The organism is Streptomyces sp. NPDC003036, assembly GCF_040611175.1.
In the GTDB taxonomy this organism is placed as follows: Bacteria; Actinomycetota; Actinomycetes; order Streptomycetales; family Streptomycetaceae; genus Streptomyces.
The window spans coordinates 222216-270712 of record NZ_JBEXNO010000002.1 but is presented as its reverse complement, the minus strand read 5'-3'; the positions used below and the strand labels follow the sequence as shown (position 1 = coordinate 270712).

Genomic DNA, 48497 nt, shown 5'->3' with positions numbered 1-48497 from the left:
TGAACTGCGCGACCAGCAACACCACCAGCACCAGCCGCTGCCGGCCCGTCATCCGAGGCGGACCGACAGTCCTCCCCTCACCAACCGACTTCACATCATCAATAACCGACATGGGGACGTTCCTCTCTGGGCACTTCTGGCACTGTCTTGGGGGGTCTTCCGGGGGGAAGCTTCTGGGCGGCGCGGCGCGGCGGACATCAGGTGTCACCGCCCTCCGCGCCGGAGCGGGAGCGCATCCTGATCGCCAAGTCCCGCCAGACCGCGGCGCACTGGTCGGCGGCCGCCGCGACCATGGCCGCGCGGTGCGCCGGCACGGCGGCGAGGATCTGCTGCCGCCGGCGGGTACCGGCCACCTGGACGTCGAACATCCGCAGGAGCAGGCGTCCGGCGTCGCTCAGCCGGAGCGCCGGGTCCTGGCAGAGGTTCCTGACCAGGGCCTCCAGCCCCTGACCGGGCCCGCCGTCACCCGACGTGGGGAGTGCGGCGGACACCCTCGGGGCCTGCTCCGGGACGGCCTTGCGTTCCGCCTCGCGCTGGCGCGGCGGCACCGGGTCCTCGCCGTCGCCGGTCCGCCGCCGTACGTCACGGACCGTGCCGGGCGACAGGCCCGTGCGCTCCGCGATGGCCCGCAGGGACGCGCCCGGGTCCTCGGCGATGAGGCGGGCGGCGGCCCTGCGGCTCTCGGCGGTGCTGAGCGGGCGGACGCGGCCGTCCTGGCCGATCCGGTGGGTGGCGGCCTCGTCCGGTGGAGCCGTCCGCCGGCGCAGCGCGCCGACGGTCGCGGCGGCGAGCCCGGTGCGGGACGCCACGGCCCGGTCCGACCACTGGGGGTGGGCGGCGAGGATGCGCGCCGCCGCGGCCGTCCGGTCGGCGAGGGTCAGCGGCAGGCCGTGCAGGGTGTTGGACTCGACGGCGAGGACGAACGCGTCCTCGCTGCTGCCGTCGAAGAACCGCACGTCGATGAGGCGCTGTCCGCGCAACCGCGCGGCCCGCAGCCGGTGCGTGCCGTCGATCACCCGCATGGTGGGCCGGTGCACCACGATCGGGGGCAGCGGGTCGCCGCAGGCCGCGAGGGCCTGGGCGTGTCCCAGGTCCTCGCCCCCGGTGCGCGGTGAGTCGGCGGGCAGCAGGTCGTCGACCGGGATCCGGTGCACACGCTGGTCCACACGCCGGTCCACCGCCTCGTGCAGGGGACCCTCGTTCAGGGGCGTGGACGTGGACGTGGGCGTGGACATGGGCGGGCGCACCCCCTCGGGTGGTGGTGTGGTCGGGTGTCAGGTCGCCCTGCGTCCGTCGGTGTTCCGGCCGGATCGGGCACGACAACGAGATTACGTAGATACCGTTCGGTATGCCGCCCTGGCAGGGCCTGCCGGATACGACCTTGGCAACTTGCCCAAGAGGACCGCCCGTTGTGGTGTGCAACCGTGCACCTTGCGCGGTCGCACACCACACGCGCCCCGTGCGGCTCAGCCGACCGGGACGAGCAGCTCCTGCGCCACGTACTCCCCCAGCCAGGCGCGGAAGTCCCGCCCGAGGTCCTCGCGTTCGCAGGCGAGGCGGACCGTCGCCTGGAGGAAGCCGAGCCGGTCGCCCGTGTCGTAGCGCCGTCCGGAGAAGACGACGCCGTGCACCGGGCCGGCGTCCTCGCGCACCGCCAGTTCGCGCAGGGCGTCCGTGAGCTGGATCTCGCCGCCGCGACCGGGCGCCGTGCGGCGCAGCACGTCGAAGATCTCCGGGTCGAGTACGTACCGGCCGATCACGGCGTAGTTGCTGGGCGCTTCGCCCGGGGCGGGCTTCTCCACGAGGTCGGTGACGCGCACCGTGTCGCCGCCACCGGTCGGCCGGACGGCCGCGCAGCCGTAGAGGTGGATCTGGTCGGGGTCGACCTCCATCAGCGCCACCACGCTGCCGCCGTACCGGGCCCGCACCTCGGCCATCCTGGCGAGCAGCGGGTCGCGGGGGTCGATCAGGTCGTCGCCGAGCAGGACGGCGAAGGGCTCACGGCCCACGTGCGGCGCCGCGCACAGCACCGCGTGACCCAGCCCCTTGGGGTCGCCCTGGCGTACGTAGTGGATGGAGGTGGCGAGCTCGGTGGGGGCGCAGACGCGGGCGAGCTTGTCCCGGTCGCCCTTGCGCGCGAGGGTCTCCTCGAGCTCGTAGTTGCGGTCGAAGTGGTCTTCCAGGGGGCGCTTGTTCCGCCCCGTCACCATGAGGACGTCCGTCATTCCGGCGGACACGGCTTCTTCGACCACGTACTGGATGGCGGGCTTGTCCACCACCGGCAGCATTTCCTTCGGGGTGGCTTTCGTGGCCGGCAGGAAACGCGTGCCGAGTCCCGCCACCGGGACGACTGCCTTCGTTATGCGGTGCGGAGTCGAATTCATGGGAAAAACGCTAGGCGGTGCGCGTGCGGCAGCTGAAGCAACTGCCGTGCCACCAGGCCGACTTCGGCAATTCGGCAAAGGCGCGCAAGGGCGCCGCCCCGGGCGCGCGGCCGCCCCGGCGGTCCCGGTCCTGCCGGGGCCGTCGGGGCGGCCGCCCCCACGTCAGAGCCGTGCGTCAGAGCCGCGCGTCAACGCCCCGGATCAGGCATTCGGGGCGCGCAGGCCGCGGAGGGCCAGTTCCCAGATGCGGGCGAGCTGGGCGTCGGCGGGGCACGGGGAGCCGTCCGGCTGGGGGAGGCCGTGCAGCCATTCGCGGACCTGCACCTCCGAGCCGGCGACCAGGTGGGCGACGAGCGCCGACACGGTGTCCGGTTCGACGCCCTGCCGCAGTTCGCCCTGCTCGTCGGCGCGTTCGGCCAGGTCCCGGGCGAGCGGCGCCCAGAGGGACGACCAGCTGCCCGCCGCGCTGCGCCAGCCGTCCCGCTCCAGCCGGGCGCAGGCGCGGACGAGGGACTTCTCCCGCAGCAGCCGGGCCAGCGTGACGGTCAGCGCGACCATCCGGTCCAGCGCCGGTGCCGGTTCGTCGGCCGGCCGCTCCAGCGCCGCCCGGGTGGCGGACCGGCCGCACGCGTGCACCGCCTCGGCGAGCTCGTCCTTGGTGGGGAAATGGAAGGTCAGCGCTCCCATGGATATTCCCGCGGATTTGCTCACCCTGGCCAGGGACGTGCCCTCGTAACCGTTCTTGTCGAATTCCTCGGCGGCCGCCACGACGAGGGAGTGCCGCGTCCGTACTGCTCGTTCTTGTTTCACCATGCTTGATTCCCGCTGTTCAGGTGTCCGTGCCGCACCAATTCTGCGACGGCCGCGAGCGGAAGACTGATCCGCTCGGGCCGGTGGTCGTGCTCGTACACCACTTCGTGTACGGCCCTGGCGAGGACGCAGGCCCGGAGCAGGAGCGCGTGCTCCCGCGGATCGAGGCCCGACACCCGCGCGTAGCCGTCGCAGAAGGCGTCCGCGCACCGGGCCGTCCAGTGGCTGGTGTCGGGTGCCCCGGCACAACGGGCCGCGTAGTCGAACGAACGCAGCATGCCCGCTATGTCGGACAAAGGCGAATGCAGGGCTCTGCGTTCGGCCAGGGGCACGCCCGGAGCGCCTTCGAAGTCCACCAGGATCCAGTCGGCGGAGGACCGCAGCAGCTGGCCGAGGTGCAGATCGCCGTGGACGCGCTGCACGGGCGGCCCGGAGGTCAGTGCGGCCAGGCGCTCGTAGGCGGCGCGCACCGCGGGCCGCAGCGGGCGCAGGGCCGCCACCCGCCGGGCGGCCGCGTCCAGGCCGGCGGTCAGGTCGCGGCGCAGCGCGGCGATGTCGCCGGCTCCGGTGGGCGCGGTGCCGAGCCGCCGTGCCAGGTCGGCGTGGACCCGGGCGACGGCCTCCCCCATGGCGCGCGCCTCCCGGACGAAGGCGCCGCGCGGCGCGCCGGCGCCCGGCGCCTTACCGGTGCCCGCCGCCGCGCAGGCCGCCGTGAAGCCGTCCGTCGCCTCCGGCAGGTAGTCCTGCACCGTGGCGTACGTGACCGGTTCGCCGTCGAGTTCGCCTTCCACGGCCCCGCGCAACTCGGTGACGTGCGGGTTGGCGGTGGAGCCGAGGGCCCGCAGCAGCTCCACGTCCGGGTTCGTACCGGTGCTGATCCGCCGGAAGATCTTCAGCAGGTACCGCTCGTCCACGACGACGGAGGTGTGGGTCTGCTCCACGCCCAGCGGCCTGCTGGATCCGGTGGCGGGTGCGGCCGGTGCGGCCGACGCGCCCGTGAGCCCCAGCAGCGCGCCGACGAGCGCGGAGTCGCCGACCGCCTCGTAGACGAAGAGGTCGTCCACCCCGGCGATCACGTACGGCTCCAGTTCCGGCGCGAGCACGGCCCGCATGCCCACCGGGACCTGGTAGTACTCGGGCGGGCCGCCGTCGGCGAAGGTGACGCGGAGCAGGAGCAGCACGCCGCGCGCCCCGCCGGTGCGGAGCGTGTCGCCGAACGCGGTGGTCCGCACGATCGACGCCCCCTCCGGGGGGCGGCCCTTGCTGCCGTACCAGCGCTGCCAGGGCACCCAGGCGGTCAGGGCACGCTCCAGCCGGAGGTGGAGGGTGTCCATGTCGACGGTCATGTGCGCGGTCCGTCCGCCGTGGGCGGGGGCGTGGGTGTGAGCGGTGGCGTGAGCGACAGCCAGTAGAAGCCGCGGCCCTGGAGGGAGAGCCGGTAGGGGTGGGCCCCGATCCGGGGGAAGGCGGCTCCGCCCAGCAGCTCGACGGGTACGGCTCCGGCCCACCGGTCCAGGTCCAGTTCGACGGGTTGGGGGTGGCGGGAGAGGTTGTTGACGCACAGCACCGTGTGGGCGGTGCCGTCGTGCTCGGTGTGGTGGCGGACGAAGGCGAAGACCGCGTCGTTGTCGGTGGGCACCTCGGTGAAGGTGCCGGGTCCGAAGGCCGGGTGCGCGCGCCGGGCGGCCAGCATGGCGCGCGTCCAGTGCAGCAGCGAGCCGCCGGAGCCCTGCTGGGCCTCGACGTTGACCGCCTGGTAGCCGTAGACCGGGTCCATGACGACCGGCAGGACGAGCCGGCCGGGGTCGCCGGTGGAGAAGCCGGCGTTGCGGTCGGGGCTCCACTGCATGGGGGTGCGGACGGCGTCCCGGTCGTCGAGCCAGATGTTGTCGCCCATGCCGATCTCGTCGCCGTAGTAGAGCACCGGCGACCCGGGCAGCGACAGCAGCAGCGCCGTGCACAGCTCCAGCTGGCCGCGGTCGCCGTCGAGGAGGGGCGCCAGGCGGCGCCGGATGCCGACGTTGACGCGCATCCTCGGGTCGCGGGCGTACTGCGCGTAGAGGTAGGCGCGCTCCTCGTCGGTGACCATCTCCAGCGTCAGCTCGTCGTGGTTGCGCAGGAAGATGCCCCACTGGCAGCCCTCCGGCAGCTCGGGGGTCTTGGCGAGGATCTCCGACAGGGGGCGGGCCGTCTCACGGCGTACGGACATGAACAGGCGCGGCATGAGGGGGAAGTGGAACGCCATGTGGCACTCGTCGCCGCCCGTGGACGTCTCGCCGAAGTAGTCGACGAGCTCCTCGGGGCGCTGGTTGGCCTCGGCGAGCAGCACCCGGCCGGGATACTCGTTGTCCAGCGTCTTGCGGACGAGCTTGAGGAAGTCGTGCGTGGCGGGGAGGTTCTCGCAGCTCGTGCCCTCCTGCGCGTACAGGTACGGCACGGCGTCCAGGCGGAAGCCGTCCACCCCGAGGTCGAGCCAGAAGCCGAGCGCGTCGAGCATGGCCGCCCGTACGGCCGGGTTCTCGTAGTTGAGGTCCGGCTGGTGACTGAAGAAGCGGTGCCAGTAGTACTGCTTGCGGACCGGGTCGAAGGCCCAGTTGGAGGTCTCGGTGTCGGTGAAGATGATCCGGGCGTCGGGGTAGCCGGTGTCGTCGTCGGCCCAGACGTAGAAGTCGCCGTACGGGCCGGACGGGTCGCGGCGTGACTCCTGGAACCACGGGTGCTGGTCGCTGGTGTGGTTCATGACCATGTCGATGATGACCCGGATGCCCCGGCTGTGGGCGGCGTCGAGCAGGTCGACGAAGTCGTCCAGCGTTCCGAAGTCCGGCCGCACACTGCGGTAGTCGGCGATGTCGTAGCCGCCGTCGCGCAGCGGCGAGCAGTAGAAGGGCGGCAGCCACAGGCAGTCCACGCCGAGCCACTGGAGGTAGTCCAGCCGCCGGGTCAGCCCCTTCAGGTCGCCGATGCCGTCGCCGTCGCTGTCCTGGAAGGCGCTGACGAGGACCTCGTAGAAGACGGCTCGCTTGTACCAGTGGGGTGCGTACGGGAGCGGGGACGCGCGGCGCGCGGGCGGTCTCGGGGCCGGGCCGTCGGCGAGCACGCCGTGCAGGGACAGCGGCGGGAGTTCCATGAAGGTCACTGGTCGCTCCAGGTGAAGACGTGGGCCACGGACTGCTGGGGGTCGATCTTGAGGTCGAGTACGGGACCGAGCTCGGCGGTCCGGCCCGTCACCTCGTCGACGGCGTGGACGCGCCGGCCCGGGGCCAGGCCCAGGGCCGCCGTGTCGAGCCGTACGGTGGCCTGTTCCGTCTCGTCCGGGGTGAGGGTGACGGCGCACAGGACGGTGTCGCCGCTGACCGGGTCGCGCTTGGAGTAGACGAGGACCCGGTCGTTGCCGGTGGGGTGGAAGTGCAGCGAGCGGAGCTGCTGGAGGGCGGGGTGGCGGCGCCGGAGGGTGTTGAGGAGGGTGATCCAGGGTTCCAGCGAGGGGCCCGCGGCGGTGTGGTCGCGGGGGCGCAGTTCGTACTTCTCCGAGGCGCGGTACTCCTCCTCGCCCGGCACGAGCGGGTCGCTCTCGTACCGCTCGAACCCGCTGTACACGCCCCAGCTCGGCGACAGCGTGGCCGCCAGCGCCGCGCGCAGCGCGAAGACGGCCGGCTGCCCGGTCTGGAGGTGGACGGGGAGGATGTCGGGGGTGTTGACGAAGAAGTTGGGCCGGAACCAGGCGGCCGCCTCCCCCGACAGCTCGGTGAGGTAGTCGGTCAGCTCGCGCTTGCCCGTCTTCCAGGTGAAGTAGGTGTACGACTGGCTGAACCCGAGCTTCGACAGCCCGTGCTGGACGGCGGGCCGGGTGAACGCCTCCGCCAGGAACAGCACGTCGGGTTCGGTGGACTGGACGTCGCGGATCAGCCGGTGCCAGAAGTCCGGCGGCTTGGTGTGGGGGTTGTCGACGCGGAAGATCCGTACGCCCCGGCCGGTCCAGAAGCGGACGATCCGCAGGATCTCCGCGGAGAGGCCTTCGGGGTCGTTGTCGAAGTTCAGCGGGACGATGTCCTCGTACGTCTTGGGCGGGTTCTCCGCGCAGGCGATGGTGCCGTCGGGGCGGTGGGTGAACCACTCCGGGTGCTCGCGCAGCCAGGGGTGGTCGGGCGAGCACTGGAGGGCGAGGTCCATCGCCACCTCCAGGCCGGCGCGGCGGGCGGCGGCGACGAAGGCGTCGAAGTCCTCCAGGGTGCCGAGGTCCGGGTGGACCGCGTCGTGCCCGCCGGCCGCCGATCCGATGGCCCAGGGCGATCCGACGTCGCCGGGGGCGGCGCTCAGGGCGTTGTCGCGGCCCTTGCGGGCGGTGGTGCCGATGGGGTGGACCGGCGGCAGGTACACCACGTCGAAGCCCATGCGGGCGATCCGGGGCAGCTCGCCGACGGCCGTCCGGAAGGTGCCGTGCCGCGGGGTGCCGTCGGCGGCCCGCCCTCCGGTGGAGCGGGGGAAGAACTCGTACCAGCTGCCGTACAGCGCCCGGCGCCGCTCCACGCGCACGCGGTACGCCGGACTGTCGGCCGCCAGGGCGCGCAGCGGGTGCCGGTCCATGACGGCGCGCACGGCGGGGCTCAGCGCGGCGAAGAGCGCCTCGGAGCCGGTCACGGCGGTCGCGCCGGTCGCGCCGGTCGCACCGGTCGCACCGCGCAGCGCGTGGGCGGCCCGGAGCAGCGCCTGGGCCGCGGCGGCAGGGGGCGGTGCGGTCGTATCGGCACCCCGCGTCGCGTCGGCACCACGCGGCACCTCGGCCTCAGCCGCCACGTGAACCCCGGCCGCAGCTCCGGTGCCGGGAACCATCTCGGCGTGGTGCGCCTCGACGACCCCAGCCGCGGCTGCGGCACCGGGCGCCCCCTCGGCGCCACGCGGCGCCGCCTCCTCGGTGACGAGCCGCGCCGTCTGGTCCAGGAGCCTGGCGCCCGTCTCCGGGTCGCCCGACCCGCCGGGCGGGAGGCCGGCCGCGCGGCGGGCCTCCGCCGCCTGCAGCCAGGTCTGCCACGGGTCCGTCCAGGCCCGGATCCGGAAGGTGAACTCGCCCGTGCCCTCGGGCACGATCACGGCCCGCCACCGGTCGGCCTCCGGGTCCGACAGTCGCAGCGGTATCTCGCGGCAGGACCCGTCCGGGCCGGTCCACAGCACCGCGGCGGCGAGCGCCTCATGGCCCTCGCGCCACACGGTCGCCTCCACGGGCAGGGCTTCGCCCACCACCGCTTTGGCGGGAAAGCGCCCCAGACCGACGACCGGTGACACGTCGTCGATGAACAGTCGGCCGCTCATGTCCGCCCCCTCTCACGGCTCGCACTGATGCACTCGGTATGTCCGGGGAGAACGGGCGTGCGGCGCGCCCCGTTTCCGTTGCGCGGGAATCCCCGCTACTTCGGCAACTCGCTCCAGTGTCACCAACGCGCCGGGCGTGTCTTGCCGATGGCGTACTCCTGAGGTTTGACTCAAACTCCACGTTGTCCCGGCACACCGGACGCCGAATTCCGCCATGCCGCCGGGCTTTTTCCACCGCATGGAGCCTTTCGTGTCCCAACGCATTCTCGTGGCCCTGTCCGAATACGGTTACTGGGGTGAGGAACTGGTCGGCCCGCTCGACGTGTTCGACGCCCGCGGCTACCGCACCACGTTCCTCACGCCCACCGGGAAGCGGGCGCACGCGCTGCCACCGAGTCTCGATCCGCACTACCTGGACCCTCCGCTGGGGCGTACGGTCACCACCGCCGACATGGCCCGGCGCGCCCGTGAGCTGGACGGGTCCGACCGGCTCGACCAGCCGCTGTCGCTGGCCGGACTGCTCCCCGAGCGCCCGTACCTCAGCGCGCTGAACCACCTCCGGGAGCTGGAGGAGTACCACCGCCGGCTCGCCGCGGTCACCGACGACCTGCTCGCCGGATTCGACGCCCTCGTCATCGTCGGGGGCAGCGGCCCGATCGTGGACCTCGCCAACAACGAGCGGCTCCACGAGATCATCCTGGCGTTCGCGGCGGCGGACCGGCCGATCCTCGCGGAATGCTACGGAGTGGCGGCGCTGGCATTCGCGCGTGACCCGGAGACCCGCACCAGCCTGCTGTGGGGCAAACACGTCACCGGGCACCCGAAGGAATACGACTACAAGGACGGGACCGGTTTCCTCGGAACCGATTTCGTGATGGGGCCGCCGCCCTATCCCCTGGAGTACATCCTCCGGGACGCCACCGGGCCGGACGGCGGATTCCACGGGAACGTCGGCAAGGAGACCTCGGTCGTCGTCGACTTCCCGTTCGTCACGGCCCGTTCGACGCCGGACTCGACCCTGGCCGGCGAGTTGCTGGCCGAGGTCCTGGACGGGGGGCTGCGCCGCCATGGCTGGTGAGGTGGAGCCGCGCCCCGCCAAGGCCGCGCTCTTCGAGCAGTTCGCCGCCGACGGCCTCCGCCACATGTTCGGCAACCCCGGCACGGTGGAGCAGGGCTTCCTCGACCTCGTCGACGCTGGAGACACGTCGTACGTCCTCGCCCTGCACGAAGGCGTGGCGGTGGCCATGGCCGACGGCTACGCCCGCGCCTCGGGGCGCCCGGCGCTCGTGCAGCTGCACAGCAGCGCGGGACTCGGCAACGCGATCGGCATGCTCTACCAGGCCCTGCGCGGCGGCTCCCCGCTGGTCGCGCTGGCGGGCGAGGCGGGCCTGCGGTACGACGCGATGGACGCGCAGATGGCCGCCGACCTGGTGGCGATGGCCGCGCCCGTCACCAAGTACGCCACCCGGGTCGTGCACCCGGACTCGGTGCTGCGGGTGCTGCGCCGTGCCGTGAAGATCGCAGCGACGCCCCCGCGCGGCCCCGTGCTGGTGGTGCTGCCGGCCGATGTCCTGGAGGAGCTCACGGACGAGCAGGCCGTTCCCGCCCCGGTCCCGGTGACGCGTTCCGTACCGGACGCGGCGACCACGCGGGAGGCGGCCGACCTGCTGCTCGCCGGGGAGCGGCCGTTGATCCTCATGGGCGACGGCGTCGCCGTCAGCGGGGCGCAGCGGGAGCTCACGGACGTCGCGGAGCGGCTGGGCGCACGGGTCTGGGGGGTGAACTCCTCCGAGGTCAACATGGACACCACGCACCCGCTCTTCGGCGGTGTCCTCGGACACATGTCGGGCGACGACAGCGCCCGTGTGGTGGCCGGGGCCGACGCCGTGCTGATCGTGGGCACGTACGTGTTCCCCGAGGTCTTCCCCCGGCTGGCGAGCCCCTTCCGGCCCGGAGCGCGGCTGGTCCACATCGACGCCGACCCGTACGAGATCGCCAAGAACTTCCCCGTCGACCTGGGCGTGGCCGCCGACCCGAAGGCGGCGCTGGGTGCCCTCGCGGCCGAGCTGGACCGCCGGGGCCGCCAGGGCCGTACGGCCGCCGTGTCCAGGGAGGGACGGGGTACGGCCCCGGCGACAACAGCGCCCTCCATGATGGAACGTTTCTGCAAGGCGCTGGCCGCCCGGGCACCGCACAACCTGGCCGTGTTCGACGAGGCGTTGACCGCCTCCGGGGACCTGGTGCGGCATCTGCCTCCCCGCGTCCCGGGCACGTACTTCCAGACCCGGGGCGGCTCCCTGGGCGTCGGGATCCCCGGTGCCCTGGGCGTGAAGCTCGCACGGCCGGACCTGGAGGTGGTCGGCTTCACCGGGGACGGCGGCAGCATGTACACGATCCAGGCGCTGTGGACCGCCGCCCGGTACGGCATCGACGCCACCTTCGTCATCTGCAACAACGGCCGTTACCGGCTGCTCGATCTGAACCTCGGCGTCTACCGCGGGGCGCGGCCCGACGGCAGGCGGCAGGCCGACCTGCCGTCGGCGTTCGACCTGTCCCGGCCCGCCATCGGCTTCACCGGACTGGCGCAGTCCCTCGGCGTGCCGGCGGTGCGCGTGGAGACCCCCGACCAGATCGGCCCGGCGATCGACACGGCGCTGAGCGGCACCGGCCCGTTCCTGATCGATCTCGTCACCGCGTACTGACTCCCCCCCGTTACGGAGAAGAGACCACCCATGCCCCCTGTCACCGGCCTCCTTACCCGGTCCGCCGTGGAACGGACCGTCACCGACTGGTACGCCGCCCTCGACCGGCACGCCCCCGTCGAGGAGGTGCTGCACCACCTGGTCCCGCGCGGACTCGTCATGCGCTTCCCCGAGGGCACCGTCCGGGGGCTGTCCGGCTTCCGCTCCTGGTACCGCAAGGTCTGCGCGCTGTACTTCGACGAGCTGCACCGGGTCGACGCGGTCGCCGTCCGCCCGGTCACCCCGCTCAGCGCGGAGGTCGAGGTCACCGTCAACTGGCGCACGCGCGTGTGGAGCCCGCCCGACGCGTACAGCCGGACCCTCGACTTCGACGCCCGGCAGACCTGGTCGGTCGTGCTGCTCGACGGCCGGCCCCGCATCCGCGCCTACACCGTGGACGCCCTCACGCCCCGGCCCGGGCTTCCGGCCCCGGCCCCCGCGTGACGCCCCTTCCGAACCGACCCTTCCGAACCACCCCTTCCGAACCGACCCTCCCGTTCAGCCCCTCCCGTTCAGCCCCTTCCGTTCGACCTTCCGTACTTCTCACCCGCGGGGGAATGTGAGCATGGCAAGCATCAGGCCGCTGCCGGACGGCCCCCTGGCCGGCAAACGCATCGGCGTCCTCATGGAGAACGACTTCGCCGAGGACGAGATCGCCTACTTCGAGCGGCGGTTCGCCGAGGAGGGCGCCCACGTCGAGCTGCTGACCCGGCTGTGGGGCCGTGACTCCCTCACCTTCCACGGGCACGTCCACCGCGGCGAGGTCCGCGTGACGGGCGACCTGGAGGCCCTCGGCTACCACGAACTGTCCCGGCTGTCCGCGCTGGTGGTACCGGGCGGGATGGTCGCCGACCGGCTGCGCTACAGCGAGGACGTCGGCCGCGAGGCGCCCGCCGTACGGCTGATGCGGCGCGCCTTCGGCATCCCGCACCTGGTGAAGGCGTTCTCCTGCCACGGCCTGCTGCTGCTGTCGGCGGCCAAGGAGCTGATCCGGGGCCGCCCGGTGACCTGCCACAACAACCTCGTCGCCGACGTCCGCAACATGGGCGCCGACTACCTGGACCAGGACCTGGTGGTGGACGGCGACCTCATCACCTCGCGCAGCGCGGACCACTGCCACCTGCTGGCGCGCACCGTGATCGAGACGCTGGCCCGTCCCGGGGGAGCCGCCGCGGGAGCCGCCGCGTGAGCGCCGTACAGAGCCTCGTGGCGTCGTTCTCCGACACGATGGCCGGCTACGTCGAGCAGTACGCGGGCGACCGCCTGACGCTGCGCACCCTGGGCGGCGCGCCGGTGACGCTGGAGGTCACCGCGGCCACCTCCGCCCAGCGGCTGCGCAACCTCGGCGAGCCGTACCAGGACGTGACCGACCGGCTGGCGGAGCACCTGGTACCGGGCGCCCTGGTGTTCAGCTACGGGCCGGTCTACCACGGCGGCCCGGAGGGTCCGCGCTGCCAGGTCGACCACCTCGTCGTGGCGGGCGGCCCCGGAAGGCCGTACCCGCACCCGCACGAGGAGCCCGGGTGGTGGACCGCCCAGCTGCGGCGGCTCGCCGGCTTCTACCACCGCTCCCAGTTCGGCGGCGGCCCGGCCGACTTCGGGCAGTACCGCACCGAACTGCGCGGCGGCGGCGAGAAGTCCGCGTACGGCGTACAGGAGACGGACACCATCTCGCGGCTCGTGTACGGGATGGCCACCACCTACCTGCTCACCGGCGACGAGACCTACCTCGACACCGCCGAGCGCGGCTGCCGCTACCTCCACGACCACCTGCGCTTCCACGACAGGGCGGAAGACGTCGTGTACTGGTACCACGGCATCGAGAAGCACCCGCTCGGCGAGCGGAAGCTGTTCGCCTCGGAGTTCGGCGACGAGCACCGGGCCCTGCCCGCGTACGAGCAGATCTACGCGCTCGTCGGCCTGGCCCAGACGTACCGGATCACCGGCGACCCGGTGGTCCGGGCGGACATCGACGGCACCGTACGGCTCTTCGAGCGCTTCTACGCCGACCGCAGGCTCGGCGGCTACTACTCCCACATCGACCCGGTCACCCTCAGCCCGCACGTCGACAGCCTGGGCCCCAACCGGTCCCGCAAGAACTGGAACTCCGTCGGGGACCACGCGCCCGCGTACCTCATCAACCTCTACCTGGCCACCGGCGACGAGCGCCATCTGCGCATGCTGGAGCACACCTTCGACATGATCGTCGAGCACATGCCGGAGCGCGGCGGCGCCAGCCCCTTCGTCAACGAGCGCTTCCACGCCGACTGGTCCCCCGACCACCACTGGGGCTGGCAACGGAACCACGCGGTGGTCGGCCACAACCTGAAGATCGTCTGGAACCTGCTGCGCATGCAGTCGGCCCGCCCCAAGCGCGAGTACCGGGCGCTGGCCGAGCGCCTCGGCGCCCTGCTGCCCGACATCGGTCGGGACGGCCAGCGCGGCGGCTGGTACGACCTCATGGAGCGCGAGCCGCGCGACGGCCGGCACGCCTTCGCGTACCACGACCGCAAGGCCTGGTGGCAGCAGGAGCAGGCGATCCTCGCCTACCTGCTGCTGGCCGCCCACACGGACGACGCCGGGCACCTGCGGCACGCGCGCGAGGCCGCCGCCTTCTACAACGCCTTCTTCCTCGACCACGACGCCGGCGCCGTCCACTTCACCGTGCTCGCCCAGGGCATCCCGTACGCGGTCGGCAACGAACGCCTCAAGGGCAGCCACGCGATGTCCATGTACCACAAGGCGGAGCTCTGCTACCTCGCCGAGGTGTACCAGCGGCTGCTGATCCAGGGCGAGCCGCTGGAGCTCTGGTACAAGCCGCGGCCGGACGCCGCGCTCCCGGGACGCGTCCTGCGGGTCGCGCCCGACCTCCTGCCGCCCGGAAAGGTCCTCCTGGACCGGGTGCTGATCGACGGCGAGCCCTGGTCCGACTTCGACGCCGAGGCCATGGCCGTACGGCTGCCCGACACCGCCGGCCGGCCGACGGTACGGGTCCGCCTGCGGCCCGCCGCACCCGTGCCCGCATCCGCCCCCGCACGAAAGGGATCCGGCCGATGACCTTCGACGCTTATCTCTCCGTCTCCGGACGGACCGCCGTCATCCACCTGTCCGGGAAGCTCACCGACGCGCGTGTGCCGGCCCTGCGCGCCCTGCTGGGCCAGGCCGTACGGCAGCCGGTGGACCGCCTCGTCCTCAGGGTGGGCGAGCTCGCCTCGCTCACCGCGGGCGGAGTGCGCTGTGTCGCCCTGGCCCAGCAGGAGCTGGCCCCCGGCACCGACCTGGTCCTGGAGGGCGCCCGGGACGAAGTCCTGTCCGCGCTGCGCCTGGGGGGCGTCGACGCCCCCTCCCTGCCGGCCGCCCTGCCCGTTCCGCCCGAAACCGCTCCCTACCCGCTGCACCGCCACCCGTCCGAAAGGAGTCTTTCCCTGTGAAGGCTGTTGTGATGGCCGGAGGCGAGGGCACCCGCCTGCGCCCCCTGACCACGTCCGTGCCCAAGCCGCTGCTCCCCGTCGGCGAACGACCCATCATGGAACACGTACTGAGGCTGCTGCGCAGACACGGCGTCACGGAGACCGTGGTCACCGTCCAGTTCCTCGCCCACCTCATCGAGGAGCGGTTCGGGGACGGCTCGGACCTCGGCATGTCCCTCACGTACGCCCACGAGGAGACCCCGCTCGGGACGGCCGGCAGCGTCAAGAACGCCGAGCACGAGCTGGGCGGCGCCCCCTTCCTGGTGATCTCCGGCGACGCCCTCACCGACATCGACCTGTCGGCGCTGATACGCCACCACCGGGAGCGTCGGGCGATGGTCACCGTCTGCCTGACCCGCGTGCCCGATCCGCTGGAGTTCGGCGTCACCGTGGTCGGCGAGGACGGCCGCGTCGAGCGCTTCCTGGAGAAGCCGACGTGGGGCGAGGTGTTCTCCGACACGGTCAACACCGGCATCTACGTGATGGAGCCGGAGGTGCTGGCCCAGGTGCCGGCCGGGGAGCCGGTCGACTGGTCCGGTGACGTCCTGCCCCGGCTGATCGCCCAGGGGGCGGCCGTCCACGGCTACGTCGCCGACGGCTACTGGCAGGACGTCGGCACCCTGGACGGCTACCGGCAGGCCCAGACCGACCTGCTGGACGGCCGCGTGGACTCGGGCGTCCCCGGCACCGAGATCATGCCCGGTGTGTGGGTGGCCGACAGCGCCTGGGTCGACCCGGAGGCCGACGTCCGCGGCCCGGTGGTCATCGGCGAGCACGCGCGGATCGCCGCCGGGGCGCGGGTGCACGAGCACTCGGTGATCGGCGCCCACAGCGTCGTCGAGCCCGGCGCCCACCTCCACCGGGCGGTGCTCCACCCGCACGCGTACGCCGGGGCGCACACCTCCCTGCGCGGGTGCGTCGTGGGCCGCAACACGACCGTCCGGCGCTCCGCGCGCCTGGAGGAGGGCGTGGTCGTCGGCGAGAACTCCCGGGTGGGCGAGGACGCGGTGGTGTCGGCGGGCGTCGTCGTCAACCCGGCGAAGACCATCGGCCCGGGCGCCGTGATCGGCACCGACCTCCTCTGGGACGGCCAGGGCTCACGCGCCCTGTTCGGGCCGGAGGGCGTCAGCGGTGTCGTCAACGTCGACCTCACGCCCGAACTGACCGTGCGGCTCGCCGGGGCGTACGCGACGACGGTGCCCCACGACGCCACCGTCACCGTCGCCCGCGACCACGCCCAGGGCTCGCGGGTGCTGGCCGCCGCGGTGGTCTCCGCGCTCCAGTCGAGCGGCGTGCACGTACGGGACCTGGGCCACGTCCCGGTGCCCGTCGCGCGGCGCGAGGCCGCGCTCACCGACGGCGGCGTCCTGCTGACGACGACGCCGGGCGCGGTCGACTCGGTGAGCCTGACGTTCCTCGACGCCCACGGCGTGGACCTGCCGCAGGCCGCGCAGCGCAAGCTGGAACGCCTGCTGGGCCAGGGGCAGTTCCGGCGGGCGCCCGCCGGGGAGTTCGGCGCGCTGCTGTCCGGCGAGGAGTCGGCGGCGACCGCGCTGAGCGCGTACACCGAGCGGCTGCTGAAGCGCGTCGACGCCGCGGCGATCCGCGAGCGCGCGCCCAAGGTCGTCGTGGACGCCGCGTTCGGCAGCGGCGCCCTGGTCCTGCCGGGCCTCCTGGACGGGCTCGGCGTCCGCGCCGTCACCCTCAACACCGGCCTCGACGACGAGCGCGCCACCGAGACGGCGGTCGAGCGCCGGGGCGCCCTGCGCTACCTCGGGGACGTCGTCGCCGCCAACCACGCGGACTTCGGCGTGCGGATCGACCCCACCGGCCAGCGCGTCTCCGTGGTGGACGAGCACGGCCGCGAGGTGTCCGACGAGACGCTGCTGCTCCTCATGGTGCAGCTGGTCTCGGCCGAACGGCCCGGCGGCACGGTCGTCCTGCCGCCCACCGTCAGCCGCGCCGCCGAGGGCGTCGCCGCCCGGCACGGCGGCCGCGTCCTGCGGACCTCCTCGGCCCCGGACCGGGCCATCCGCGCCGCCGAGGCCGCCGGGACCGTCCTCGCCGCCGACGGCCGGGGCGGCTTCGCGCTGCCGGAGAACTCCCCGTACCACGACGGGTTCGCCGCGCTCGCCCGCCTCACCGCTCTCCTCGCCCGGCGCGCCGCGCCGCTGAGCGCCCTGGTGGAGGCGGTGCCGCGCGTCTTTGTCCGCAGGCGCGAGCTCGCCACTCCGTGGGAGGCGAAGGGCACGGTCATGCGGCAGGTCGCGGAGGCGGCCGCCGGGCTCGAGGTGGACACCACCGAGGGCATCCGCGTGGTGGAGCCGGACGGCCGCTGGGCCCTGGTCCTGCCGGACGCCTCCCGCGCGGTCACCGGCGTCTGGGCGGAGGCCCCGAGCGCCGCGGCGGCCGACGCCCTGCTGACCCGCTGGGCGGAGGCGGTCTCCCGCTCCGCCGCCTGACCCGGGGCCCCCACGGGCGGCTCCCGAGGCACGCAGCCCCGGGAGCCGCCCGTGGGCGTGGTGTTCTCCTCGGGGTGTCCGCGCCTAGACTTCCCTCGCCCGCACAGGGGCGCATGGTCCCCACCACGGGGAGGAACCGGGAAGTGACGGACGTGGACGTGAGGGCGAGGCGGGGCGGTGGACGCACGGCCGCGGCGGCGGCGCGCAGCGCGCCGGCGGAACTGGCCGAGCAGGCCGCGCGGCTGACCGCCGCCATGGACGCCACCGTCAACGGCGAGGCCGCCCGCCACGGCCTGACCCGCGCCGACTTCGACGTCCTGGCCGCCCTGCGCGGCGCGGCCCCGGAGCACCGGCTGAAGCCGACGGAGCTGTCCGTCGTCTGCCGCCTGTCGTCCGGCGGGACCAGCAACGTGATCCGGCGGATGACCGAGTCCGGCTATGTCGTACGGGAAGCGGACCTGCGTGACGGGCGCAGTTCGTGGGCGCAGCTCACCGAGGAGGGCCTGCGCGTCTGCGAGCGGATCCAGGACACCGTGGACACCGTGCACGCACGCCGCCTCGCCGGGCTCCCTCCCGGCGTGGTCGACGCCCTGACGGCGCTGCTGTCACAGGCGGTCGGCGCCCTGGAGTCGGCGCCCGAGGGCTCTTAGGCCCGCACCCGTACGGGCCCGCCGCCCCGCGCGTCCGAGCGTTCCGCCGCCACCAGGACCGCGTCGACCAGAGCGGCTTCGGGCAGGGGGCAGACCGGGGGGCGGCCCGTTGTCGCCGCGGTGCGGAAGTCGGCGATCAAGGGCTGGTGCGGGTTGCCGGCGGGGGGCAGGACCTGGCGGCGGGTGCCGTGGGCGGTGGTGACGCACAGCCGGCCGGAGTCCAGGGGGTCGAGGGTCAGGGTGCGGCCGCCGCCCGTCATGGTGAGCAGGTCCACGGGCGGGGCCTGGTGGTCCCACTCCGTCAGGCAGTGGGCGCGGAGCCCGCGGGGCCATTCCAGGACGACCTCGGCGCGGCGTTCCGCTCCGGAGGGGAAGCGCCGGGTGAGCCGGGCCCGTACCGTCGCCGGGGTGCCGAAGAGCGTCAGCAGCAGGTCGAGGCGGTGGCTGCCCGCGTCGGCGAGTACCCCGCCGCCCGACACGGCGGGGTCCGTGCGCCATGCCATCGGGTGGGCGGGGCCGGGGGCGAAGGCGGTCCGGAAGCGGACCTCCACCCGCTCCGGGCGCCAGTCGCCGAGCTGTCGGCACACGGCGGCCACCGCCGGGGCGAGCCTGCGGTAGTACGCGGCTCCGGCGCACCCGGGGCCGGCGCCGTCCAGCCGTGCTCCGCCGGGGCGGAGGGTGCCGGCGAGGGGTTTCTCCACCAGGACGTGCAGGCCCGCCCGCAGGCCGGCGGCGGTCAGCGGTACGTGGTGGACGACGGGTGTGGCGACGTACAAGGCGTCGGCTCCGTCGAGCAGTTCCCCGGGCGCACCGGCCACCGAGGGGATGCCGAACCGTTCGGCGGTCCGTGCCGCGCGGAGCGGGTCCCGCCCCCACAGGCGGACCGGTTCCTCGCCCAGGGCGCGCAGGGCGGGCAGGACGCGGCGGACCACGACGTCGCCGTAGCCGGCGATGGCCCATTTCACCGCAGCGGCCCGATCACGGCAGGACCGCCACCTTCAGGGTGCGCGGCGGCGGGCCGTCGTAGGGAGCGTCCGTGCCGTCCGGGTACAGGGTGCGGCTCGCCGACAAGTGGTCCATGGCCTTGGGGAGTTCGGCGAGCGGGTAGGTGTGGGTGAGCAGTGCGGACAGGGGCAGCTCGGCGGGGCGGGAGTGGATGAGGCGCTCGGCGACCTGGAGCGCCTCGGCGCGTGCGCCGTCCAGGGGCTCCGCCGAGCTGTGCACGCGCAGTCCCTTGCGTTCCCACGTCACCAGGTCGACGGTGACGTGGGTGTCCACGTGGTGGGTGCCGAGCATGACGACGAGTCCGTTCTGCCGGACGAGGCGGACCGCGGAGTTGAGGGTGGTGGGGGTGCCCACCGCGTCGATGGCCACGTCGAAGTCGTCCCCGAGGGCGGCCAGCGCGTCCGCCGATCCGTCGACCTGGTGCACCGCGTCGGCGCCGAACCGGGTGGAGTGCCCGAGGCGCCAGTCGTCGAGGTCGGCGGCGGTGAGGTGCGAGGCGCCGCGCAGGGCCGCCATGCGCAGGGCGAGCAGCCCCACCGGTCCCTGGCCGAGGACCGCCACCCGGTCGCCGAGCCGGATGCCGCGGGTGGCGTGCACCACGAGCGGCAGCAGTTGCAGGATGGCGCCCTGCGCGAAGGGCACGGAGTCGGGCAGGGCGCCGACGGATATCTCGCGCGCCAGGGCGTATTCGGCGTAGCCGGTGGTCAACGGCGTACGGACGAAGACGCGTTGGCCTGCGGTCACGCGCGTGACGCCGGGTCCCGTCGCCGCCACCACACCGGCGATCTCGTGGCCGAAGCAGCCCTGCGAGCAGTGTTCGCGCAGTCCGTAGTAGTGGTAGTAGGCGAGGTCGCTGCGGTTGCAGACGGTGCAGGCGTGGACGCGTACCAGTACTTCGAGAGGGCCCGGTACGGGTACGGGGGCATCGGTGGCGAGCCGTATGTCCCGGCGGCCGACGAGTTCGTATCTCTGCATGGCGGGGTCTCCTGTGTGCGCGTTCTCGTACGTGGATCGACGTGAATTCGGTGGCCGGTCACGGCCTTGACACTCCGTCGGGCGCTGCGCGACCCTTTCGTTGGTCTGTACCAATCAGTCTGTTGCATCTTCGCGCCTTCGGAGGCCCCGCGATGGAATCGAGCAGCCACCAGGAACTTTTTCGCCTGGCCCATGCCGTGCTGCAGCCGGGATTCGTGGGGACGACCGCTCCGGACTGGGTACGCCGGCGGATTTCCGAAGGCCTCCGGTCCGTTGTGCTTTTCGGGCGGAACATCGTGGACGGCGAGCAGGTCGCGGCCCTCACCGCGGCGCTGCGTGCGGAGAATCCGGAGCTCGTCATCGCCATCGACGAGGAGGCGGGTGACGTCACGCGGCTGGAGGCGTGGTCCGGTGCCACCCGGCCGGGCAATCTGGCTCTCGGCGCGGTCGACGACACCGATCTCACCGAGCGGGTCGCCCGGGATATCGGACGTGAACTGCACGCGGCCGGAATTTCGCTGAACTACGCGCCGAGCGCCGACGTCAATTCCAATCCGCTCAATCCCGTGATCGGCGTGCGCTCTTTCGGCGCACGTAGCGATGTGGTCGCGCGGCACACGGCCGCCTGGATCCGCGGGCTGCAGTCGGCGGGGGTCGCCGCCTGTGTAAAGCACTTCCCCGGCCACGGGGACACGGCCGTCGACTCGCACCACGGGCTGCCCGAGATCTCCGCGAGCGCGGAGGAGATCGCCCGCACCGCGCTGCCGCCGTTCGTCGCCGCGATGGAGGCGGGCGTGCGCGCGGTGATGTCCGCGCACCTGCTGGCCCCCGCGTACGACGGTGAGCTGCCCGCGACGCTCAGCCGCCGCGTCCTGACGGACCTGCTGCGCGGCGAGCTCGGGTTCACGGGACTCGTGGTCACGGACGGCATCGAGATGGGCGCCGTCTCCGGCCGGTACGGCATCGACGGGGCGACGGTGAAGGCGCTGGCCGCCGGGGCGGACGCGGTGTGCGTGGGCGGCGAGAGTGCCGAGGAAGCCACCACCGACCAGCTCGCCGGCGCCCTCGTACGAGCCGTGCGCGAAGGGACGCTCGCCGAGGAGCGGCTCGCCGAAGCGGCGGGGCGGGTCGCGGAGTTCGCGTCCTGGTCCGCCCGGCGGTTCCTGTCGGTGGCGCCCGACGGCACCCGCTCCGACATCGGTCTGGTCGCCGCCCGCCAGGCCATCCGAATACACCGCCGCCCCGGTGCGCCGGAGGCGGTTCTCCCGGTCGTCGGTGACGCTCATGTCGTGGAGTTCTCCCCGGTGATGAGCCTGGCCGTCGACGGGCGGACGCCCTGGGGCCTGGCCGAGCCGCTGTGCCGGCTGCGCCCGGCCACCACGTCGGTCCGGCTGACCGAGGCGGAGGCCGGCCCCGCGGGCGGGGCGCTCGTCCCGGAGGTGCTCCACCGGGAGGTGCTCCGCCCGGCGCAGGGGCGGGCGCTGATCATCGTGGTGCGGGACGCGGCCCGCCACCGCTGGATGTCCGACGCCGTGGCCCGGCTGCTGAGCGCTCGCCCGGACGCCGTGGTGGTGGAGATGGGCGTGCCCGTCGGCGGCGCGGGGGGCGCCGCCGACCTGGTCACCCACGGCGCCACCAAGGTCGCCGGGATCGCCGCGGCCGAGGCGGTCACCGGCTCACTCACGGCCGCCGAACCCCTGAGCCGCTGAGGTCTCCAGGCGGCCGGTCGCCACGGGTTCGAGCACCCTCTTGGACATGTACACCGCTTGCGGGCCGTAACTCCGGGGGAGCTCGACCTCGCGCCGGGCGCGGAACCCGTTCCTCGACCAGAAGGCGTCGCTGCCGCCGACGGCGATCAGGGAGATCTGCTCGTACGCCTCCGCGCGGGCCCTCGCCGTGAGGGCGTGCAGCAGGCGCCTGCCCAGCCCCCTGCGGCGGTAGGGCGCGGCGATGACGAGATCGTGCAGGTGCAGATTGCGCGAGTGGTGCACGACCTCCTCGCTCCTGGTCAAATCCGGATAGGAGAAGAGGGGATAGGGCAGGGCGAGGACATAACCCACGGTCCGCCACTCCCATTCCAGTACGAAACAGGTGGCCGGTGACGACTGGGCCCTGGATTTCAGGGCGTCGGGATCCTCCGACAGCGTGATGTCGGCGTAGGCGTCGGCCTCCAGCGCCATGATGTCGGCCCAGTCGCCTTCGGAGACCGGGCGTATGTGGACGTCGGCGGTCACCATGTCGGGCCCACCTCGTCGCTCGCGCGCATCAGCGCATCCCACGCTTCGGTCAGGAGCGCGAAGTGCAGGATGTCCTGGCGGGCTTCATCGAGCAGCTGCGGCGCGCGTTCCGCCAGGACCCCGGCGAACTCCGCGTATTTACCGCCGAGTTTCCGGTAGGACCGCTCGATGGTGAGCAGTCGCCGCACGTTCTCCGTCTGGTCCAGCAGGGCGCTCTGCCGGGCCAGTCCGGCGATCCTGTCCGCGCGCGGGCGATGGTGGTCGTCGAGGAGGCCGGGGCCGGCCGCCGCCATTTCGCGGTAGAGGAAGTTGAAGTACAGCATCGAGAGGAAGAACTTCGTGAACCGCGTCTGGTACGCCATGAACCCGGGTGTGGTGCGCCGCTCGGCGGTGTAGAAGTTCACCATGTGCCGGTTGTGCAGGACGCCCGGCAGCAGCGCGTCGTGGACGAGGTGCAGGAGGAAGTAGTCGCTGCCGATGGTGTCGGTGGCCGGGGGCAGCGGCACCCGCCCGTAGACCTCCTCGTGGAAGCTGACGTTGCACATGTCCACGCGCAGGGGGTCGACCGCGGCCAGCGTGGAGTGGTCCCGGACGAACGGGTCGGTGCCCGCGCCTCTGAACGATTCGTCGACGAGCGCGCGCTTCTGCTCGTACGACCACTCGGGCGGGGCCCAGAGGCTGACGACGTCGTAGTAGACGGCGGGGTCGAGTGCGAGGATCTCGGAGATGTCCACGGACAGCTCGCCGATGAACGAGGCGCCCACCAGCACGACCGGCAGTTCGGCGCGTTCGGGCGGCAGGGCGTCGACAAGGACGCCGGCCGCGGCGTCGGCGGCGCGCTTGCCCAGCGAGCGGAGCTCCTGGTGGACGGGGTAGACCGGCTCGCCGTTCAGGACCTGGTAGGCGCTGTCGGAGTCCCTGCGGTGCACCGACCGGCAGCCCAGCGCGGCGGCCAGCAGGAAGGCGCGGTTGGTGCAGGCGCCGTAGGAGAGACGGGTGGGGAGCATGAGGTCGAGCAGCAGCTCCGGCATCTCCGCGCCGGAACGGAGCACCACCTCGTGGAGGAAGGCCCGCTGATCCGCTTCGTCGAGATGGTGCACGACCACATGGGGTGCCCTGCGTGCGCGCTCGCGCTCGATGACCCGGGCGTGCTCGGCGTACGACGCCGCGTCGGACGAGTCCAGGACGAGCAGGTGCACCTCGACGCCGAAGTGGGTGGCCGCGTAGTCGGCCTCCCCTCCGATGGCCGAGATCATCGGGGCGCAGGCCCTGTTGGTGGGGAGGACCAGGCATATGCGGTTCACGCCGGTTCTCCGGTCACCTGTGCGGCCGCTTTCCCGGCCGTCCCGTCGGACGTTCCGTCGGGCGTCCCGTGCCAGGATGCGAGTCCGAGGAGCCTGGCGCCGAGGTCGTTGAGCGTCGCCCTGCCGTACCGGAGGGACTCGTGCTGGACGCAGTCGCCGACCAGCGTCTTGTTCCACTCGGGGGTGGAGAGGTGGCGCCAGGAGTCGATCCGGGACCGCCGCAGGGTCTCGTGCGATTCCAGGGCGGGCATCATGGACAGGTACTGCACCGCCCGCACGCCGTCCCGCGAGGTGTTGCGGGCCACGCCGTGTGCCAGCAGGCCGTTCCAGATCAGCAGGTCGCCGGCCTCGAGCTCGGGGCGGACCACGGGGAATTCGGCCTTGTCCGTGCCGGGCCTGATGGGGTCCCGGTCGGCGGGCTGGTCGAGCTTCCACCGGTCGAAGCGCCGGAAGAGCTCCGGCGAGCACTGGAAGCCGCCGTGCTCCGGCCGGGTGCCGTTGAGGGCGATGATGCCCTGGACCCGCTGGGGCGGCACGCTGAGCGTGGTGTCGACGTCCCAGTGGAGCTCGATGTCGAATCCCTTGTCCGTCGGCGCGATGAGCGCACGGTCCCGGTTCTTCACGTTGGGCGGATTCAGGTTGAGCCGGTCCAGGGTGACCCACAGCTCCTCGCAGTCCCAGACGTCGACGAACGCGTCGTAGACCCGCTGCCGCTGGCGGCTGTCCCAGATGAGCTGGTGCTGATAGGCCTCCACGAAGCCGTAGACGTGGAGCTCCCGGTCCAGGTCGTCGCGGAACGGCCGGTCCTCGTACCAGGTGTCGGGCCGGTCGGGGTCCAGGCCCTGGAACTCCCAGGCGAAGTCGAGCAGCCGCGCCGCGTGGGCGGCGGGGATCGCCTCCTTGACGACGACGTAGCCGTACGTCTGCCAGAAGGCGAAGTCCTCCTCGGACAGGACCCGCAGCGGCAGGCTCTTGTCGAGGTCCCGCAGGGGCGTCGGCGCCAGGTAGGTCTCCCCGTCGGCGCTGAAGTAGGGGCGGTCCGAGGCCGCCCGGTGCAGATACGGATGGGTTGCCGGCATGTCGTCACTCCCGGGACGGATGGTGGTGGGGTAACCGGGTGACGGTCCGGTGGTCGCTCGTGACGAGGCACCGGACCGCCACCCGGAAGCTGTCCGTGCTCGCTCAGTGGAGCCGGCCGCGGCCGTCCGCCGGTGGTGTCCCGTTCAACCGCTCCTCCACGATCCGGTCGGCCTGCCGCCCCGCCGCGCGGATCGGCTGCCGGCCGGTGAGTACGTCGGTGAGGAGCGTCTTGACCGGGTTGGGTTCGGCTTCCACCAGCGGCCAGCGCGGGTCGACCGGGGTGGTGTGCCCGTTGGCGGCGGCCTCGGCCTGCACCTTGACCACCGGACTGTCGACGTCCTGCGCCAGCGCGAGCCGGTTGGGCAGCGTGCCGTTCGCCGCCGCGATGCGCTTCTGGGCCTCGGGGCCGGTGATCCCGGCGACCCACTCCAGCGCCGCCTCCGGCTGCGCGCTGCGGGCCGACACCGCGACGTTCGAACCGCCGAGGAAGACGCTGCCCGGCCGGTCCGCCGAGAGCCCCGGCACGGGGAACATGCCGAGCTTGCCCCGCAGGCCGGGGTTGATGCGCTCGGCGTCCGCCAGCTCCCAGGGCAGCCCCACCATCTGGCCGACCTTGCCCTTCGCGAGTTCCTCGTACTGGAACGGGTGGGCCTCGTCCTGGTCCTTCGGCGCCTGCGACAGCGACTGGAGCGTGCGGTAGTACTTCAGCGCCGAGGCGGCCTCGGCGGTGGCGAGCCCGCCGTGCCAGCGGGTGCCGTCATGGGTGGCGAGCCTGCCGCCCCGGTCGTGGAGCAGGCCGGAGAGCACATACCAGTTCCGACCCGGCAGGTAGAGCGGCTGGAAACCGGGGTCCGCCTGATGGGCCCGGCCCAGCGCCCGTGTGGTGCGCACCCACTCCTTCTGGTCCCGGGGTGTGTCGAGACCGGCCTGGGCGAAGAGGTCCGTGCGGTAGATCACCACGCGGGACGCGGCGTACAGCGGCACTCCGTACTGCTTGCCCCGCCAGTTCCCGGACTCGCGCAGCGACGGTATCCACTCCGGGGAGCCGAGCGCGTCGGCCTCGGAGCTGAGGTCCTTGAGCAGGCCGGCGGAGGCGAACGAGGGGGTCGTGGTGGTGCCGAGCTCCACGACGTCGGGCGAGTCGTCGGAGGCGAGCGCGGCTTCCAGGCGCTCCTGGATGCCGACCCAGCTCTGCAGCTCGACGTCCACCTCGACGCCGGGGTGCGCCGCCTCGAACTCGTCGACGAGCTGGTCCACCACGGGCGTGGGGACGGAGCCCCACATGAGCCACACCTTGAGGGGCCGCGGGGCGGTCTCCGGCGACGCGGTGGCCGGCGGTGCGGCCGAGGCGGCCGTGGTGACGCACGCCAGCAGCAGGGAGGCGACCAGGGTCCCGAGGTTTCTGAGGTGTCTGGGCATGCTGTTCTTTCTTGTCGTTCTCGTCATGCCGGCTTCTCCGCCCGGATCGTGAGGTACATGGGGACGGCCCGGCGCGCTTCGCACGTGCGGGGGTCCCGGAAGTTGTCCGGCTCGGGGCGCCCCTCGGACAGCCCGGTCAGGGCCAGCCCGGCCTCGTGCAGGTCCCGGACGTAGGTCTCGACGGTGCGGTGGACCTTCCGCACGGAGGAGCCGAGCCACTCGCAGGCCCGCTCCCCCTCGTCGAAGTAGCCGCGCACCCGCATCTCGGACGGCACACCGTCGTGGAAGTCGCCGTCGTACGCGCAGGTGACCACGGGGTGTTCGACGGAGAGGACGAACCGGCCGCCGGGGGCCAGGGCGGTCCGCACCTCGCGCAGCAGCGCCGGGAGGTCGTCCAGGTAGTGCAGGACCATGCGGGCCGTCACCACGTCCCACGCCCCCGGCTCACGGCAGGTCCAGGCGTTGAGGTCGGCGCGCTCCAGCGTCGCCGGGTCCAGGCGGGCGGCGGCGGCCGCGAGCATGCGGCCGCTGCCGTCGATGCCGTGGTAGCGGTCGGCGCCGGCCCGCAGCACGGACTCCCCGAACGTGCCGTCCCCGCAGCCGAGGTCGAGCACCGAGCGGCCCCGCAGGTCGCCGATGAAGGCGAGGACGTACGGCTCCTCGAGGGTGGTGTTGCCCTCGTCGACGGCCGCCCGGGCCTCCTGGTAGCGGGGGAAGACCGTGGCCTCGTCGTAGAAGTCGGGGCCGTAGTCGAAGGTCGCGCTGGACATCGGTATCAGCCTCGGTTCAGTGGGACGACACGGGGTAGACGCGCCCGTCGTACGAGCCGGCCAGGAAGCGGTCGGTGTCGGCGTCGTAGAACAGGGAGGAGATGCCCGCCGTGGTGACCCGGCTGACGGTGGACCAGGTGTCGGCGGCCACGTCGTAGACGGCGACGAGGCCGTGGTACGAACCGGTGGCGACGTACCGTCCGTCGGTGCTGGCGGCGACGCACTTGATGGAGTGGTCGTGCGGCGTGGCGATGACCGTGGGCTCGAAGCCGCGCCACAGCCGCAGCTTGTAGTCGCGGCTCACACTGGCGAAGTCGCCGCCGGGCAGCGGCGCGCAGCCGTTGGCGATGCGCTCGTGCGCCTCCTCGATGTGGTGCAGCTGCTCCAGGTCGTCGACGGAGAACCAGGTGGTGCTGGCGTCGGCGCAGACGGAGAAGATCCGGCCCTCGGAGACGGCGATGCCCTTGACGGCGTTCTGGTGCAGCTGGAGCGTCGCCTCGTGCCGGACGGAGCCGTCGGCCGCGACCGACAGGACGATGCCCTCACCGGTGTACGCCCCGATGACGACGTGGGGGACGCCGTCGCGTTCGAAGGCGGCTCCGCAGTTGAGCGGGGAGCGGTGCTGGTGGAGGACTTCGCCGGTCAGTGCGTCGAATACCTTGCCCATCTGTCCGCCGGTGAGGACGCGCCCGCCGACCGGGGTGAGGAAGTTGCACAGGCTGCCCGTCTCGCTGTGCCGCTCCCCGTCGATCCACAGGACGCCGGCGTCGCCGATGGTCAGGGTGCGGCCGCCGTCCACGGTGACCGCGTTGACGCAGGGGGTCTGCTCCACGCCGTCGACGTTCCACTCGTCGGCGCCGATCCGGTACGTCGCGTAGGAGGACCCGAAGGTGGCGAAGGCGAGGGTGTCGCTGTCGAGGAAGGCGCACGAACGCGGCCAGATGTCCGAGGGCAGGGACGCCTGGGCGACCTCGGTGAGGTCGGCGGAGGTGTCCCACACGCGCAGGGTCCGGTCGTAGCTGAGGCTCACCAGGAGGTCCCGCTCGGCGTTGTAGACCAGGCGCTTGATACCGGCCTCGTGGGCCGGGTGGTTCTCCACCCGCTCGCCGTTGACGACGATGATCTCGCCCTCGTCGTTCCCGGCGTAGATGACACCGGTGCGGGCGATGGCGACGGTGTCGGTCTCGACCCCGGCGAGGTCGATCTCGTCGGTCATGCCGCCGGTCTCCAGGGACCAGCGCTTGATGGTGCCGTCGTCGCTCGACGAGACCAGCTCGTCGGTGCCGGCGACCCATTCGACCGAGATGACGTCCGCGGTGTGCCCCTCGAACGTGGTGATCAGCGTGCCCGTGAAGTCGTACACGCGGACGTTGTGGTCGCGGGACGCGGTGGCGATGAGTTCCTTGGTGGGGTGGAAGACGGACATCTCGACGTCGTCCTTGTGGTCGGCGAGGACCGCGACCAGGCTCAGCTTCGGCAGCGACCACAGGCGGGCCGAGTAGTCGCTCGACGAGCTGACGAGGAAGCGGCCGTCCGGGCTGAACGCCGCCTGGTTGGCGAGGTGGTCGTGGTTCACCCGGGCGAGCGGCTGCTTGGTCGCGGCGTCCCAGAGGATGAGCTGGTTGTCGTAGCCGGCCGTCGCGACGTACTGCGTGCCGTAGGCGGCGACACCGCTGATGGGGCCGTAGTGGCGGATCATGGGGTTTCCCTTTCTGGGTGACGGGATGACGGTCGGGGGTGGGACGGTCAGGGGGTGGCTTGCCTGACCTGCGGGCTGGCGAGCAGGTGGGGGGCCAGGCGCCCGGTGAAGCGGTAGCCGAGCCCGCCCAGCGAGACGAGGGCCGCGAGGACGGCCCACAGGACGGCGCCGTGCCGCTCGATCAGGACGCCGACGAGTGCGGGGCCGACCACCGCGGACAGCGTCCAGGTGAGGTTGAACAGGGCGAGGAACCGGCCGCGCGCCTCCGGCGGACTCGCGGTCGCGGACAGTGCGACGAAGGCGGGGGTGGCGGTCATCTGCCCAGCGGTGAAGAGCAGGACCGCCAGGAACACGACCGCGACCATGGCGCCCTCGCCGACGGCCGGCACCGCGGCGAGCAGGCCGACGGCGCACAGGATGAGCCCGGCACCCCAGGAGATGACCCGGCCGCGCGCCACCGTGCCGAGCCGGCCGGTGACGTACGTCTGGCCCACGACGATGAGCAGCGAGCTGAGCATCAGCGTGGTGGAGGGCAGCCAGGTCGGCAGGGCCCGCACTTCGACGAGGTAGACCGGCAGGATGACGGTGGGGATGAGCCAGCCGAACGTCAGCGCGGCGTGGGAGGCGAGCAGGCAGAGGAGCACCCGGTCGCGGAGGATCGCACCCCAGCCGGCCTGCGGGGCCGCGGCCTCCTCGCCGGCCGCGGGCGGATCCGCGGTCTTCGGTACCGGCTCCGGCTCCGGTGCCGTTTTCGGTTCCGGCGCCGCGCCCTCGGCCGGCCGCGGCCGCGGCGAGGGGCGCAGGAACAGGTAAGCCGTCAGGACGCTCGTGGCCGCGTTGAGGACCACGATGAGCAGCGGCGCCCCGGACCAGCCGGTGCCCAGGACGAAGCCGCCCGCGGCGCCGCCGAGCGCCACGCTGGCGTTCTTGCCGGCCGCGGTGAAGGCGTACCAGCGGTCCAGTTCGGCGCCCTCGGCGAGGTCGGCAACGAAGGCGGGCCAGGCCGCCCAGTACAGGCGTTCCGCGCAGAGCACCACGAGCATGCTCGCCACCAGGGCGTTCAGGGAGTCGACCAGCAGGTAGCAGAGGTAGCCGGCGGCTGCCAGCACGTTATTGGCGACCAGGCACGCGCGCGGCCCCCAGCGGTCCACCGCGCTCCCCGCCAGCGGGGAGAACGGTATGGACAGCAGCGTCGCCAGACTCGCTCCCCACCCCACCTCGGTCACGGTGAGGTCGGTGGTGAGCAGGAAGAAGAGGAACGACAGCGGGGTGAACATGCCCACCCCGAAGGTGTCCAAGGAGGTGGCGGCCACGATGCGCCCGTGGCCGGTCAGATCCGGGAGTCCCAGGCGTCGCCGCCACTGCGCGGCCACAGTGTCCGGAGATGCCGATGACGTCATGCCGGGGTCGCGTCCGTCAGCACGATGCGGTGGCCGGCCTGTGCCTTCGCCTCGATGTAGCGCCGGTTGCTGCTGCTCAGGAACACCCCGGTGCTCACCGACTCCTTGACGGCGATCCCGCCGGCGGTCAGCTGGGCGGCCTTGTCGGGGTTGTTGGTGAGCAGCCGGATGCGGGCGACGCCGAGGGCGCTCAGCATCTGGGCGGCGACCCGGTAGTCGCGGGCGTCCGCCTCGAAGTTCAGCCGGAGGTTGGCCTCGAAGGTGTCCAGGCCCTCGTCCTGGAGCAGGTAGGCGTCGAGCTTGTTGTACAGGCCGATGCCCCTGCCTTCCTGGCGCAGGTAGAGCAGGATGCCGCCGTGCTCCGCCAGCAGGCCGAGGGCTTCGTGGAGTTGGGGGCCGCAGTCGCAGCGGCCGGATCCGAAGACGTCGCCGGTGAGGCACTCCGAGTGCACGCGGACCAGCGGTGCCGGTCCGGGGTCGTCGCCGAAGACCAGCGCCAGGTGTTCGCGGCCGTCGAGCAGGCCGGAGAAGGTCGCCATGCGGGCCGTCACCGGGCCGATGGCGGTGTCCACCGGCACGGCGACCTCCGCGCGGACGGTGCAGTGGGGTACGTCGCTGTGCTGGTTCTCTCCGATGGGTGCAGCCGTGGTCATCGCATCCTCCATGCGGTGTCGTGCTGGTCGTGTGGGGGAACCGGCTCTGTTACGCCGCGTCCGCGAGCCGTGGGTCCTGCCAGATGAGCTGCGCCGGGGGAAGGGCGGCCAGCCGTTCGGCCGGGACCGGGCGCGGTGGCCCGTAGGTGCGGTGGTCGTCGAGTCCCGCGGCGAATCCGTGCTCGGCGAGGGTCGTCAGCCTGGCCGCGTGCCGCTCGGTCCACAGGCGCTGTTCGGCGGGGAGCGCCGTGCCGCCGAGGACCAGGCTGCGCAGCGCCACCCGGACGAGCCTGGGCGGCGGCACGCCGTGGGTGGAGGGGGTGTGGGCGCCCAACACGTAGGCGCAGTACCACAGTTCCTCGCACAGCCAGAGCATGCTGTCGGGCGTCTGCAGGTCCTGGCGGGCCTTCTCCCAGTGGGCCGGTACGCGTCCGGCCATGCCGGTTTCGTCGAGGTAGGCGCGCAGGGGGATGAAGCGCGGCTCGCCTTCCGGTTCCGGGAGGTCCGGGCCGGTGAGGACGATGTGGGCGCGTCCGCGCAGCCGGTGGACGAGCACGTCGGGAAGGCGGGCGGGGGCGGTGTCCGCGGGCTGGTCCCGGTCGCGGGACGCGGTGTCGCGCAGGACGTCGTCGGCGAAGCAGGCGGAGTGCCGGGGCCCGTAGAGGTCGTTGCCGACGAGGCTGGGCTGCCCGGTGTGCTCGACCAGGTGCGGTACGGAGATCAGCACGCGTCGGCCGCGTGCGCGCAGCTCGCGGGCGAGGACCACGTCGTCGGGTTCGGGCTCGGCCCGGTCGGGGTGCGTGGCGGACAGCAGGTCCTCCACGTCCCGCCGCGGGAGGAGCAGCGCCAGGGTCGGTATCCACTCCCCCGGCACGGCGGGCACCCAGCGGGCGCCGGCGAAGGCGGCGGCTCGTGTCGCCGCGCCGTTCCAGGAGTCCCAGTTCGCGTAGAAGGCGAGCGGTGTGTCCGGGTGCTCGCGCGCCGCGGCCTCGACGCGCTCGGCGAAGTCGCGGCACAGCTCCACGTCGTCCTGGAGGACCAGGTGGTGGGTGGCGCCGGGGCGGATGGCGGCCCAGGCGGCCCACGCGGTGCGCAGGGTCGTCGGCGGGCCGTCCGGCCGCGGGTCGAGAGCGACCTCGGTGTGCCAGCGGCCTAACGCCTCCGCCAGGCGCGCCGCCTCCGCCTGCCGGCGGGGGTGGCTCATCACGGCGGCGCTGATGACGATGCCGGAGGGCATGGGCCCGGGGCGTGCGGCGTCACCGGCCATGAGGGCGCTCCTCGCGTGCGGCGGCGCCGGCTGCGGCGGCCCGGGCGGCGGGCCCCTGAGGCGCCTCGGAGACGTCGGCTTCGCGGGCCTCGGCTTCGGCGACCTCGGCTTCGGAGACCTCGCGGACGCTGTGCCAGCCGCGGTCACCCCTCGCCCACTCCCAGAGCGCGCGGTACACCGCCACGGAGCCGACGAGGTGCCATGGCACCACCAGCGCCCACGCGGGCCCGTCCGCCCGCTCGCGGTACTCGGGGCTGCGGCGCGCCCCCAGGACGCACAGCGCGTCCGCGACGAGCAGTCCGGCGGCCACCTTGCGGGCGCGGGGGGACACCGCGGAGGCGGCGAGGAAGACCGGCATGGCGGCCCGGGCGGCCATGCTGCCCACGCTGACGGCGCCCAGTACGCGTCCTCGCGCGGAGAGCGCGGGCCAGTTGACGGCGACGGCCCGCAGCTGCCCGCGCGCCCAGCGCGCCCGCTGGCGCAGGGCGGCGCCGGCGTGCTCGGTGGAGCTGACGCCGGACGGCGTACGCAGGAAGCCGGTGCGGACGCCCTGGCTCATCAGCTGGAGCGACCAGTGGTAGGACTCCTCCACGTCGTCCTCGCGGACGGGGCGCACCGCGTCCCAGGTGGACGCCCAGGCGTAGACGGAGCTTCCCGCGACCACGTGCACACCGGTCGCCCTGGCCAGTCCGCGCACGGAGGCGTGCCACACGGCGTCCTCGGCGGCCCTGACGCGGGCCGTGAGCCCGTGTCCGCGCTCGCTGATCTCCTCGGCCTGGACCAGCGCGTAGCCCTGCTCCAACGCCCAGACAGCTTCCAGGGGTTGGCGGGGGCCGGGGACGACGTCGGCGTCCACGACGGCGATCACGTCACCGTCGGCGTACGGGAAGGCGTGGTTGAGAGCGGCGCCCTTGGGGCGCATGCTCGGCAGTCTCAGGATCCGCCAGTCGAGGTCCGGGCGGTCCACGGCGGCCCGGACCCGGGTGGCGCGTTCGAAGTCCTGGTCGCCGTCGGGTCCGTCCTCCACGAGCCACAGCACCTGGAGCAGCTCCGGGGGGTAGTCCAGGGCCGCTACGGCGCCGGCCGAGCGGGTCAGCGTGGCCTCGGTCTCGCGGTAGAAGGGCATCAGCAGGGTCAGGCGCCGGGAGGGCCGCCAGTGCGGCGCGAGCCCGTCCGCGGCGTACGGGATGACCGGCCAGGTGGGGACCAGAATGTCGGTCATATCAGCTCTGAGGTCGGATTATCGAGCAGAGCCCGTGATATCTGCGTGGCCGGTGTCCGGGAGCCGGCGGGAGAGCTTCTGCACGAACGGAGTACGAGTGGCACTTTCATTCCCTTCAGACAGGAGAAAAGCGCGTCACCGGGCAGATGAATAAGCAACGGCGAGTCACGGACGCTGGTGGCGGTCCACGAATAGCGAAGATCACCCCCAGCACCTCGGCAAAGCCAACACGACAGCTCAGCGGTCTGTCAACCATGATCATCGACCTGATTTGTGGCTCAACTAAATCGGTTGACAGGCTAGTTGGATGCTCCTAGCGTGACCGCCCACCTCAGGAGTCTGCTCACCAGGGAGTCACCATGAAGACGTCGGATGGCAGCCCGGATGAATATGGAACCACTCTTCGAAATGATTCCGCAAAAACCCTTCAAAAAGAGGGTGGCTTGCCTGCGGTGAGCCTCGATGAGGCGCACTCCCCGCAGAAGGTTCTGAGTCATGGCGATCTCCTGCGGCGGTTTGTGGCGGGGCAGGAGATCAAGCCGATCCATATGCGGATCGGGATCATGGGCGCCTGCAACATGCGATGCAACTTCTGCAACTTCCACTCACCGCACGAGGACGGGTTCTACGACCTGTTCTCCTTCAAGGACTCCCTCTCCACTCAGAACGCGGTGTCGCTCCTGGAGGAGTTCGCCGCCAACGACGGCCGGGCCGTCACCTTCTGCGGCAGCGGCGAGTGCACCATCCACCCCGGGTACGCGGACATCTGCCACGCCGGGCACGCGGCCGGACTGCGCATCGGTCTGATCACCAACGGATCGCGGCTGCACCGGCCCAAGGTGGCCGAGTGCGTCGCACGGACCCACACCTGGGTGCGGATCGGGCTCAACGCGGGAACCGAAGCCACGTTCAACGCGATCACCCGGGACCGGGAGCAGACCTTCTCCTCCTTCGTCGGCTCCGTCAACCGGCTGCGCGAGACGGCCGTGGACCCCGAGTTCCGCATCGGCTTCAACTACGTCATCACGGCGCAGAACCACACGGAGATCCTGGCGGCCGCCGCCCTCGCCCACGAGGCGGGAGCCCACTACGTACGCTTCGAGCCGGAGTTCTACAGCGCGCTCGGGCACGAGACCATCGAGCCGGTGATGGCGGACATCGCGGCGGCGCTCACCGAGGCGGCGGAGCTCTCCACCGAGGACTTCGAGGTGTCCGTCCCCAAGCTCGACCGTGGCCCCATGGACCGGACGGACGACGTCGAGGGCGACTTCGAACGGTGCCACTACAGCCGCTTCGTCACCGCGGTCGGCGCCGACGGCAACCTCTACCCGTGCCCGCAGGTCCACCTGAACAGCAGGTACCGCATCGGCAGCGTGGTGCAGGACGGCTACCTCAAGGTCCTCGACGGGGGTCCCCGCGCCGAGTGGGAGAGCTCCAACCCGCGCAGGACCGACCTGTGCAAGTCGTGCTTCTACCGCCCGCAGAACGAGCTCCTCGAACTCCTCCACCGCGGCCAGGTCAAGCTGGAGGACGCGCTCACCGCGTACGCCCTCGAGGTGCCCCGCACCCTGCATGCCGACTTCGTCTGATCCGAACGGAACGGAAGAGCACATGCAGACACACCGCCTGGCGCACCTGCTGTCCGGGACACCGCCGCTGAGCTTCCCCGCCCAAACCTCCGAGACCGCCGAGACCGCCGACGCGGCCGGCGGTGCCGTGCGCCACGCGGCCTGGTCGGGGCAGGTCCGCGCCGTCGTGGAGCGGCTGGCCCGCGTCCCCGCCCCGGCGCCCCTCACTTCCGTGTCCCTGGGTACGTCGGTGAGCGACGGGCTCCACCGTGAGCAGCTGGAGCTCGACTCCCCCGTACGCGGCCGGTTCCGCGCCACCCTGCTGCGCCCCGCGGACGCCGCGCCGGGGCCGGCCGTGCTGGTGCTCGGCGGGAAGAACGCCCGTCTGGAACAGCTGACCGGACAGACGCCACCCGACCACGCGGACCGCAACGTCGCCGAGCACCTGGCGCGCGCCGGGTTCACCACCCTGGCCTTCGCGTACGGCCTCCACGGCGGCTTCGACCCGGAAGCCCTCGACGGACGCGACGAAGGGGCCCTGCTCGCCCACGCGTTCGCCCTGCGCGGCCACTCCCTGCTCGGTGCCCTCGCCGGTGACGCGCTCGGCGCCCTCGACGTGCTGCGCGCCCATCCGCTCGTCGACGCCGACCGCGTCGGACTGTTCGGACACAGCCTGGGCGGCGCCGTCGCCCTGCACACCGCGCTGCTGGCGCGGCGGACCGTGCCGCTCTGTGTGGCGAGCCACCTGGGCACGTACGCGGCGCTCTTCACCCGCCTGCTGACCGGCTTCGAGGGGGCCGCCCTCCCGGGCATCCTCGAGTACGCCGACCTGCCCGACCTGTTCGGGGCGCTCGCGCCCGCCCCCCTCCAGCTCCAGTACGGCACCGCCGACCGGTTCCTGGACGCGGACGACGCCCGCACCGCCGCCGGCACCGTCGAGCGGGCGTACGCCGCGTCCGGCGCCGAGCAGCGCCTGGAGGTCCTGGAACTCCCCATGGGCCACGGCACGGAGGTCTCCCGGGCGGCCGCGTTCTTCACCCGGGTACTCACCGCGCCCGCCGCCCCGCCGGAGGCCGCGCCCGACACCGTGCCGGACACCCTGCCGGTCACCGCGCCGGTCCCGGCGCAGCGCGTGTCCTTCGACGCGGAGGCACGGCGCACCGTGTGCGAGCGGGTCGACGCCGCGCTCGTCTCCGGCGTCCTGACCCAAGGGCCCCAGGTGGCGCGGTTCGAGGAACTGTCCCGGGCCTGGACGGGCACCCCGGGCGCCGCCGTCAACTCCGGTACGGGCGCCCTGGAGATCGCGCTGCGGATCCTGGACGTCGCGGGCCGCACGGTCCTCGTACCGGTGAACACCTTCTTCGCCACGGCCGCCGCGGCCGAGCGCGCGGGCGCCCGCGCCCGCTTCGTCGACCTCGAGCTCGACGGGCTCGGCATGGCCCCGGACGGCCTGCGCGCCGCGCTCGACCGGTACCCGGACACGGCCGCGGTGGTCCCCGTGCACATCGGCGGCATCGTCTCACCGGCGCTCCACGAAGTCCTGGCGCTCTGCCGCGACCGAGGCATCCCGGTGCTCGAGGACGCCGCACACGCCTTCGGCAGTACGCTCGACGGGCACCCCGCGGGCAGCCTCGGCCAGTTCGGCGCGTTCTCCTTCTTCCCGACGAAGGTCGCGACCAGCGCCGAGGGCGGCCTGCTCACCTGCGCGGACCCGGACGACCTGGAACGGGTGCGGCTCTGGCGGGACCACGGCAGGAGCGCGCCGGGCTCGACCCTGCACGACAGGCCGGGCGGCAACTGGCGCATGAGCGAGGTGCACGCCGCCGTCGGCACCGTCGACCTGGAGCGCTTCGGCGCGATCCTCACCGCCCGCCGCGCCCTCGCGGCCCGCTATGACGAGCTGCTCGCCGGCGTCCCCGGGCAGCGCCCGCACGTGGTGCCGGCAGGGTCGGAGAGCAACTTCTACAAGTACCTGCTCTACCTCGACGACGGCGTCGACCGGGCTTCCCTCAAGCGGCGGCTGCGCGAGCGGCACGGCGTCGCCCTGGCCGGCGAGGTCTACGACCACCTCCTGTGCGACCAGCCGTTCTTCGCGGCCTCCCGCGCCGCGGGCGACGGCACCGAGCACGACTTCCCGCGGGCGCGCTGGTTCGCCCGGCACCACATCGCCCTGCCGCTCTACCCGTCCCTGACGGAGGGGGAACAGCTACGGGTCGCCGCCGCACTGCGCAGCGAGCTCCGGTGAACGCGACCGTTCTGGACGGCCGGGTCCTGGGATCCTTCCGCCAAGGACGATGGCGTACGTCACTCGACACCGTCGCCCTGCCCGGTGCCACGGGCACGGCACCGGGCACGGCACTGGCTCTCGTGCCGGAGATCGTGGCGGCCGCGGACCGCCGCTGGTGGGACACGACCGGCCGACGGCGCCTCGCCGACTTCCCCCGGGAGACCCGGCGGACGCTGCTGCTGCGCGCGCTCGACCTGTTCGACGGCGGCACCGTGACGATCGGCGGCCTCGGCGCCCAGAGCGCGGGGGACTTCCGCACCGCGCTGTGGGACGTCGCCGGACTGCCCGCTCCGCTCGTCGACCGGTGGTGCGCCCTGCTGCGCGCCCGGCTTCTCGGGCGCCGGGCCACGGCGCCCCCGGACGACGCGCTGGCCCTGGTCTCCCTCCCCGGCAACACCTTCACCTGCCTGGAGTCCGTTCTCGAGGAGGCGGAGCGGTCCGGAGCGGTGTGGATCCGCCCGAGCCGCCGTGAGCCGCTCTCCGCGGCCCGCCTGCTCGCCGCGCTCCTCGCCGTGGGCTGGCCGCCCGAACGCCTGGGCTTCTACCCGGCGCAGCCGGCCGTCCTGCACCGGCTCGTCACCCTGACCGACCGCCAGACCGTCTACGGGGACGCGGAGGTGGCCACGTCGGTACGCGCCTCGGCCGCGCTCACCCTGCACGGCCCCGGCAGAGCCTGCGCCCTGCTGCCCGGGCACCTGCGCGGCGCCGCCGCGGCCGACTGGCTGCTGCCGCTCGTCGCGGGCGACTCCGGCCGCTTCTGCACCAACGTACGTACCGTCGTCTGCACGGACCACGCGGAGGAGACGGCCGAGGCGCTGGCCGCCGCCCTCGACGCGATCAGCCCGTATCCGACGGACCCGGCCCTGCCGCTCGCCGCGACCAGGGACCACCGGGCGACGGACCGCGTGATCCGCTCCGTACAGGAGCGGCTGCGTCCCGGGGACCGCGTCGTGACCCGGCGGCCCCCGACGGCAGACAGCCCGGCCGGAGACCGCTATCCGCTCCCCCGGCTCGTGCTGGCCGGCGGACGGGTGACCGGAAGCCGGGACGTCCCTCCGCTCGCCGGGTACGAGGCGCCCTTCCCGTTCGCCGTGGTGGTACGCGCCACGGAGGCGGGGGCGGCGGCCGTCGCCGAGCGCGCCCTGTTCGTCCACCGGCCCGACCGGAGCCGCACCGCGTGAACGCGAACGTGAACGTGAACGTGAAAGGGACCGACATGAACAGCACCGTGCACGGCGGGCAGGGCACTCCCGTCACCTTCGAGACGTTCCAGGACGTCCTGCGCGAGCGGGTGCCGGCCCTGTCCATCGGGCTCGACGAGTGGACGCGCCGCATGATGTGCTGGCACTTCTCGCCCGAGACCGGCTCCCCGTTCTGGGTACGGCGCCGCTCGGCCCTCGGCTTCGACCCGATCCGGGACGTCGACGGCTTCGCGGCCCTGCGCCTGTTCGGGCTGTTCGACAAGGAGGAGCTGCGCGCCGCGAGCGCCCGTGACCTGCGGCCGCGCGGCTACCGGGACCGTCCCTTCCGGGTGTTCGAGACCGGCGGCACCACCGGGGCGCCCTGCCGGATCGTCAACGTCACCAGACTCGCGTACGACGTCGAGATCTACCGGACGATGCTGGAAGCCCGCGGCGTGGCGGGCGGGGACGTCCTCGCGATGACGCCGAGCGGTCCGCACGCCTACGGGCACTTCGTGGAGGGGCTCGCCGACAGCTGGCGCGGGGCCGTGTTCTCCATCGACTTCGACCCCCGCTGGGTGAAGGCGGCGCTGCGCGAGCACGGCGAGGCCGACGCGTACACGGACCACCTCGTCGCACAGACCCTGACCCTGCTCACCGCCGAACGGCCCTCGCTGCTCTTCACCACGTCCCAGCTGCTGCTGGCGCTCGCCATGAGGCTGCCTCGCCCGCTCTCCGCGTACGGCGTCAAGGCCGTATGCACGGGCGGCACGTCGTGCACCGCGGCCGAGGCGGAGTTCCTCCGCGAGGAGCACCTGCGCGGCGTGCAGTGGATCGACACCTACGGCAACACGCTGGTGGGGCACGCACTCCAGGCGGACCGGCTCGACGACGACGGCCCCGGCGGGCCCGGCGAGCCCCTCGGCCACTCCTACCACCTGCCGCCGCCGTTCGCCGTGATGGAGGTCGTCGACCCCGCGGACCCCTGGCGCGTCCTGCCCGTGGGCGAGCGCGGGCGCGTACGCGTCACGACGCTCCTGGAGGACCTCTTCCTGCCGAATCTCCTGGAGCGGGACAGCGCCATCAGGACGGGGCCCCACCCGTGGTTCCCCTGGGACGGGGTGAGGGCCGTACAGCCCTTCCAGGACGACGAGACCGAGGAGACGTACCAGGGCGTCTACTGACCGCCGCCGGTTCGTGTTGTCACCCCACCGCGCCGGCATCGTCCGGACCCTGCCCTCAGGAATCCATGAAGACGCTTTCCTCGAACGGCCTGCCCCTCCCCTTCACCCCGGACCTCTTCGCTCCGCTGAGGGACAGCACCGGCCTGTACGGCCGCCCCGACGCTCTGCGGGAACGCCTGGCCTCGGACGGCTACCTGTACCTGCGCGGCGTGCTGGACCGAGCGGAGGTGCTGCGGCTGCGCGGCGCCTACTTCTCGCTCTTCGACCCCGCCTACCTCGCCCCGGGCACCACTCCGGAAGAGGGCGTGTTCTCCGGCCGGGTCCCGGCCGGGCTGCCGCCCCACGGGATGCCCGGGCACCCCGCGCACGCCTTCGTGCGCTCGCGGACCTTCCGGGACTTCGTCGGCAGCCCGGTGCTCGCCAAGCTCGCCGAGGCGGCGCTCGGCGGCAGCGCCGAGCTGCTGCCCCGCCGCATACTGCGGCACTTCCACCGCGGCGCGCACCGCGCCTCCCGCGCCCACGTCGACCTGGACTACCTGGACGCCGGGTCGGACCGGCTGGTCACGATGTGGATACCCGGCGGCGACTGCCCGCTGGAGGCCGGGGCGCTGGTGTACCTGGAGGGATCGCACACCCTGCGGGCCGATGAGTACGCGCCACTGCGCGCGACCTCCGACCGCCCCCACGACCGGCGGCCGATCACCCACGACCTGGAGCTGCTCGCCACCCGGCTGGGCCGCCGCTGGCTGTGGGCGGACTTCTCCGCCGGGGACGTCATGGTCCACGTATCGCGCATGGTGCACGCCTCCCTCGACACCGCCACCGACGCGATGCGCCTGTCCATCGACCTCCGGTTCCTCCCGACGGGGGCCGCCGCCGACCCCCGGTGGCTCCGCGCGTGGTCGGCGGACGACGGCGCCTGAAACACCGTTACACCACTGGGGAACCACCACTGAGCTACCACCATGGAAGGGGAGTACGGAGATGTACGAAGCCTCGGAGCCGGACACCGGGCGGCTGGCCCGCCGGCTCACGGCCCACGCCGTCCTGGCGCACCATCCCGCGGTGCCGGACATCGCGGCGGACTACTGGGAGATGAGCCGGGACCACTACCGCGCGGTGGACGGGCGGCTGGCGGACGCCGTGGCCGGAGCCCCGGACGCCGGTGCGGCGTACCGCGCCGTACTCGCGGACCCGGACGACGCCGCGCTCCACCATCTGCTGGCCGAACGGCTGGAGCGCCTGCTGGCCGAGCGGCCGCACGAGCGGGAGCGGCTCGCCGGGGCCGTCGCCGGGGCCGACCCGCACATCTGGATCGACTACCACCTGGGGGGCGGGCCGGGCGCGTACGGCACCGGGCCGGTCGGACCGGACGGGGTGGCGGAGGGCTCCGGCGGGGACCGGCAGCCGGGGGTTCCCGACCTGCCGGAGGCGCACGTCGTCATTCCCTTCCGCGACCGGGAGGGGGGCACCCGGACGCGTAACCTCCTGGCCTGTCTGCGCGCCCTGGCGGACCAGGCGGGCGGCGCGGCGCACCGGGTCACCCTGGTGGAGGCGGACACCGAGCCGCGCACGCGCGCGCTCGTCGACGGCCTGGTCGACGACTACGTCTTCGCGTACAAGGACGGCCTGTTCAACAAGGCGTGGGCGGTGAACGTCGGTGCCGTCGCGCACGCCGGGGCGCCCGCGCTGTGCGTCCTGGACGCCGACATCCTCGTCGACCGCTCCTTCGTGCACCGCAACGTCGCGCGGCTGTACGACGGCGGGCACGCGGCGCATCTGCCGTTCACGTGGTCGCTGTCGCTCGACGAGCGGTCAACCCTTCGGGCGATCGGTCTGCGCAACGGCGAGGGCAGGGCCGAGGTGCCGACGGCGCACCTGCGCGGCCTGCTGCTGCGGGAGCCTCCGGGCGGCTGCGTCTGGACGCGCACGGAGACCTTCCACGAGATCGGCGGCTTCGACGAGCGGTACGAGGGCTGGGGCGGAGAGGACGACGACATGGTCGCCCGGCTCTCCGCGGCCGCCCCCCTCATCCGGTACGACGACCCGCTGCTGCACCTCAACCACACCCGGCCCGCGATGACGAGGGACGGGGTCCCGTTCAACGCCCATCTGGAACCCATGAGCTGGAGCGCGGGGATGGGCTACGGCGATGCGGCGAAATTCCGCGACCAGAAGAACTAGAAGGACGAGAAGGACGAGAAGGAGCTTCGTACCGTGTCCATGCCCCATGTTCTGCTGTCGGCCGCGGTGTCGCTGGACGGCTGCCTCGACACCCGCCCGGGCGAGGACCGGCTGCTCCTCTCCAGCGAGGAGGACTTCCGGCGGGTGGACTCCGAACGCGCCTCCAGCGACGCCGTTCTGGTCGGAGCGGGGACGCTGCGCGCCGACGACCCCCGTTTGCGCGTGCGGTCGCGGGCCCCGCAGGCGTACCCCCTGAAGGTCACCGTCACCCGGAGCGGCGATCTCGATCCCGCATGGCGGTTCTGGCACCACGGCGGACGCAAGGCGGTGTACGCGGTCGGTGCCCGCGCGTACGCCCGGGCCTCGGCCGCCGTGGGCGGTCTCGCCGAGGTGTACGAGGTGGCCGAGGGCGACGACGCCGCCTGGGAAGCCGTCCTGCGCCACCTCCACACGCTGGGCGTGCGGCGGCTGATGGTCGAAGGCGGCGGGCAGGTCCACACCCAGCTGCTCCAACAGGGCCTGGCGGACGAGCTGCAGCTCGCCGTCGCGCCCCTGCTGGTGGGTCAGCCCGACGCACCGCGCATGCTGGGCCCCGGGCTCTACCCGGGCGGGCCCCTGCACCGGCTCACCCTCGTCGAGACCCGGCCGGTCGGCGATGTGGTCCTGCTCCGGTACGCGCTGAACCGGCGCCCCGGCACCGACGGCCGGGCGACCGCGGCGGACCTGGCCTGGCTCGCCGAGGCCTGTGCGCTGGCCGCCGCGTGCCCACCGTCGCGGACGGCGTTCTCCGTCGGCGCGGTCGTCGTCGGGGCCGACGGGCAGGAACTCGCCCGGGGGCACTCCCGCGAGGGCGGCGACCCCCACGTCCACGCCGAGGAGAGCGCGCTCGCCAAGCTGGCCGGGGACCCGCGGCTGCCCGGGGCGACGGTCTACAGCAGCCTGGAGCCCTGCGGCCGACGCGCGTCGCGACCTCGCCCATGTGCCCAGTGGATCATCGACTCGGGGGTACGGAGGGTGGTGACGGCCTGGCGCGAGCCGGACACGTTCGTCGTCGCGGCCGCCGGTGCCGAGCTGCTCCAGGCGTCGGGCGTGACCGTGGTGGAGATCGCGCGGTACGCCGATGCCGCGATGAGGCCCAACGCGCATCTGCTGTCGAGCTGAGGAGGGAACGGGTGGACATGGTGGAGCGGGTGGACGTGGTGGAACAGGTGGACTGGGTGGAGGTCCCGGCCGGGCTGCTGCGCCGGGGCACGCCGGTGGACGAGGTGGCGCAGGTGGCCCACCGCTACCGGGACACCGGCGTGCCGCTGGAGTGGTACAGGAAGGAAGCCCCGCGTACGGAGCTCCGGCTCCCGGCGTTCCGGATCGCCCGCACGCCCGTCACGGTCGGCCAGTGGACGCGCTTCGCGGTGGCCACCGGCAGGCCGGTCCCGCAGGCGCCGGCGGACCACCCCGTCGTCGGTGTCGCCTTCGACGACGCGACGGCCTACTGCCGGTGGCTCGGGGAACGCCTCGGCGGCGTCGCGGTGCGGCTGCCCACCGAGGACGAGTGGGAGCGCGCCGCACGCGGTGACGACGGCCGGGAGTTCCCGTGGGGAGACGAGTACCGCACCGGCCTGGCCAACCTCGTGGACCTGGGCATCGGGGCGACGGTGCCGGTCGGCTCGTTCCCCGAGGGGGCCAGCCCGTTCGGCGTGCTGGACATGGCGGGCAACGCCGACGAGTGGACCTCCACCCGCTACGCCCCCTATCCGGGCGCCCCCGACGACGTGCCGCGTACCGAGGACTGGGCTTTCGACCCGCACGTCACGCGGGGCGGGTCCTTCCGCCACGACCGGGACCTGGCCCGGTGCGCCCGTCGGCACGGTGTCTACGAGCGGGACCTGGCGGCGCTCGGCGTGGGGTTCCGCGTGGCGGCACCGGCGGAGTGAGGGGAGCCGCCCGCGGGCGGGCGGAGCGCCGCGAGGACCTCCCGCACGCGGTCCGCCCGCGGGACGCCTTCCGTGCGCCAGGTGCCGATGGTCAGCGTCGGCACCGTGTGGATGCGGTGCGTCCGCCGGGCCTCCTCCTGCTCGCGCAGGTACTGCTCGGCGGCCGCCGCGGAGGTGACGTAGGCGCGGAACTCGCGTGCGTCGAGGCCGACATCGGCCGCCAGGTCCCCCAGCGGTCCCGGGTCCGCGATGTCCAGGTGCTCCAGGAAGTGGGCGTCGAAGACGCGGTCACTGTAGGCGAGGCCGACGCCGTGCCGTTCCGCGTAGCGGTGGCCGCGCAGCGCCAGGCCCGTACGCGGCAGGGGCAGCGAGGGCGCCGAGCCGAGCCGGACGCCGAGGCGTTCGGCCATGGGGAGGACGGAGTTCTCCCAGACCCGCTCGGGGTAGTCGCCCTCGCCGGGCGGCGGGGTCCCTTCCGGGTGCAGCTCGTAGGGGCGCCATACGGTCCGGACGTCCGGATCGGTGACCGCGTCGGCGAGCACCTTGCGGGTCATCACGGAGAACGGGCATATGTAGTCGAACCACACGTCGATCGTCGTCACCGTGGTCATGGTCGTCAGCGTCATCGTGAGCCTCCGTCACGGGGCGGGCCGGACCGTCCGGCCCGTGGAGCGGGTGGGGGTGAGGGTGGGGGTGGCGTTGCGGGCGGCCGGGCGACGCCCATGCGGCGGGTGACCGGCCGTTCGAAGAACGTGTACAGCAGCCAGGACAGCCCCAGCGTCACCACGAGTCCCAGGAGCAGCATCCCGATCCCCGCCGGGGTGTCCCAGGACCGGTCCGCGCCGACGGCCCGGTGCCCGTACATCTGCACCAGCCGGTGCGACAGGTAGAAGGCGAAGGAGAGTTCGCCGAGGCGGACCATGGTGCGCGAACCGAACGGTGAAACGTTTCCGCGCAGGTCCGCGGCGGCCGCGGCGGTGACGAGCCAGGCGAGCGGGACGACGGTCGCCGCCACCATGCCGTACGCGAACGGCACCACGAGCGCGACGCCGTAACCGGTGACGACCGCGAGCCCGGCGAGCGGCAGTCCGGGCCCGCACCACCGCCCGGTCCACAGGATCCGCGCCATGACCATGCCGAGGACGAACTCCAGGGCGCGTACGGGCGGAAACGCGAACACGAACCAGTAGTGCTCCTCCGAGACCGCCAGCCACCACATGTCGGGACCGGCGGGCACCACGGCCGAGGCGAGGGCCGGGACGCAGAGGACGGCCGTCACCAGCCCCGCCGCCCACCACCACAGGCGGGCCGGGCGGATCGCGTCCACGAGCCGGAGCAGGAGGGGGAAGGCGAGGTAGAAGACCGCCTCGCAGGCGAGGGACCAGCTGACCGGATTGGCGCTGAGGATCACGTCGACGTCCGGCGTCCAGGTCTGGACGAGCAGCAGGTTGCGCACGGCCCCGGGCACCGCCTGGCCGGTCCAGGCCAGCAGGGCGACGGCGACGGCGAAGGTCAGTACGTGGCTCGGGTAGATCTTCCACGCGCGCCGCCGCCAGAAGCGGCGGGCGGTGTCGTCCGGGCGCGCCGACCAGGTGAGCAGGAAGCCGCTGAGGACGAAGAAGAAGGACACGCCGACCCAGCCCGCCTTGGAGAACAGCTGGACGAAGGCGGCGTTGGTCCCGGGGTCGCGGAAGACGTTCTCGTACGTCGCGTGGAAGAGGAAGACGAGCAGCGCGGCGGCGAACCGCATTCCGGTCAGCGACGGCAGCCGGCCGCCACCTCTGCCTCCGCGGTCGGCCGCGGCGGCGCTCTTCCCGTCCGCGGACGCCGGGGTCGCGGTCGTCGGGGCCGCGACGCGTGCGTGAACTGCCAAGGTTCTCCCCCCTCTCCGTGCGCTCAGCCTGCTGGCCCGCCCCGGGCCGGGCAACGCCGACTTGCACAAGAAGCGCCGACTTCCGGCCATCAACCACCAAACAGGGGGCGGGACTTGCGCAAGTCGTCACGGACCGGTGAACCCCCTTGGAAAATACAGAACGTTCTCTATTCTTTTACGAGTGAGGTGTCCTCTCACGCCGTCCGTCCGAACCAGTCGAGGGGGAACGCATCGTGGCTGCGCACGGCATGACGCAGTTACGGGGACCGGTCGATCCGGCCCCGATCGCCGCCTACACCGAGGAACTCTTCGGCCATCTGCCGCGCGCGGACCAGCGCAGGTGGGCGCAGTCCTACCTGCAGGGTCTGCTCACCACGCCGGGCAAGAAGTCGGTCCGGCGGCTGGCCGCCGCCGTCTCCACCTCGCCCACGGCCTCGCAGTCGCTGCAGCAGTTCATCAACGCCAGCCCCTGGGAGTGGGACCCCGCGCGGGGCGAGCTGATGCGCTGGGTCGAGGAGCGCGCCCCGGTCCGGGCCTGGACCATCGCTCCGGCCGTGCTGCCGAAGCGGGGCGACCACTCGGTCGGCGTGCACCGCCGCTTCGTCCCCTCGGCCGGACGCACCGTCAACTGCCAGGTGGCCCTCGGGCTCTTCCTCTCCGTCCCGGGGCACAACGTCCCGGTCGACTGGCGGCTGTTCCTGCCCGACCACTGGGCCGACGACACGGGGCTGCGGCGGCGCACCCGCATCCCCGACACCGTCCGGCACCGGCCCCTGTGGGCGGACACGCTGGACCTGACGGCGAGCGCGGCCGCGCGCACCTCGCTGGCCGCGGTGCCGGTGGTGGCGGACATGACGGAGCTGCCGAGCGTCGCCCCGCTGGTCTCCGGGCTCTCCCAGCGGGGGTACGACTTCCTCGTCGCGGTGCCCGACGCCATGCAGGTGATCGCCGACGGGCACCTCAAGGCGCAGCCCGCCGCGCACGCGGCGACGGCGGCCACCACGCTCAGCGCCCGGTCCTTCCTGGCCATGAACAGCCGGCGGCACCCGCACACGGCCACCGTGACGGCGTCCGACGGGCAGCAGCGGCTGCTCCGCATCGTCTCCGGCCTGGTGCGGGTGCCCGGCGTCCGGACGGGCGCCGGCGCGCCGCACCGCACCTACCGGCTCTTCGCCGAGTGGCAGGCGGACGAGCAGCGGCCGTCGGTGGTGTGGCTGACCAGCATGGTGCAGGCGCGCATGAGCGACCTGCTGGCGCTGACCCGGCTGCGCGCGGGCAGCACCGCGACCGTGCACAGCCTGCGCGAGCACCTGGGGCTGCTGGACTTCGAGGGCCGGTCGTATCCGGGCTGGCACCACCACATGACGCTCGTGTCGGCCGCGTACGCCTACAGCCGCCTGGCCGGGGTCACCCAACGGTCCGAGGCGCTCGGCCTGAGCAGACGCACGGCCTGACCCCTCCCCCGGTGGGACCGTCGGCCGCCGCACCACGTTGGACGCGGCGGCCGACGCCCCTCCTCCCCCGCCCGCTTCGGGCACACGGAAAGGCGGGCGGTGCGGGCAAGCCGTAGGGCCTGCCCGCACCGCCCGCCCGATCCTGGGGGGGTGTCGCCGACTCAGCGAGCGGCGACCGTTTCCGTCGTCACCGTCGCGGAGAAGACCACCTGCTCCTCCTGCCAGGCGGTCACCTTCGTACGCCGCCGGCCGTGCTCGTCGTGCCGCTCCGGTTCGTCCGGCTCGGCGGTGATCCAGCACGGCGAGTCGAACTCGACGTACCGGAAGAAGGCGATGTCCATGCCGACGGGCAGCACCCGTCGGTGGGGATCGAGCGCCTGCGTGGCCTGGCGCGCGGCCTCCAGCAGGAGCATCCCGGGCGCGTGGTCGACCGGGTGGTCGAAGAGCACCGGGTGGGCGGTGTCCGTACGCAGCCGCCAGCGCCCGTCCCCGTCGGCCGGGGCGAGCACCACGTCCTGCGGCCGGTCGCGGCCCACGAGGGCGGGAGACACCGGCGGAGGCGGGGCGAGGACGCTCGCGAGGACCTTGTCGAGGTCGGCCCGGCCGGCGCGCAGCCGCTGGTAGACCGCCGGGGTGTAGCAGCCGAACCGGGTCTCGGCGGTGGCCAGCGGCACGCCGTCGCGCGAGACGTCGAAGTTCATGGTCACGGCGGCCAGCTGGCCGCCGCGGCGTCTGATGTCGGAGGCGGTGACGGTCAGTTCGAGCTCTGCGGGGACGAACTGCGCGGCGAGCGCGGAGGGGTCGAGCGTGTAGCGGAAGAAGTCCCAGCTGAGCCGAGTGCCGAACGGGACGTCGTACGCCGCGTGCGACAGGAGGGGCAGCGTCTGGCGGATGGTCTCGCTCAGCAGCAGCGGATCGTGCAGCCCCTCCTGCGTCAGGTAGAAGCTGTGCTGGCGGGGCCACTGGGCGGTGACGGTGAAGGAGTCGGGGCCCATCGGCCGCCAGCCGGTGAGGAACACCTCGGCTATGGCCGCGCGGTGCACGTACTCCCTGGGAACGGCGTAGGTCAGCGTCGGCGTGAGCACGGGCGCGGGCGCGGTGGACGCGACCGGCTGCCGGGTGGTGTGAGACATGCGGAACCTTCCCCCTGATGTCCGATGTGTGTGACAGACCGTGCTGTACGGCGATGTCGTGCCCGCACGCTCATAAAATAGAGAGTGTTCTTTTTGTTTGTCGAGGGAAACCGTGAGAACTTTCGCCAACCGCAGGTCAACGCAGGGGCGTTCAGGGTGTCGTCCCACATGGCGAGCGGATAGCATAAAGAGCGTTCTCTACGGTTAGGGGAGGGTGCATGCCACGGACGAAGCAGGAGCGGGCCGTTCGGACGCGCGAGGCGATCTTGCGCGCGGCCGCCGAGGTTCTCGACGAGTACGGCTTCGCCGGCGCGAGCATCACCAAGATCGCGGAGCGTGCCGGCGCCACCACCGGGGCCATGTACTTCCACTTCAAGTCCAAGGAGGGGCTGGCGCTCGCGGTGATGAACGCCCAGCCCGACACGATCGTCCCGATGCTGCGCTCCCGGGGCCTGCAACGGCTCGTGGACATCACGCTGCTGTGGTCGTGGCAGATCCAGCAGGACCCGATGCTGCGCGCCGCCGTGCGGCTGGCGGTGGAGCAGGGCGCCTTCGGGATGCGCGACGACACGTCGTACCGCACGTGGGTGCGGATCATGACGGACTGTCTGCTGGAAGCGCGGCACGACGGCGAGCTCCGGGACTCCGTGGACCCCGTGGAGGTGGCCGAGTTCGTCGTGGGCGCGTGTACCGGCATCCAGCTCTACTCGCAGCTGGTGAGCGGACGGGCCGACCTGCCGCAGCGGACCGTGGGGATGTGGCGCAATCTGCTCCCCGGAATCGCCGTCCCCTCCGTCGCGGAGCGGATCGTGCTCGACGCCGACCGCGCGAGGCCGGCGTGAGCGCC

41 protein-coding genes (1 of these 41 only partly in view) are annotated in these 48497 nt (G+C 73.0%); 20 read left to right on the top strand and 21 right to left on the bottom strand.

Translation table 11 applies throughout. From position 1 onward, the window contains the following. Window positions 1-197 precede the first annotated feature (197 nt). From ABZX67_RS02875 to ABZX67_RS02850, 6 genes are all read right to left on the bottom strand, one after another. The gene (locus ABZX67_RS02875) at window positions 198-1235 is read right to left on the bottom strand and encodes a helix-turn-helix domain-containing protein (protein ID WP_355353425.1); all 1038 of its coding nucleotides are present in this window, start codon (window positions 1233-1235) and stop codon (window positions 198-200) included. A 231-nt stretch (window positions 1236-1466) separates the two neighbouring features. Beyond that, window positions 1467-2384, bottom strand: coding sequence for a UTP--glucose-1-phosphate uridylyltransferase GalU (galU, locus tag ABZX67_RS02870; RefSeq protein ID WP_355353422.1), 918 nt, complete (start codon window positions 2382-2384; stop codon window positions 1467-1469). Window positions 2385-2585: 201 nt separating this feature from the next. Further along, window positions 2586-3197, bottom strand: a complete 612-nt coding sequence (locus ABZX67_RS02865; protein WP_355353419.1) for a helix-turn-helix domain-containing protein — start codon at window positions 3195-3197, stop codon at window positions 2586-2588. Further along, window positions 3191-4540 (bottom strand): hypothetical protein, encoded by a 1350-nt coding sequence (locus ABZX67_RS02860; protein ID WP_355353416.1) that lies wholly within the window; start codon window positions 4538-4540, stop codon window positions 3191-3193. The genes ABZX67_RS02865 and ABZX67_RS02860 overlap by 7 nt, the downstream gene beginning before the upstream one ends. Next, on the bottom strand, window positions 4537-6321 hold the full coding sequence (treS, locus tag ABZX67_RS02855; RefSeq protein WP_355353484.1) for a maltose alpha-D-glucosyltransferase: 1785 nt from the start codon (window positions 6319-6321) through the stop codon (window positions 4537-4539). Before treS ends, ABZX67_RS02860 begins: the two co-directional genes overlap by 4 nt. Window positions 6322-6326: 5 nt before the next feature. Then, window positions 6327-8501, bottom strand: coding sequence for a maltotransferase domain-containing protein (locus ABZX67_RS02850; RefSeq protein WP_355353413.1), 2175 nt, complete (start codon window positions 8499-8501; stop codon window positions 6327-6329). 250 nt (window positions 8502-8751) lie between these two features. Here ABZX67_RS02850 and ABZX67_RS02845 point away from each other — a divergent pair, with 250 nt between their 5' ends. The 8 genes from ABZX67_RS02845 (at window position 8752) to ABZX67_RS02810 (ending at window position 17824) form a co-directional block, all read left to right on the top strand. Further along, window positions 8752-9579, top strand: a complete 828-nt coding sequence (locus ABZX67_RS02845; RefSeq protein ID WP_355353410.1) for a type 1 glutamine amidotransferase domain-containing protein — start codon at window positions 8752-8754, stop codon at window positions 9577-9579. Continuing rightward, window positions 9569-11203, top strand: coding sequence for a thiamine pyrophosphate-binding protein (locus tag ABZX67_RS02840; protein ID WP_355353407.1), 1635 nt, complete (start codon window positions 9569-9571; stop codon window positions 11201-11203). Before ABZX67_RS02845 ends, ABZX67_RS02840 begins: the two co-directional genes overlap by 11 nt. 30 nt (window positions 11204-11233) lie before the next feature. Continuing rightward, complete coding sequence (locus ABZX67_RS02835) at window positions 11234-11686, top strand: nuclear transport factor 2 family protein (protein WP_355353404.1); 453 nt, start codon at window positions 11234-11236, stop codon at window positions 11684-11686. Window positions 11687-11807: 121 nt separating this feature from the next. Further along, the gene (locus ABZX67_RS02830; RefSeq protein ID WP_355353401.1) at window positions 11808-12431 is read left to right on the top strand and encodes a DJ-1/PfpI family protein; all 624 of its coding nucleotides are present in this window, start codon (window positions 11808-11810) and stop codon (window positions 12429-12431) included. Continuing rightward, window positions 12428-14299 (top strand): AGE family epimerase/isomerase, encoded by a 1872-nt coding sequence (locus ABZX67_RS02825; RefSeq protein WP_355353398.1) that lies wholly within the window; start codon window positions 12428-12430, stop codon window positions 14297-14299. Before ABZX67_RS02830 ends, ABZX67_RS02825 begins: the two co-directional genes overlap by 4 nt. After that, window positions 14296-14673 (top strand): STAS domain-containing protein, encoded by a 378-nt coding sequence (locus tag ABZX67_RS02820; protein WP_355353395.1) that lies wholly within the window; start codon window positions 14296-14298, stop codon window positions 14671-14673. The genes ABZX67_RS02825 and ABZX67_RS02820 overlap by 4 nt, the downstream gene beginning before the upstream one ends. Further along, the gene (locus ABZX67_RS02815) at window positions 14670-17174 is read left to right on the top strand and encodes a sugar phosphate nucleotidyltransferase (RefSeq protein ID WP_355353392.1); all 2505 of its coding nucleotides are present in this window, start codon (window positions 14670-14672) and stop codon (window positions 17172-17174) included. Before ABZX67_RS02820 ends, ABZX67_RS02815 begins: the two co-directional genes overlap by 4 nt. A 143-nt stretch (window positions 17175-17317) precedes the next feature. After that, window positions 17318-17824, top strand: a complete 507-nt coding sequence (locus tag ABZX67_RS02810) for a MarR family transcriptional regulator (RefSeq protein WP_355353389.1) — start codon at window positions 17318-17320, stop codon at window positions 17822-17824. On the opposite strand, the gene ABZX67_RS02805 is transcribed toward ABZX67_RS02810, so the two are convergent. Next, window positions 17821-18789, bottom strand: coding sequence for a Gfo/Idh/MocA family oxidoreductase (locus ABZX67_RS02805; protein ID WP_355353386.1), 969 nt, complete (start codon window positions 18787-18789; stop codon window positions 17821-17823). The genes ABZX67_RS02810 and ABZX67_RS02805 overlap by 4 nt on opposite strands. Window positions 18790-18802: 13 nt before the next feature. Next, window positions 18803-19804, bottom strand: coding sequence for a zinc-binding dehydrogenase (locus ABZX67_RS02800; RefSeq protein WP_355353383.1), 1002 nt, complete (start codon window positions 19802-19804; stop codon window positions 18803-18805). A 152-nt stretch (window positions 19805-19956) separates the two neighbouring features. On the opposite strand from ABZX67_RS02800, the gene ABZX67_RS02795 reads away from it, so the two are divergent. After that, entirely contained in the window at window positions 19957-21513 is a 1557-nt protein-coding gene (locus tag ABZX67_RS02795) for a glycoside hydrolase family 3 protein (RefSeq protein WP_355353380.1), read from the top strand. Here the strand turns inward: ABZX67_RS02795 and ABZX67_RS02790 are convergent. The 10 genes from ABZX67_RS02790 to ABZX67_RS02745 all read right to left on the bottom strand — a co-directional run bounded on the left by ABZX67_RS02790 (window position 21481) and on the right by ABZX67_RS02745 (window position 32855). Further along, window positions 21481-22041: a GNAT family N-acetyltransferase gene (locus ABZX67_RS02790; RefSeq protein WP_355353377.1), complete on the bottom strand. Its 561-nt coding sequence runs from the start codon at window positions 22039-22041 to the stop codon at window positions 21481-21483. The two genes, ABZX67_RS02795 and ABZX67_RS02790, sit on opposite strands and share 33 nt — an antisense overlap. Further along, a complete protein-coding gene (locus ABZX67_RS02785) occupies window positions 22035-23345 on the bottom strand; it encodes a DUF6271 family protein (protein ID WP_355353374.1) in 1311 nt (436 codons plus the stop codon). Before ABZX67_RS02785 ends, ABZX67_RS02790 begins: the two co-directional genes overlap by 7 nt. Then, complete coding sequence (locus tag ABZX67_RS02780) at window positions 23342-24424, bottom strand: phytanoyl-CoA dioxygenase family protein (protein ID WP_355353371.1); 1083 nt, start codon at window positions 24422-24424, stop codon at window positions 23342-23344. The genes ABZX67_RS02785 and ABZX67_RS02780 overlap by 4 nt, the downstream gene beginning before the upstream one ends. 103 nt (window positions 24425-24527) lie before the next feature. After that, a complete protein-coding gene (locus ABZX67_RS02775; protein WP_355353368.1) occupies window positions 24528-25844 on the bottom strand; it encodes an extracellular solute-binding protein in 1317 nt (438 codons plus the stop codon). Window positions 25845-25867: 23 nt separating this feature from the next. After that, window positions 25868-26614 carry a methyltransferase gene (locus tag ABZX67_RS02770; RefSeq protein WP_355353365.1) on the bottom strand — a complete coding sequence of 249 codons (747 nt, stop codon included), beginning with the start codon at window positions 26612-26614 and terminating at the stop codon, window positions 25868-25870. Between the two features lie 16 nt (window positions 26615-26630). Then, a complete protein-coding gene (locus ABZX67_RS02765) occupies window positions 26631-28313 on the bottom strand; it encodes a WD40 repeat domain-containing protein (RefSeq protein ID WP_355353362.1) in 1683 nt (560 codons plus the stop codon). A 47-nt stretch (window positions 28314-28360) separates the two neighbouring features. Then, on the bottom strand, window positions 28361-29713 hold the full coding sequence (locus tag ABZX67_RS02760) for an MFS transporter (RefSeq protein WP_355353359.1): 1353 nt from the start codon (window positions 29711-29713) through the stop codon (window positions 28361-28363). Then, entirely contained in the window at window positions 29710-30366 is a 657-nt protein-coding gene (gene ribA / locus ABZX67_RS02755; RefSeq protein WP_355353356.1) for a GTP cyclohydrolase II, read from the bottom strand. The genes ABZX67_RS02760 and ribA overlap by 4 nt, the downstream gene beginning before the upstream one ends. A 49-nt stretch (window positions 30367-30415) precedes the next feature. Then, complete coding sequence (locus ABZX67_RS02750; protein WP_355353353.1) at window positions 30416-31633, bottom strand: hypothetical protein; 1218 nt, start codon at window positions 31631-31633, stop codon at window positions 30416-30418. Continuing rightward, window positions 31623-32855 carry a glycosyltransferase family 2 protein gene (locus ABZX67_RS02745; RefSeq protein WP_355353350.1) on the bottom strand — a complete coding sequence of 411 codons (1233 nt, stop codon included), beginning with the start codon at window positions 32853-32855 and terminating at the stop codon, window positions 31623-31625. Before ABZX67_RS02745 ends, ABZX67_RS02750 begins: the two co-directional genes overlap by 11 nt. Window positions 32856-33307: 452 nt before the next feature. Between ABZX67_RS02745 and ABZX67_RS02740 the strand changes: the two genes are divergently transcribed. The 8 genes from ABZX67_RS02740 to ABZX67_RS02705 all read left to right on the top strand — a co-directional run bounded on the left by ABZX67_RS02740 (window position 33308) and on the right by ABZX67_RS02705 (window position 43190). Then, a complete protein-coding gene (locus ABZX67_RS02740) occupies window positions 33308-34444 on the top strand; it encodes a radical SAM protein (RefSeq protein ID WP_355353347.1) in 1137 nt (378 codons plus the stop codon). 22 nt (window positions 34445-34466) lie between these two features. Beyond that, complete coding sequence (locus ABZX67_RS02735) at window positions 34467-36668, top strand: DegT/DnrJ/EryC1/StrS family aminotransferase (RefSeq protein WP_355353344.1); 2202 nt, start codon at window positions 34467-34469, stop codon at window positions 36666-36668. Next, the gene (locus ABZX67_RS02730; RefSeq protein ID WP_355353341.1) at window positions 36665-37891 is read left to right on the top strand and encodes a hypothetical protein; all 1227 of its coding nucleotides are present in this window, start codon (window positions 36665-36667) and stop codon (window positions 37889-37891) included. Before ABZX67_RS02735 ends, ABZX67_RS02730 begins: the two co-directional genes overlap by 4 nt. 35 nt (window positions 37892-37926) lie before the next feature. Beyond that, window positions 37927-39075 (top strand): hypothetical protein, encoded by a 1149-nt coding sequence (locus ABZX67_RS02725; RefSeq protein ID WP_355353338.1) that lies wholly within the window; start codon window positions 37927-37929, stop codon window positions 39073-39075. 65 nt (window positions 39076-39140) lie between these two features. Continuing rightward, window positions 39141-39998 (top strand): phytanoyl-CoA dioxygenase family protein, encoded by an 858-nt coding sequence (locus ABZX67_RS02720; RefSeq protein ID WP_355353335.1) that lies wholly within the window; start codon window positions 39141-39143, stop codon window positions 39996-39998. A gap of 61 nt (window positions 39999-40059) precedes the next feature. After that, entirely contained in the window at window positions 40060-41259 is a 1200-nt protein-coding gene (locus ABZX67_RS02715) for a galactosyltransferase-related protein (protein ID WP_355353332.1), read from the top strand. A 33-nt stretch (window positions 41260-41292) separates the two neighbouring features. After that, a complete protein-coding gene (locus ABZX67_RS02710; protein ID WP_355353329.1) occupies window positions 41293-42420 on the top strand; it encodes a dihydrofolate reductase family protein in 1128 nt (375 codons plus the stop codon). 17 nt (window positions 42421-42437) lie between these two features. Then, the gene (locus ABZX67_RS02705) at window positions 42438-43190 is read left to right on the top strand and encodes an SUMF1/EgtB/PvdO family nonheme iron enzyme (RefSeq protein ID WP_355353481.1); all 753 of its coding nucleotides are present in this window, start codon (window positions 42438-42440) and stop codon (window positions 43188-43190) included. Here ABZX67_RS02705 and ABZX67_RS02700 read toward each other — a convergent pair. Together ABZX67_RS02700 and ABZX67_RS02695 are read right to left on the bottom strand one after the other, a co-directional pair. Beyond that, the gene (locus ABZX67_RS02700) at window positions 43130-43816 is read right to left on the bottom strand and encodes a DsbA family protein (protein ID WP_355353326.1); all 687 of its coding nucleotides are present in this window, start codon (window positions 43814-43816) and stop codon (window positions 43130-43132) included. The two genes, ABZX67_RS02705 and ABZX67_RS02700, sit on opposite strands and share 61 nt — an antisense overlap. Next, on the bottom strand, window positions 43813-45063 hold the full coding sequence (locus ABZX67_RS02695; RefSeq protein WP_355353323.1) for an acyltransferase: 1251 nt from the start codon (window positions 45061-45063) through the stop codon (window positions 43813-43815). The genes ABZX67_RS02700 and ABZX67_RS02695 overlap by 4 nt, the downstream gene beginning before the upstream one ends. 248 nt (window positions 45064-45311) lie before the next feature. Here ABZX67_RS02695 and ABZX67_RS02690 point away from each other — a divergent pair, with 248 nt between their 5' ends. Then, on the top strand, window positions 45312-46517 hold the full coding sequence (locus ABZX67_RS02690; protein WP_355353320.1) for a transposase: 1206 nt from the start codon (window positions 45312-45314) through the stop codon (window positions 46515-46517). A gap of 161 nt (window positions 46518-46678) precedes the next feature. Here ABZX67_RS02690 and ABZX67_RS02685 read toward each other — a convergent pair whose 3' ends face one another. After that, a complete protein-coding gene (locus tag ABZX67_RS02685) occupies window positions 46679-47650 on the bottom strand; it encodes a ScbA/BarX family gamma-butyrolactone biosynthesis protein (protein ID WP_355353317.1) in 972 nt (323 codons plus the stop codon). Between the two features lie 218 nt (window positions 47651-47868). On the opposite strand from ABZX67_RS02685, the gene ABZX67_RS02680 reads away from it, so the two are divergent. Then, window positions 47869-48492 (top strand): ScbR family autoregulator-binding transcription factor, encoded by a 624-nt coding sequence (locus tag ABZX67_RS02680; RefSeq protein ID WP_355353314.1) that lies wholly within the window; start codon window positions 47869-47871, stop codon window positions 48490-48492. Beyond that, window positions 48489-48497: the start of an SDR family oxidoreductase gene (locus tag ABZX67_RS02675; RefSeq protein WP_355353311.1), read on the top strand. It continues 927 nt past the right edge of the window; 9 of the gene's 936 nt are visible here — the first part of the coding sequence; its start codon is at window positions 48489-48491; the stop codon falls past the right edge of the window. Before ABZX67_RS02680 ends, ABZX67_RS02675 begins: the two co-directional genes overlap by 4 nt.

Coding starts and splice junctions, on each gene's coding strand:
- ABZX67_RS02875 (WP_355353425.1), bottom strand. CDS start 1,235: ATGTCCACGCCCACGTCCACGTCCACGCCCCTGAACGAGGGTCCCCTG.
- galU (WP_355353422.1), bottom strand. CDS start 2,384: ATGAATTCGACTCCGCACCGCATAACGAAGGCAGTCGTCCCGGTGGCG.
- ABZX67_RS02865 (WP_355353419.1), bottom strand. CDS start 3,197: ATGGTGAAACAAGAACGAGCAGTACGGACGCGGCACTCCCTCGTCGTG.
- ABZX67_RS02860 (WP_355353416.1), bottom strand. CDS start 4,540: ATGACCGTCGACATGGACACCCTCCACCTCCGGCTGGAGCGTGCCCTG.
- treS (WP_355353484.1), bottom strand. CDS start 6,321: ATGGAACTCCCGCCGCTGTCCCTGCACGGCGTGCTCGCCGACGGCCCG.
- ABZX67_RS02850 (WP_355353413.1), bottom strand. CDS start 8,501: ATGAGCGGCCGACTGTTCATCGACGACGTGTCACCGGTCGTCGGTCTG.
- ABZX67_RS02840 (WP_355353407.1), top strand. CDS start 9,569: ATGGCTGGTGAGGTGGAGCCGCGCCCCGCCAAGGCCGCGCTCTTCGAG.
- ABZX67_RS02835 (WP_355353404.1), top strand. CDS start 11,234: ATGCCCCCTGTCACCGGCCTCCTTACCCGGTCCGCCGTGGAACGGACC.
- ABZX67_RS02830 (WP_355353401.1), top strand. CDS start 11,808: ATGGCAAGCATCAGGCCGCTGCCGGACGGCCCCCTGGCCGGCAAACGC.
- ABZX67_RS02820 (WP_355353395.1), top strand. CDS start 14,296: ATGACCTTCGACGCTTATCTCTCCGTCTCCGGACGGACCGCCGTCATC.
- ABZX67_RS02800 (WP_355353383.1), bottom strand. CDS start 19,804: ATGCAGAGATACGAACTCGTCGGCCGCCGGGACATACGGCTCGCCACC.
- ABZX67_RS02795 (WP_355353380.1), top strand. CDS start 19,957: ATGGAATCGAGCAGCCACCAGGAACTTTTTCGCCTGGCCCATGCCGTG.
- ABZX67_RS02790 (WP_355353377.1), bottom strand. CDS start 22,041: ATGGTGACCGCCGACGTCCACATACGCCCGGTCTCCGAAGGCGACTGG.
- ABZX67_RS02780 (WP_355353371.1), bottom strand. CDS start 24,424: ATGCCGGCAACCCATCCGTATCTGCACCGGGCGGCCTCGGACCGCCCC.
- ABZX67_RS02775 (WP_355353368.1), bottom strand. CDS start 25,844: ATGCCCAGACACCTCAGAAACCTCGGGACCCTGGTCGCCTCCCTGCTG.
- ABZX67_RS02770 (WP_355353365.1), bottom strand. CDS start 26,614: ATGTCCAGCGCGACCTTCGACTACGGCCCCGACTTCTACGACGAGGCC.
- ABZX67_RS02765 (WP_355353362.1), bottom strand. CDS start 28,313: ATGATCCGCCACTACGGCCCCATCAGCGGTGTCGCCGCCTACGGCACG.
- ABZX67_RS02760 (WP_355353359.1), bottom strand. CDS start 29,713: ATGACGTCATCGGCATCTCCGGACACTGTGGCCGCGCAGTGGCGGCGA.
- ribA (WP_355353356.1), bottom strand. CDS start 30,366: ATGACCACGGCTGCACCCATCGGAGAGAACCAGCACAGCGACGTACCC.
- ABZX67_RS02750 (WP_355353353.1), bottom strand. CDS start 31,633: ATGGCCGGTGACGCCGCACGCCCCGGGCCCATGCCCTCCGGCATCGTC.
- ABZX67_RS02745 (WP_355353350.1), bottom strand. CDS start 32,855: ATGACCGACATTCTGGTCCCCACCTGGCCGGTCATCCCGTACGCCGCG.
- ABZX67_RS02735 (WP_355353344.1), top strand. CDS start 34,467: ATGCAGACACACCGCCTGGCGCACCTGCTGTCCGGGACACCGCCGCTG.
- ABZX67_RS02725 (WP_355353338.1), top strand. CDS start 37,927: ATGAACAGCACCGTGCACGGCGGGCAGGGCACTCCCGTCACCTTCGAG.
- ABZX67_RS02720 (WP_355353335.1), top strand. CDS start 39,141: ATGAAGACGCTTTCCTCGAACGGCCTGCCCCTCCCCTTCACCCCGGAC.
- ABZX67_RS02715 (WP_355353332.1), top strand. CDS start 40,060: ATGTACGAAGCCTCGGAGCCGGACACCGGGCGGCTGGCCCGCCGGCTC.
- ABZX67_RS02705 (WP_355353481.1), top strand. CDS start 42,438: ATGGTGGAGCGGGTGGACGTGGTGGAACAGGTGGACTGGGTGGAGGTC.
- ABZX67_RS02700 (WP_355353326.1), bottom strand. CDS start 43,816: ATGACGCTGACGACCATGACCACGGTGACGACGATCGACGTGTGGTTC.
- ABZX67_RS02690 (WP_355353320.1), top strand. CDS start 45,312: ATGACGCAGTTACGGGGACCGGTCGATCCGGCCCCGATCGCCGCCTAC.
- ABZX67_RS02685 (WP_355353317.1), bottom strand. CDS start 47,650: ATGTCTCACACCACCCGGCAGCCGGTCGCGTCCACCGCGCCCGCGCCC.
- ABZX67_RS02680 (WP_355353314.1), top strand. CDS start 47,869: ATGCCACGGACGAAGCAGGAGCGGGCCGTTCGGACGCGCGAGGCGATC.